Origin of the sequence: Enterobacter cloacae complex sp. P15RS, from assembly GCF_014895905.1 — a bacterium.
Taxonomy (GTDB): Bacteria; Pseudomonadota; Gammaproteobacteria; order Enterobacterales; family Enterobacteriaceae; genus Enterobacter; species Enterobacter quasihormaechei.
In genome coordinates this window covers 1-56219 of record NZ_JADBQL010000021.1, presented here as the reverse complement: position 1 = coordinate 56219, position 56219 = coordinate 1, and the positions used below count along the sequence as shown (strand labels likewise).

The window sequence follows — 56219 nt, the reverse complement described above, 5'->3', positions numbered from 1 at the left end:
GATCAGGTGATCCCATCAGATCTCTATGATAACGATCTGCAAAAAAGCTGCTTTGTTGTGCAGGCACCGCAGCTCGGTAAAGGAACGCACCGCGTTTATATTGCCCGTAAGGGCGATAGCCCGGTGGGTGCCGTCATGGAAGCCACCGCGCCGGACGGTTACTCCGGCGCGATTCAGCTGCTTGTGGGCAGCGATTTTTCCGGCACCGTGCTGGGCACGCGCGTGACGGAACATCACGAAACGCCGGGCCTTGGCGACAAAATTGAAACCCGCTTAAGCGACTGGATTTTACACTTCGCCGGGAAGATGATTCACGGCGAGGACGATCCCGCTTTCGCGGTGAAAAAAGATGGCGGCGAGTTTGACCAGTTCACCGGCGCCACGATTACGCCTCGCGCGGTGGTTAACGCCGTCAAACGCGCCGGGCTGTATGCCGAAACGCTGCCCGCGCAGATCAATCACCTTTCCGCCTGTGAGGAGTGACCATGAGCCAGGTTAAAGAGGTTATCGTCCAGGGACTCTGGAAAAACAACTCGGCACTCGTACAGCTGCTCGGGTTGTGCCCGCTGCTGGCGGTGACGTCTACCGCCACCAATGCGCTCGGACTGGGGCTGGCGACTACGCTGGTGCTGACCCTGACCAACTTCTCAATTTCTGTTTTGCGCCGCTGGACGCCGTCGGAAATCCGTATTCCGATTTATGTCATGATCATTGCGTCGGTAGTCAGCGTCGTGCAAATGCTGATTAACGCCTACGCATTTGGCCTGTACCAGTCCCTCGGGATCTTCATTCCCCTTATCGTGACCAACTGTATCGTCGTTGGCCGCGCTGAAGCCTTCGCGGTGAAAAACAACCCGGCCATCTCCGCGTTGGATGGGTTTTCGATCGGCATGGGCGCCACTGCCGCCATGTTTGTTCTCGGCTCCTTGCGTGAAATTTTGGGCAACGGCACGCTCTTTGACGGTGCTGACGCGCTGCTTGGCGGCTGGGCGAAGTCGCTGCGTATTGAGGTGTTCCATACGGATACCCCGTTCCTGCTGGCGATGTTGCCCCCGGGAGCCTTCATTGGCCTTGGGATGATGCTGGCGTTAAAATACCTGATTGATGAAAAACGTAAGCGCCGCGCCGCTGAACGCAGCGTACAGGAAGGGATCCCCGAGAAAGCAGCATGAATAAAGAGAAACGCATAGCGATCCTCACGCGCCTGCGCGATGAGAACCCTCATCCAACGACGGAGCTGAATTTTAACTCGCCGTTTGAATTGCTGATCGCGGTGCTGCTCTCCGCGCAGGCCACTGACGTGAGCGTCAACAAAGCAACGGCCCTGCTCTACCCTGTCGCCAATACGCCGCTGGCCATGCTGGAGCTGGGCGTTGAAGGGGTAAAATCCTATATCAAGACCATCGGCCTGTTTAACAGCAAGGCCGAAAACGTCATTAAGACCTGCCGGATCCTGCTTGAGCAGCACGGCGGTGAAGTACCGGAAGATCGCGCTGCGCTGGAAGCGTTGCCGGGCGTCGGGCGGAAAACGGCAAATGTGGTGCTGAATACGGCGTTTGGCTGGCCGACGATCGCCGTGGACACCCATATCTTCCGCGTCTCTAACCGCACCCGGTTCGCGCCGGGCAAGAACGTCGAAGAGGTTGAAGAGAAGCTGTTAAAGGTGGTTCCTGCGGAGTTTAAGGTGGACTGCCACCACTGGCTGATCCTTCACGGGCGTTATACCTGCATTGCACGTAAGCCACGCTGCGGCTCCTGCATCATCGAAGATCTGTGTGAGTACAAAGAAAAAGTCTATCCCTGAGCGGTCAGCCTTTTTACATGCCTAAGCCCTTAATTGTAATTAGGGCTCTGGTATCGTCTCCGGTGACCATAAATTGCCCTCTCTTTTTACGTTAAGCGTTGTCGATTCTTCGGTCATTTAACACTCAAACAGGTTAATAGTTTTTTCATCACCAAAAATTTCTATACATCTGTGATCGCGATCACTCTGATAACCTGATGTTGGATTTTTGTTGTTAAAACCCTTCCTACCCCTTAGCCAGACAAGATCTCATCGGCTCCACACCGCACATAAGACCAGTCATTTTTCAGAATATGGGCTATATCACTGCCATTCACCCAAAATAGCAGAACATATCGCCACACAGCCATTCAACAGGGTCATTTATAGTGAAAAAAACTAACAATTCTCAACGGATGAAATTTAACGCTGCATAACATTTGCGTGAACCGATGAATATACCGCCGCAGTTATATGTAACAGATTATTACAAACGTATTGCCAGATGGGGCTGGATAGTGAACATTACCCGCCGTTTCCCCTCCCAATATAACTATAAAGCGGATGGACTACGGTCATCACGCTATGAACACCCCCGTTAATATGGGATGTAAAAAAAGAGGTATATGTGTCGACTGCAAACAATAAACCAACAGAGGAAAGCGTAAGTCTGAACGCTTTCAAACAGCCTAAAGCGTTCTATCTCATTTTCTCTATCGAATTATGGGAGCGTTTTGGCTACTACGGCCTGCAAGGGATTATGGCCGTTTACCTGGTGAAGCAACTGGGTATGTCCGAAGCCGATTCCATCACGCTGTTCTCGTCCTTCAGTGCTCTGGTCTATGGCCTGGTCGCTATCGGCGGCTGGTTAGGCGATAAAGTCCTCGGTACGAAACGCGTGATTATGCTGGGCGCCGTGGTTCTGGCGATTGGCTATGGTCTGGTTGCATGGTCCGGGCACGATGCGGGCGTGGTATACATGGGCATGGCCACCATCGCGGTAGGTAACGGCCTCTTTAAGGCTAACCCGTCCTCCCTGCTTTCTACCTGCTACAACAAAGATGATCCGCGTCTGGACGGTGCATTCACCATGTACTACATGTCCATCAACATCGGTTCATTCTTCTCTATGCTGGCAACCCCATGGCTGGCCGCGAAATTCGGCTGGAGCGTAGCGTTCGCGCTGAGCTTCGTGGGTATGCTGATCACCGTTGTGAACTTCCTGTTCTGCCGTAGCTGGGTTAAAGATTATGGTTCTAAACCAGACTTCGAACCCGTGCATATGGGCAAACTGCTGGCAACCATCGTCGGCATTGTGATCCTGGCCGCTGTTGCCACCTGGCTGCTGCACAACCAGGGTATCGCACGTGCCGTACTGGCCGTGGTTGCGCTGGGTATCGTGATCATCTTCGCTAAAGAAGCCTTCGCGATGCAGGGTGCGGCACGTCGTAAGATGATTGTGGCGTTCATCCTGATGCTGGAAGCGATTATCTTCTTCGTTCTGTACAGCCAGATGCCAACGTCTCTGAACTTCTTCGCTATCCGCAACGTTGAACACTCCATCCTGGGTATCGCGTTCGAGCCGGAGCAGTATCAGGCACTGAACCCGTTCTGGATCATGATTGGTAGCCCGATTCTGGCCGCTATCTATAACAAGATGGGCGACCGTCTGCCGATGCCGCACAAGTTCGCTATCGGTATGGTGCTGTGCTCTGGCGCGTTTCTCGTGCTGCCGCTGGGGACGAAATTCGCGACCGATGCGGGTATCGTTTCTGTTAACTGGCTGATCCTGAGCTATGCGTTGCAGTCTATCGGTGAGCTGATGATCTCCGGTCTGGGCCTGGCAATGGTTGCACAGCTGGTTCCTCAGCGTCTGATGGGCTTCATCATGGGTAGCTGGTTCCTGACTACCGCGGGTGCAGCGATCATTGCAGGTAAGATTGCGAATCTGATGGCGGTACCGGACAACGTTACCGACCCGCTGGTCTCCCTGAACGTCTACGGCACCGTGTTCATGCAAATTGGTATCGCGACCGCCGTGATTGCCGTGCTGATGCTGCTGACCGCACCTAAACTCAATCGTATGACGCAGGACGACGACAAACCCGCTAAAGCGACCAACACCGCGAACGCGTAATGTCATCGGGAAACGACTGAACAGAAGCCGCTAATTGATTAGCGGCTTTTTTTTTATCCGAACGCGCACTAACATAGCGGGAACCTCAGCAAAAAGGAGTTACCGATGAAACTGTTCTATAAACCGGGCGCCTGCTCTCTTGCTTCGCATATCACCCTTCGCGAGAGCGGTAAGGATTTCACGCTGGACGGCGTTGACCTGATGAAAAAGCGCCTGGAAAACGGGGATGACTTTTTTGCGATTAACCCAAAAGGGCAGGTTCCGGCCCTGCTGCTGGATGATGGCACCCTGCTGACCGAAGGCGTGGCAATTATGCAATTCCTGGCGGACAACGTACCGGATCGTCAGCTCCTTGCCCCCACCGGCAGCATTGCGCGCTATAAGACGCTGGAATGGCTTAACTATATTGCCACCGAACTGCACAAGGGCTTTACGCCTCTGTTCCGCCCGGACACGCCGGAAGAGTACAAACCCACCGTACGCATGCTGCTGGAGAAAAAATTACAGTACATCAACGACGCGCTGAAAGATGACCAGTGGATCGGGGGCTCGCGTTTCACCATCGCCGATGCCTATCTGTTTACCGTTCTGCGCTGGGCGCGCGCGGTTAAGCTGAACATGGACGGGTTAGATCATATTGCGTCATATATGGCGCGCGTGGCGGAACGCCCTGCGGTTGCTGCGGCGCTGAAAGCGGAAGGACTGAATTAACCGAGTGGCCTGTGTTGCCGGGTGGCGCTGACGCTTACCCGGCCTACAACCTCTGGACGGTTATAACCGTGTGGCGCTGAAATAGTGCTCCGGCTTCGCGATACGATCCTGCGCCGCAACCACCTGTAGCTCATATTCCTGCATCGTCTTTGTCGCAATCATGATTTCATAAACGGCTGCCGTCACGTGCTCCAGCGCGTCGCGCAGGCTCGCGCCCTGCAAGAGCTTCACCAACAGTAAACCGCTGGTCACATCACCGACCCCGACGGGCTGACGTGTACCGAAATCCACCAGCGGTCGACTGATGTGCCAGGCTTCGTCCTTCGTCACCAGCAGCATCTCAAAACGGTCCTGGCTCAATCCTGCGCGTGCCAGGTGTTTAACCAGTACAATCTCTGGCCCTTGTGCGATCAGCTCGCGAGAAGCGCTTACAGCCTCTTCTACGCTGTTAACCGGATGCTCGCTCAGGATCTCCAGTTCAATCAGGTTGGGCGCAATAATATCGCTGGCGGGCAACGCATGACGGACATGAAACTCCGCAACGCCCGGCGCTACGATGCAGCCCTTTTCAGGATGGCCCATCACCGGATCGCAGAAATATTTCGCCGCAGGGTTAGCCGCTTTCACCTGGCGCACGATGCCGAGGATATGCTCCCCCTGCTCCGCCGAGCCCAGATAGCCGCTCAGTACAGCATCGCAGCGTTTAAGCTGGTCGATATCCGCAATGCCCTGAACGATTTCCGTCAGATGCGACGGCGGCATCACGCAGCCGGTCCATTTACCGTACTGGGTGTGATTAGAGAACTGGACGGTATTGAGGGGCCAGACGTTGGCCCCGAGGCGGCGCATCGGGAATTCCGCAGCGCTGTTGCCAGCATGTCCAAAAACAACGTGGGACTGAATGGCGAGGATGTTCTTCATCTTGTACTTACCAAACCCTGTCAAAACAAAAGGGGCGTGGTTTCCCACGCCCCTGCATACTTTTAATTACTTCCAGCAGACCAGGCAGTAGTTTTTCTTACCGCGACGCAGCAGCGTGTAGCGACCATACAGACGGTCGTTGTCGGTAAAGGTGTATTCCGGATCGGCCTGTTTCTCACCGTTGATGGTGATCGCGTTAGAGGCGATGGTTTTACGCGCCTGACCGCGAGACGGCTGGAGCTCGGAGTCGACCAGCGCCTGCATCAGATCGGCGCCTTTTTCCATCTCCACCATCGGCACGCCATCCTGCGCCAGCTGTTCGAAGTCCGCTTCGCTTAAATCGCTCAGGGTGCCGTTGAACAGGCTCGCCGTGATGCGTTTCGCCGCCGCCAGACCTTCTTCGCCGTGAACCAGTTTGGTCACTTCGTCCGCCAGCACGTACTGGGCGCGCGGTGCTTTACCGCTGTTCTTGTCTTCTTCTTCCAGCGCATTGATCTCTTCGATATCCATAAAGGTGAAGAACTTCAGGAAGCGATAGACATCGGCATCCGCCGTGTTGATCCAGAACTGGTAGAATTTGTACGGGCTGGTTTTCTTCGGATCGAGCCATACCGCACCGCCTTCGGTCTTACCGAACTTGGTACCGTCTGCTTTAGTGATTAGCGGCACGGTCAGACCAAACACCTGATTCTGATGAAGGCGACGGGTCAGATCGATACCGGAGGTGATGTTCCCCCACTGGTCGGAACCGCCAATTTGCAGAGAGACGCCGTGCAGCTTGTTCAGGCAGGCGAAGTCATAGCCCTGCAACAGGTTGTAGGAAAACTCGGTGAAAGAGATGCCCTGATCGTCACGGTTAAGACGCTGCTTGACCGCTTCTTTGTTAATCATCTGGTTAACAGAGAAGTGTTTACCGATGTCGCGCAGGAACGTCAGCACGTTCATGCCACCAAACCAGTCGTAGTTGTTCGCCGCAATCGCAGCGTTGTCACCACAGTCGAAATCGAGGAACGGTGCAACCTGTTTACGGATCTTGTCCACCCACTCCTGAACGGTGTCTTCGGTATTCAGCTTACGCTCAGCGGCTTTGAAACTGGGGTCGCCAATCAGACCGGTCGCGCCGCCAACCAGCGCGACAGGCTTGTGGCCGGCCATCTGGAAGCGTTTCAGGCATAACAACGGAACAAGATGCCCCAAATGCAAGCTGTCAGCGGTAGGATCGAAGCCGCAATAGAGCGCGATCGGGCCTTGCGCCAGTCGCTCTGCTAACGCTTCTTCGTCCGTCACCTGAGCCACGAGGCCCCGCTCTTGCAATTGTTTAATCAAGTTACTGCTTGCCATCAAATTCTCCATGTATAAACGACTGCACCTTTGCCGGTACACGACTTTTCGCCTGGTGCGAAAGGTACATAGAATAAAGCGCCAGCGCGGTGTGCGCTAGCGCTTAACACAACAAATTTCAGGGTTTACGGCGCCAGTCGGTCTATTTTCCAGCCACCGTTGTCGCGCTGGTATAAAAAGCGGTCGTGGAGACGGTGTTCACCGCCCTGCCAGAACTCCATTTGCTCAATAGGAATGCGGAACCCGCCCCAGAAACTCGGCAGCGGCACTTCACCCTGCTGAAACTTCTGTTTGAGTTCGAGGAATTTACTCTCCAGTACGCCGCGGGCCGAGATTCGGCTGGACTGTTTAGAGACCCAGGCGCCGATCTGACTGTCACGCGGGCGGCTGTGGAAATATTTCACCACTTCGAGCGTAGAGAGGCGCTCCGCCTTGCCGGTGACCATTACCTGACGCTCCAGCATATGCCACGGGAAAAGCAGGCTAATACGCGGATTATTTTCCAGATGGTGAGCTTTGCGGCTGCCAAGGTTGGTGTAGAACACCAGCCCTTTCTCGTCATAATGCTTGAGCAGTACGATGCGTTGATACGGCTGACCATTTTCATCAACCGTCGCAACCACCATCGCCGTCGGGTCGGCCAGTTTCGCTTCGCAGGCCTGCTTCAGCCAGCGTTCAAAAAGCACCAGCGGCTCAGCGGGAAGATCCTGGCGGCGCAGCCCGCCTTTGGTGTATTCACGGCGCAGATGCGCAATTTGCTGTAGTTCGTCGTTATCTGACATGGCGTTAGCTGAAAGTGAGATTAGGTGGCGCTATTGTGCGCGCCCCCTTTAAAAATCTCAACGCTTCGGATTTTCAAGCTGACAATTGTTCAGCACAATGCGGTCTCGCTTGTAGACGGTGGCGCTGTCACCCTTCGACCAGAAGACATAGATCCCGTCAGAGTAGCGCGCACCGGAGGCCGACATTCCCTGCTTCAGCGTCAACAGTTTATTGTCATAAATAAAGCTGGCTTCCTGACGCGTGTTGTTGAGCTTCACCGTCAGCGGTTTTTCATCACAACGGTATTCCAGCGTATCGGTCTGCATACGCTCGACGAACTGGTTATAGACGCTGCATCCGGTCATAAGAAAAGGCACAGCAATGAGAAGAAGTTTTTTCATGGGCAAATTCCGAAGACTATCCTGGTCCTGGAGGGCGTAGCCGCCCTCCTGTTTTTCCCTATTTTACGGGTTACGTCTGGCGCTGAATTTCAGTTAACTCTGATTATGGCGCGGGTTTGCGGGGAAAATGGCCCCGAGGACGCTCGCCTCCCGCGCACCGGTGACGGACGGTAAGTTCCCAGGCAGACCGGCAACCGTGCGCCAGGCAAGCCAGGCGAAGGCCAGGGCTTCCATATCGTCTCCACTGATCCCGGCGTCATCAGTGGTGGTGACTTCAGTGCCCGGCAGCAGGGCGGCGAGGCGCGCCATCAGGAGCGGGTTGCGGCTTCCGCCCCCGCATACCAGCAGACGCTCGCACCCGCCGCTGAGCAACACCTGTTCAGAAATCGACACGGCGGTAAGCTCGGTCAGCGTGGCCTGCACATCCTGAGGCGCCAGACCGGGGAAGCGCGCCAGCTGACGTTCAAGCCAGCCGTAGTTGAAATACTCTCGCCCCGTGCTTTTCGGCGCTGGCAGGGCAAAGAAAGGATCGCTTAACAGGGTTTGCAGCAAGGGAAGGATCACTTTACCCTGGCTTGCCCACTGCGCGTCTTTGTCGTAGGGTTTACCGCTCTGACGCCAGATCCATGCATCCATCAGCATATTGCCGGGTCCGGTATCGTATCCACGTACGGGCTGCCCGGGAATGAGCATCGACAGGTTGGCGATCCCGCCAATGTTCAGGACCATTCTGCGCTCCACCGGGTGCGCCAGCAGCGCCTGGTGAAAGGCCGGCACCAGCGGCGCGCCCTGCCCGCCAAGGGCCATATCCCTGCGACGGAAATCGCCCACGACCGTCACGCCGGTTTTTGCCACAATCTGGTTGTTATCGCCAATTTGCATCGTGTGCGGCGCCTCGCCGACCGGTTCATGCCAGACGGTCTGCCCATGGCAGCCTATCGCCACGATATCCTGCGGGTGGAGTCTTTCTTGCTGCATCAGGGCCAGGACCGCATCAGCAAACAGCGCCCCCAGACGCACATCCAGCTGGCCCAGCTGGGAAAGCGTCAGCTGTTGCCCCTGGCAGATATTCAGAATCTCTTCTTTTAACGAGACCGGAATAGGCCAGCTCAGGCTTGCCTGCTGCGCCACCATGTTTTCATCAATGGCAGCCAGAACGACATCCACACCGTCGAGACTGGTACCAGACATCACACCGATATAGCGACCCGATTTCATGCGCTTTCCTTACGTTACGTGGGCTAAGTGCAACCACTCCACCATAAATAACGCTGCTTTGCTATGCGGTGATAATAATTTTTAACAATCTCAGGCCTGTAACGCAGGCGGCTTTTGTTTATGTTCCGTTAAGCCACGTTCCAGTAAAATTTATTTATTCGGCATGCAAAGATAGGAAGTGTGGTCAGGAATGCCATATAATTTAGCCATAACGGATGCCCCGTCCGGGCGTTTTTTGGTGAACAGGAGAGTCAAATGATTTTACGTGTAATGGGCGTTTCGCTGATTGGTTTAACACTGGCGGGTTGTGTGAACGACAATTCACTCTCCGGCGACGTATATAGTGCTTCTGAAGCTAAACAGGTACAGAACGTGACATACGGTACTATCGTTAATGCCCGTCCTGTTCAGATTCAGGGTGGCGATGACACGAACGTTGTGGGCGCTATTGGTGGTGCTGTACTGGGTGGTTTCCTGGGTAACACCATTGGCGGCGGCACCGGTCGCTCTCTGGCTACCGCAGCGGGCGCAGTGGCCGGCGGTGTAGCGGGTCAGGGCGTTCAGGGTGCGATGAACAAAACCCAGGGCGTTGAGCTGGAAATCCGTAAAGACGATGGCAGCACCATTATGGTTGTGCAGAAACAGGGTAACACCCGCTTCTCTGCTGGCCAGCGCGTGGTTCTGGCAAGCAACGGCAGCCAGGTCACCGTCTCCCCGCGTTAATATCCCGCTGGATGCGGTCCCTTCGGGCCGCATCCCTTTACAAAAAATATCATTTTAAAAAATATATTTATAAAAACACATTCACACGGTGAATAATTAATTTCATCTGAAATTGTTCCTGCGCAAAGTATCTTTTATTTCTTTCCTTTAGACTCGTCTGATTCTCTTTTTTCCTCTTTTTACTTTTTTTAAAATTCTATGCTTGCGATCTGTCGATTTGTAAAGAACCGCTTTGTGGCCTTCGCACTTGGGTGCATTGTTATCATTGCCGTATTACAAGGTCTTTTTATAAAGCTTGTTGAATGGGTTCCTTCATTCTCTCCGCTATTTTTCCCTACGCTCACGATATTTCTCCTGGTATTCCATCTGTTTATCGCCTGTTTTATGGCAATGAAATACTGGTGCGATAAGAAACGGTTATATCTCGTTCCGATTGCGTTGGCCTTTGCCGGTTCTGCTCTGCTGATGGTGGGTACGCTGTCCAGCTTTCCGGCCTGGCTGGATCTCTATCAGTTCAACGGGGCAAACTATAATGACGCGATGATCTTTTATATGTTCCGCCACCTCTTAATGGCGGTGCTGATGATGGCCTCAGTATTGCTGTATACGCTTCGCGCTTCCTCCCTTTCACGAAGCGCCCACATCGGCATTGTCGCCGGGTCGACGCTCTTTACGGGCTGCATGCTCGGGCTGGCGTGGTTCTATTCCAGCTATTCCACGATGCTAACCCTGGATCTTGTGGATAATGAAACCCGGAAATTTATGGTTTTATGGAGCCAGACCATCAATATCATTTTGGTCATTCTTTGGGTTATCACCTTAATCACCCTGATGGCCGTAACCCGGATAAGAAATTTGTTCTGGATCGGCGGCAATTTTTTATGCGTCTGTTATGTCGTTACGCTGTTAATGCTGTTGTTAGGCGGACATGCGGAAGATGTTTCATGGTATCGCGCACGGTTATTCGAAACTGTCGCGACGTTAATGATTATTTTCATTTTACTTTCCGACGTCTTTAATTTGTATCGTGACTCGCACGTGAAATATCAGCAGTCTTATCAAAATTCAATCCGCGACCCGCTTACCCGTCTTTATAATCGCAGCTATTTTTACGACTCGTTAAATTACGCTCTCAGCTCGGCAACGGAGGCACATCCGGTATCGGTGGTGGTAAGCGACCTTGACCGTTTCAAGCGCATCAACGACTGTTACGGGCATTTGCAGGGGGATAAGGTTTTACAGTTTGTCTCTAATCTGCTGACGGATTCCGTGCGCCCCCAGGATATCGCGGCCCGAATCGGCGGTGAAGAGTTTGTGCTGATGCTGACCAATACCCCTTCAGACGCCGCGCGGCAGGTGGCCGAGCGCATTCGCCTCAAGCTGAGCGGGTTTGATAAAGCCAGCAGCGGTGGTCATCTGCCGGAGCCCATTACCATCAGCATGGGCGTATTCACCGCAACGTCGCCAGAAACCAGTGCGGAAACCTGCGTGGAGAGCGCGGATAAAGCCATGTACGAGGCAAAAGAGACGGGGCGAAACCGGGTGGTGGTATTCAGATAATAAGAAAGGCCCTGGATTCACAAGGCCTTTACTTTCGGTCAGTCGCGGGATTGCAGATCGTGGATATTCTGCTCAAGACGGGCGATGAGTCCGATCAGCATCTCCAGCTCTGCGGGGGAAATACCGGACAGGATCTCCCCTCGCGTCTTACTGATGACGGTCTCCATCTCAGTAATAATCGGGGCCGCTTTTTCCGTCAATTTGATCCGCTTGGCGCGACGGTCGCTGGCGCAGGTTTGTCGGGAGATGAGTCCCTTCTCTTCCAGCTGGTCAAGGGTACGCACCAGTGACGGCTGCTCAATGCCAATCGCTTTTGCCAGTTGGATCTGTGACTGGTCGGGCGGGAGCTGATGAATATTATGCAGCGTAACCCAGTGCGTCTGCGTGAGTTCCAGAGGTTTCAGGCGATGGTCAATCAGAGCACGCCAGATGCGTACCAACCTTGCCAGATCAGAACCTAATGGCGATTCCAATTTCATCTCCTTATAATTAGCTTGCTAAGTGATTATAGTGATTTTAGAATAGTTTGCAGTATTTGTATTGCCAAAACAAATGCAATCACGGTATTCATCATTCCTGAAACGATGATTTACACTGAACTGTAATGCGCCATCGCATTGAAACATGCCCTTGTGGCCCGTACCCCACTGCAAAGGATCGCTGCTTGTGACGTTCTTTTCCCCCTCCGCAGGGTTGCCCCTCCAGGATCTGATTGTTGGCGCATCGGTCTACTTTCCGCCACTGTTTAAAGCCGTGATGGTTGGTTTTGTGATCTGGCTCATTGCGCATCGCCTGCTGCGCGACTGGATGTATTCCGGTGAAATCTGGCACCCGATGTTGATGGATCTCTCCCTGTTTACCCTCTCCGTCTGTCTTGGCCTTGCCGTGTTAACCGTGTGGTGAGAATGTCATTGAAAACGTTAAAATACTTTTCCACTCTTTTCGTTTTAGCCCTCGCGCTGCTGGCCGGCTGGTGGCTCTGGAATTATTACATGCAGTCTCCCTGGACGCGCGATGGTAAGGTTCGTGCAGAACAGGTCAGCATCACGCCTCAGGTATCCGGCAGTATCAGCGCGCTACTGGTGAAGGATAATCAGTTCGTTCACGCAGGCGATGTGTTATTCCGTATCGATGAGACCCCTTTCCACATTGCGGTTCTTAATGCCCAGGCGCAGCTCGCTAAGGCTCAGTCCGATCTGGCAAAAGCCAATAACGAAGCCGACCGCCGCCGACACCTGTCGAGAAACTACATTTCTGCGGAAGATCTCGACACCGCCAATATCAATGTTAAAACCATGCAGGCCAGCCTGAAGGTTGCAGAGGCAACCCTGAAACAGGCCGAGTGGCAGCTGACCCAGACGGTGGTTAAAGCCCCGGTAGATGGATGGGTAACGAGCCTGTCTACCCGCGTAGGTGATTATGCCACCACAGGGCAGCCGGTCTTTGCCCTCGTCGATAGCCACTCTTTCTATGTTGTGGGTTATTTTGAAGAGACCAAGCTGCGCCATATCCGCGAGGGCGCACCTGCCCGAATCACGCTCTACAGCGGCTCAGAGACGTTACAGGGTCACGTTGGCAGCATAGGCCGGGCGATTTACGATCAGAGCGTCGAAACCGACTCTGGCCTGGTGCCCGATATCAAACCCAACGTGCCGTGGGTGCGTCTGGCTCAGCGAGTCCCTGTTCGCGTCGAGTTTGATCAACTGCCGAAAGACATTACCCTGGTCTCAGGCACAACCTGCACCGTCTCCATCGGGTCGCGGTGATGAACCTGGGGGCTTTCTCCTGGCGCAATACGCCCTGGATAAAAGCGACGCGCCCGCAGTGGCGTTACGCGCTGCGCAACGGCATCGCCATGTGCCTTGCGCTTACGGTTGCCTATTACCTGAATCTGGATGAGCCCTACTGGGCGATGACCTCTGCGGCGGTCGTCAGCTTCCCAACCGTCGGTGGCGTTATCAGTAAAAGCCTCGGGCGCGTGGCGGGTAGCCTGCTGGGAGCGACCGCCGCGTTGCTCCTTGCCGGCCATACCCTGAACGATCCCTGGCTGTTTCTGTTAAGCATGTCGGCATGGCTGGGGCTGTGCACCTGGGCCTGCGCCCATTTTACCAATAACGTTGCCTACGCCTTTCAGCTGGCAGGTTACACCGCGGCCATTATCGCCTTTCCCGTCGTTAACGTGCTGGATACCACCGAGCTGTGGGATATCGCCCAGGCACGCGTGTGTGAAGTGATGGTCGGCATTCTGTGCGGGGGCGTCATGATGATGATCCTGCCCAGCACCTCAGATGGCACCGCGCTCATCACCGCCCTTAAAACGATGCACGCGCGTTTGCTGGAACATGCCAGCCTGCTCTGGCAGCCTGATACTAACGATGATATCCGTATCGCGCATGAAAAAGTCATCGGCCAGATCCTGACCATGAACCTGCTGCGCATCCAGGCTTTCTGGAGCCACTACCGTTTTCGCCGTCAGAACACGCTGCTTAACTATTTGCTGCATCAGCAATTGCGGATGACGAGTGCGATCTCAAGCTTGCGCCGGATGTTGCTGAACTGGCCTGCACCGCCCGCGCATACCCGGGAGGTTATCGAGTCGCTGCTGACCACCCTTGCGCGTCCGGATGCTGATATCTATACCGTGGCCCGCATTATCGCCCCGCTCGCCCCAACGGATGAATATGACTATCGGCACCGCGCCTTCTGGCAGCGTCTGAACTATTTTTGCCGCCTGTATTTGCGCAGCAGCCGCTGGTTAAAAGCCGTCGAAAATGCTACCCCCGTCACCGAATTTTCCGTTCCCGGTAGCCCTGCTCTGGCGCGCCATACTGATGCGATGGAAGCGCTGTGGAGCGGATTTCGCACCTTTTGCGCGCTGATGCTGGTTGGCGCATGGGCCATTACCACCCAGTGGGAAGCGGGCAGCGCGGCGCTCACCCTCGCCGCCATCAGCTGCGTGCTCTATTCCGTTGCAGCCTCCCCGTTCAACTCCCTGACGCTCCTGATGCGCACCCTGGTGCTGCTCTCGCTGTTCAGCTTTGTCGTTAAGTTCGGTTTGATGGTGCAGATAAGCGACCTGTGGCAGTTCCTGCTGTTCCTGTTTCCGCTGTTAACCACCATGCAGCTGCTTAAGCTGCAAATGCCTAAACTGGCCGGCCTGTGGGGACAGCTGATTGTCTTTATGGGTTCCTTTATTTCGGTGACAAATCCGCCGGTGTACGATTACGCCGAGTTCCTCAATGACAACCTGGCGAAGATCCTCGGCGTGGGGCTGGCGTGGCTGGCCTTCGCCGTGTTGCGCCCGGGCTCAGACGCGCGTAAAAGCCGCAGGCATATCCGGGAGTTACGCAGAGGTTTCGTGGATCAGCTGAGCCGCAGGCCACACCTGCGCGAAAGCGAGTATGAATCGCTGGTTTATCATCACGTCAGCCAGCTGAACAACAGCAAGGATTCCCTCTCCCGACGCTGGCTACTGCGCTGGGGCGTGGTGCTGCTAAATTGTTCACACGTGGTATGGCAGTTACGCGCCTGGGAGACGCGATCCGACCCGCTGGCGCAGGTTCGTGATAATTGTATTTCCATGCTCCGCGATGTGATGAGCGAGCGCGGGGTTCAGCAACGCCCCCTTAGCGTCACGCTGGTCGAGCTTCAGCGTATTTGCGACGCGCTGGCGCGCCATCACCTGCCAGCGGCCCGCGACCTGGCGTCCATTATCTGGCGGCTGCACTGCTCCCTGTCACAGCTTGAACAGGCGCCGCCACCCGGAACGATTGGCGATCAGATCACGCCGCAGGCATAGCGCGCCCCGCCGCCGCCCAGCGGTTTAGGCTGATCGGACATGTTATCGCCGCCCACGTGGATCATCAGCGCTTTGCCTTTGACCTCGTCAAGCTTTTTCAGCCGTGGCGCAACAACGGGATCGGTAGCTTTACCGTCGTTATTCACCACCAGCACCGGCAGATCGCCGAGGTGTCCCATGCCTTCAGGACCTTCATGCTTGCCGGAGTTATGCGGATCCAGATGTCCCCCTGCGGCTTCCGCCGCTGTTGGTTTGCCCTCTTTCATTGCGGGTTGACAGCTGCCTTTGGCATGTACGTGATAACCGTGCTCGCCGGGTGGAAGAGCCTTGAGATCGGGTGCAAATTCCAGCCCTTTATCGGTTTCGGTGATTTTCACCGTCCCGATGGACTGGCCTACTCCCTGAGAAGTGACGAGATTCATTTCAACTTCTTCGCTGGCTGCCTGCGCTCCTGCGCAAACAACCAGCGTGACCACTGCCAGAGCAAAACGCTTCATATGACCTCCACGGGTTATTTTTTGCACCTTAAGTCTATACCAGAGGCGCAGATTTCACCGGAAAGTCAGACTCCGCGCACTCAGGGTACGTCGTAGCCCAGAGCCGCCTTGCGGATGCGGAACCATTGCTGACGCGACATCTCCAGCTCTTCAGCCACCAGCGCAGCGCGTACGCGCTCAATTTTGCCGGAGCCGATAATGGGCAGCGGTTTAGACGGCAGGCGCAGGATCCAGGCGTAAACCACCTGCTCGATGCTTTCCGCATTCAGTTCGCGGGCCACGGTTTCAAGCTCGTTACGCAGCGGCTGGAAGGCCTCATCGTTAAACAGGCGACCGCCGCCGAGACAAGACCAGGCCATCGGACGAATGCGTAACTGTTGCAGCTGATCGAGCGTTCCGTCCAGCAGCAGCGGCTGGTGAACAGGCGAGATCTCCACCTGGTTCGTCGCCAGCGTAAACGGCAGACGAGACTGCAACAGCGTAAACTGTGCCGGTGTGAAGTTAGACACGCCGAAATGACGCACTTTACCGCTCTGGTGCAGCGTCAGGAACGCTTCCGCAACCTCATCCGCATCCATCAACGGATCGGGACGGTGGATCAGCAGCAGGTCGATACGATCGGTGGCGAGGTTGACCAGCGACTGCTCGGCGCTTTTAACGATATGCGCGCTGTCGGTGATGTAATGTCCGAGGGCATGCTCCGGTTTTGCCGTGGTGGCAATACCGCATTTGGTCACAATCTCCATACGTTCACGCAGCGCCGGCACCCGCTTCAGCGCTTCGCCAAAGGCAGCCTCGCACTGATAGCCGCCATAAATATCAGCGTGATCGACGGTAGTGATCCCGAGATCGAGATGCTCTTCAATAAAGTTCGCCAGCTGGACGGGAGACATATTCCAGTCCATCAGGCGCCAGTAGCCCATTACAAATCGGGAGAATTCCGGGCCCTGCGGGGCAAGGGTAATACGCTGAACCATAACATTTTCCTCAAGGAAGTCATGTCACCAGTATACGTAATTACCTTGCTAAAACAGTGAGGGTTGCTGAGGTTCTTCGGTTTCTACCGCTTTGTTTGCGCGAATTTTACGCAGCAGTCGCTGTCGACAGAGTCGTAAGACCTCCTGCTTTTGCGCGTCGCTGAAGTTTTGCCAGTTAAAACGTTCATCGCGCGTGCGCATGCACCCGCGGCAGTACCCTTTTTCATCAACCTGACAAATACCCCGGCACGGGCTCTGGACAGGGAAAAATTCCAGTTGCTCTGCCACACCCACCTCCACAACGCCATCATTCCCTACAGTGAAGACCCTAATTGGCCTGCATGCAAGGGTGTTCCCCACAAACGGGGCATTAAGGTTTCGCTAATCTTCGCTTCTTATACTCGTCGCATTGATATAACGAATGGTTGAATCATCATGCGGTTTGCTAAAAATTTACGCTGTAACGATATAAAATTTACCCTGGCCTGTGCGCTTTTTTTCACCGTGTTAAATGCGCTGTTTATTCAGCGTAGCTGGTCGATTATCGCACCTTCCCGTCTGCACGACGTGCTTTTTGCCGCCAGCGTGCCGCTGGTACTGTTCTGCGGCTGGGTCATTGTTTTTAGCCTGCTGAATATTCCCTACATTCGCAAGCCGCTCATGATTGTCCTGACCATAGGATGCGCCGCCGCGACGTATTTTATGTATACCTATGGCGCGGTTATCGATCAGAACATGATGGTGAACGTATTCGAGACTAACTCTCAGGAAGCGACAGCCCTGGTGACGCCGCAGATGCTCCTGTGGCTGGTCGTGGCGGGTCTGGTTCCTTCGATCGTGTTAGCCCTGACGCGCATTCGAAGCGGAAAATGGTGGTATGCCCTGCTGACGCGTTTCGCCGCCATGCTCGGCGCGCTGCTGGTGATTATCCTGGTCGCGGCGGTATTCTATAAAGACTACGCTTCGCTGTTCCGCAATAATAAAAGCATCGTGAAAATGGTCACGCCAGCGAATTACGTCAGCGCCATAGTGAAGTACAGCGAAATGCGCTGGTTTGCCGGCGACCAGACGTTGGTCCGCATCGGCGAGGATGCCCATAAAGGCGCGCTGATTTCCGGCCAGCACAAGAAAACCGTGCTGGTTCTGGTGGTGGGCGAAGCCTCCCGCGCCGCAAATTACTCGTTAAATGGTTACCCGCGTGAAACCAACCCCGAGCTGAAAAAGCAGGATGTCATCAACTTCCCACAGGCAACCTCCTGCGGCACGGAAACCGCCGTTTCCGTCCCCTGCATGTTCTCCGGCATGACGCGAAAAAAATATGACGCTGACCTCGCCCACCATCAGGAAGGTCTGCTTGACGTGCTTAACCACGCCGGATTCAACCTGCTGTGGCGCGACAATGACGGCGGGTGCAAAGGCGCCTGTAACCGCGTACCGCATACGGACATGACGCAGTGGAAACTGGATCGGTTCTGTAAGGACAAATCCTGTCTGGACGATGTCAACCTGTACCGTCTGGATAACGTGCTGGATGGTCTGAAGCAGGACACGGTTCTTGTTATTCACCTGATGGGGAGCCACGGCCCGGCCTATTACAACCGTTACCCGGACAGCTTCCGGAAATTTACGCCGACGTGCGATACCAATGAAATCCAGGATTGCGATCATCAGTCGCTGATCAATACCTATGACAACTCGATTCTGTATACCGACAGCGTCCTCAGCCGAACTATCGACGCGCTGAAAGCCCGGCAGGCCAGTATGAATACGGCGCTGATTTACCTCTCCGATCACGGTGAGTCCCTCGGCGAAAGCGGTATTTACCTGCACGGCACGCCGTATATGCTGGCCCCGGAACAGCAAACGCATATTCCGTTCATGTTCTGGCTCTCCCCGGATTACGTGAAAAACTTTGGCGTAAACCCGGACTGCCTGCGCGCCCACGCTGCAAAAGATGCGGTTTCACAGGATAATTTGTTCGCCACCGTGCTGGGCATGATGGACGTAAAATCAACGGTTTACCAACCACAGCTGGATATTATGTCGCAGTGTCGACGCCAGGCTGACTTGCATTAGACCGAACGGTCTATTAGAGTGAAGGCATGAGCAGACACACAGAACACGATACGCGCGAACATTTACTGGCTACCGGCGAGCGCCTTTGCATGCATCGCGGGTTTACCGGGATGGGGCTGAGCGAGTTGTTAAAAACCGCTGAAGTGCCTAAGGGATCGTTTTATCACTATTTTCGATCCAAAGAGGCGTTTGGCGTGGCCATGCTGGAGCGGCACTACGCCAGCTATCATCAGCGCCTGGCAACCCACTTCGCCTGCGGTGAAGGGAATTACCGGGATCGTATTCTGAACTACTATCAGGAAACGCTGACGCAGTTCTGTCAGCAGGGCATCATCAGCGGTTGCCTGACGGTAAAACTGTCTGCCGAAGTGTGCGATCTTTCCGAAGATATGCGCACCGCCATGGATAAAGGGGCCAGCGGTGTTATCGCTCTGCTGGCTCAGGCGCTGGATAAAGGCCGCGATGAACAAACGCTCGGCTTTTCCGGCGATCCGCTCACGCAGGCACAGGTGCTCTATTCCCTCTGGCTAGGCGCCAACCTGCAAGCAAAAATTTCTCGCAGTGCCGTGCCGCTCGAAAGCGCGCTGGCGCATGTGAAACGTTGTATTACGGCGCCCGGCGCGTAGCCGGCGTTTTTATTTACCCTTTTACTAGTCGACTGGTCTACTCAGGAGCCGTTATGTCCGCTGAAAAGCTATTTACCCCACTGAAAGTCGGTGCCGTTACCGCCCCAAACCGCGTGTTTATGGCCCCACTCACCCGTCTGCGCAGCATCGAGCCGGGCGACATCCCAACGCCATTGATGGGTGAATATTACCGTCAGCGCGCCAGCTCTGGCCTGATCATCTCCGAAGCCACGCAGATTTCTGCCCAGGCCAAAGGCTACGCCGGTGCGCCGGGTCTGCACAGCCCGGAACAGATCGCCGCGTGGAAAAAAATCACCGCAGGCGTGCACGCTGAAGATGGCCGTATCGCGGTTCAGCTGTGGCACACCGGTCGTATCTCGCACAGCAGCATCCAGCCTGGCGGTCAGGCGCCGGTTTCTGCCTCTGCCCTGAACGCGAATACCCGTACTTCCCTGCGCGACGAAAACGGTAACGCGATCCGCGTCGACACTACCACGCCGCGCGCGCTGGAGCTGGACGAGATCCCGGGTATCGTGAACGATTTCCGCCAGGCCGTTGCCAACGCCCGTGAAGCAGGCTTTGACCTGGTCGAGCTGCACTCTGCGCACGGTTACCTGCTGCATCAGTTCCTGTCACCGTCCTCCAACCAGCGTACCGACCAGTACGGCGGCAGCGTCGAAAACCGTGCGCGTCTGGTGCTTGAAGTGGTAGACGCCGTTTGTAACGAGTGGAGCGCTGACCGTATTGGTATTCGTGTCTCCCCGATCGGTACCTTCCAGAACGTCGACAACGGTCCGAACGAAGAAGCGGACGCGCTGTATCTGATTGAAGAGCTGGCGAAACGCGGTATCGCATATCTGCACATGTCCGAGCCGGACTGGGCTGGCGGTAAGCCTTACACCGAAGCCTTCCGCCAGAAAGTGCGCGAGCGCTTCCACGGCGTGATTATCGGGGCGGGTGCCTATACGGCAGAAAAAGCCGAAGACCTGATCGGGAAAGGCCTGATCGACGCCGTGGCCTTTGGCCGCGATTACATTGCAAACCCGGATCTGGTGACCCGTTTGCAGAAGAAAGCCGAACTGAACCCACAGCGCCCTGAAAGCTTCTACGGTGGCGGCGCGGAAGGTTATACCGACTACCCTTCACTCTAATCCCGCTTTGTACGTTGATAGCGGCGACATTTCGCCGCTATACTAAAACATCGTTTCTGTTCAAAAAGATAATCCATTTCATTGGTTAATGAGGAAATTATGCGCCTACTTCACACCATGCTGCGCGTTGGCGACCTGCAACGTTCTGTCGATTTCTACACTAACGTTCTGGGCATGAAGCTGCTGCGCACCAGCGAAAACCCGGAATATAAATACTCTCTGGCTTTTGTGGGTTATGGCCCGGAGTCAGATGAAGCGGTCATTGAGCTGACCTATAACTGGGGCGTGGACAGCTACGAGCTGGGCACGGCTTACGGCCACATCGCGCTGGAAGTGGATAACGCGGCGGAAGCCTGCGAACGTATCCGCAGCAACGGCGGTAACGTCACCCGGGAAGCCGGTCCGGTTAAAGGCGGCACCACCGTGATTGCGTTTGTTGAAGATCCGGACGGTTATAAAATTGAGCTGATCGAAGCCAAAGACGCTGGTCGCGGTCTGGGCAACTGATCCCACAGGGCGCACTATGCGCCCGTTGTTTTGCTGCATCCCCTCTCAAAATTTGCCATAATGCGCACTGCTTTTTCCCCCTTGTAAGAGACCCTGATGTCCGATAACGCTCAATTTACCGGTCTGTGCGACCGTTTTCGTGGTTTTTATCCCGTTGTCATTGATGTAGAAACAGCCGGATTTAACGCTAAAACCGATGCGCTGCTTGAGATTGCCGCCATCACGCTGAAGATGGATGAACAGGGCTGGCTTGTACCGGACACCACGCTGCATTTCCACGTTGAACCCTTTGAAGGGGCAAACTTACAGCCAGAGGCGCTGGCCTTTAACGGAATCGACCCGACAAACCCGCTGCGCGGTGCGGTAAGTGAGTACGAAGCGCTGCACGCCATTTTCAAAATGGTGCGTAAAGGCATGAAAGAAAATGACTGTAGCCGCGCCATCATGGTGGCCCACAACGCGACGTTCGATCATAGCTTTACCATGGCTGCTGCCGAGCGCGCCTCGCTGAAACGCAATCCATTCCATCCGTTTGTGACCTTCGACACCGCTGCGCTGAGCGGCCTGGCGCTGGGGCAAACCGTGCTGTCCAAAGCCTGCATCACAGCGGGTATCGCGTTTGACGGCACCCAGGCCCATTCCGCGCTGTACGACACAGAGCGCACGGCGGAGCTGTTCTGCGAGATCGTCAACCGCTGGAAACGACTGGGCGGCTGGCCCCTGCCGATGGGCGACGAGGCCGATATTCCGTCGTAAGTCGGGTAAGCGACAGCGCCACGCGAAAAAAAAAGCGACCAGCATAATGTGGTCGCTTTTTTATATCCGCAGAAAACTTACTCTGCGTCCGGCTCTTCGGTTTTATACTTCGCCGCAGTCTCTTTGATCAGCTGCTGCAATTCGCCACGCTGATACATTTCAATCAGGATGTCGCATCCGCCAACCAGTTCACCGTCAACCCACAGCTGTGGGAAGGTCGGCCAGTTTGCGTATTTTGGCAGCTCGGCGCGAATGTCCGGGTTTTGCAGGATATCAACGTAAGCAAAACGCTCACCACAGGCAGACAGCGCCTGAACAGCTTGCGCGGAGAAGCCGCAGCTTGGCAGCTTCGGGGAACCTTTCATGTACAGGAGAATCGGGTTTTCAGCGATCTGGCGCTGAATTTTTTCAATAGTGGTGCTCATGTCTTGCTTCCTTTAACTTCTGTTACGGCATCAGTCTGACATTGTAGCGGTTCAGGCCGACATCGGAAAATAACATTTTTGTCACGTCTCATTATTTTATCGCTTATCGCATAAAGTTGCATTGCAAATGACGCTTAACGCCACGCACCGTGCGGTTTTGCTTAAGGAGCGAACACGCGTGCAACAGAATGGTGAATTTTTTTGCACTTGCTAACGAAACACAATTTTTGAATGAAAAATGCTATTAACTTATTCTGATTTTATGGATTAGAATCGACAGGTTTTGTAAATCTCACGCGGGTATGCTTTATTGGCCTGCACTTATCAGGGGACTGCCCAGTGGCGCGGATAACTAAAATCTCGATGACGCTCTGTGCTTTACTGTTTACCACACTCTCATTGACGCCAGCGGCGAACGCCTCCGAACAGGCGCGGCATTCTGCTGTACAAAAAACGCATCTGGCAAAAGCCACAGAACGTAAGAAAAAAACCACCAGCAAAACCGTTAAAAAGAAAACCACCGCTCAGACCAAAAAGACCGCCTCAAGCAAAACCAAAACCCTCCGTTCCGGCACGCACAAAACCACCCGTAAAACCGCCAGCCTTGTGAGTGAAAAATGCACCGTGCGCAAAGGACATAAAACAAAATGCGCTAAAGTGACGAAGCTGGCTGACGTGCATAAAGCGCGTATGCAGAAAGCGCAAAAAACGGCGATGAATAAGCTGATGGGGCAAATTGGTAAACCGTATCGCTGGGGTGGCACCTCTCCCCGCACCGGTTTTGACTGTAGCGGGCTGGTCTATTATGCCTATAAAGATTTGGTGAAGTTCCGCATTCCTCGCACCGCCAATGAAATGTACCACCTGCGCGACGCCGCGCCTGTAAACCGGGGCGAGCTGCAAAATGGCGACCTGGTGTTCTTTCGCACTCAGGGACGCGGTACGGCCGATCACGTTGGGGTGTACGTGGGTAACGGTAAGTTTATCCAGTCACCGCGCAGCGGACGGGACATTCAGATCACCTCCCTCAGCGAAGACTACTGGGTGCGCCACTATGTGGGTGCGCGCCGCGTGATGACGCCAAAAACCGTCCGCTAAACTCTGCCCTGTCGCCCGTGCGGCAGGGTAAGTTCCTCTTTTGCATACCCTTTCAATTTGCTATTCTGTCCTTGTTGTCTGTAGGGTTATTGGCAACGTATAAAACAATAAGGAGAGAAGCAATGTCGTTCGAATTACCTGCACTACCGTATGCAAAAGACGCCCTGGCCCCGCACATTTCCGCGGAAACCCTGGAGTACCATTACGGCAAACATCACCAGACCTATGTCACCAACCTGAACAACCTGATTAAAGGCACCGATTTTGAAGGCAAAACGCTGGAAGAGATCGTGCGCAATTCAGACGGTGGCGTATTCAACAATGCTGCTCAGGTGTGGAACCACACCTTCTACTGGCACTGCCTGGCACCGAATGCAGGCGGGGAACCTACCGGTGACCTGGCCGCAGCGATTAACGCCGCGTTCGGCAGCTTCGCGGATTTCAAAGCGAAGTTTACTGACGCCGCCGTTAAAAACTTTGGCTCCGGCTGGACCTGGCTGGTAAAGGAGGCCGATGGCAAACTGGCTATCGTTTCCACCTCTAATGCGGGTACCCCGCTGACCACCAGCGCAACGCCGCTGATGACCGTGGACGTATGGGAACACGCCTATTACATTGATTATCGTAATGCGCGCCCGAACTACCTGGAGCACTTCTGGGCACTGGTTAACTGGGAATTTGTTGCGAAGAACTTCGCCGCGTAAGGGACACGCAGAAGGGGCAACCCTTCTGCGTTTTTGTTTATTCCGCCGTACACACCGCTTCTGGCTGTTTACGCCCGGACATCATCACCAGCAGCAGGCCGAGTGCGGCAATGATCGCCCCCATCACCGGCACAAAGCTGTAACCTAAACCACCGGAAATCACCGCCCCGCCCGCAGCGGCTCCCAGCGCATTGCCCAGGTTAAACGCACCGATATTCACGGATGATGAGAGCCCCGGCGCCTCATGCGCAACACGCATCACGCGCATCTGCAACGGCGGCACCACGGCAAAGGTTGCGGCGCCCCACACCACCATGGCAACCGCGGCGCCCACTTCGTTACGCGCCAGCCACGGGATCGCCACCATGATGACGATCAGCAGCGTTAAGAAGCCTTTCAGCGTCCCACTCACGGAGCGGTCGGCAAATTTCCCGCCGAGATAGTTGCCAATCGAGAACCCGACACCAATCAGCACCAGCATCGCGGTAACAAAGAGTGGCGTTGCGTGGGTAATGTCGTGCAGCACCGGGGAGATATAGGTGTAGAGCGTAAACATCGCCCCCGCCCCCAGTACCGTGGTGAGCAGCGCGGAAAGCACCTGGGGACGCATCAGCACCGCCAACTCTTTACGTACTTCCGGACGTTCTCCCGCACTTCCTTTCGGCAGTGAGAAGAACAGCGCGACCATCGCGACCACGCCCAGTCCGGCGGTTGCGAGGAAAGACATACGCCAGCCGATAGCTTCTCCCAGCCAGGTGGCGGCGGGGACACCGCCGATATTGGCGATGGTCAGCCCCATAAACATGGTGGCTACCGCGCTGGCCTGCTTATGTTTTGGCACCACGCTGGCGGCAACAACCGAGCCCAGTCCGAAGAAGGCGCCATGGTTCAGGCTGGTCAGAATACGGGAAAGCATCAGGGTGGTGTAATCCGGCGAAATCGCGGAAAGCACGTTGCCCAGGGTGAAAATCGCCATCAGGAAAATCAGCGCATTGCGGCGCGCGCGGTGCGAAAGCAGCAGCGTCATCAGCGGCGCGCCCACCATCACGCCGATCGCGTAGGCGCTGATCAACATACCGGCCGCAGGGATAGAGACATCCACGCCCCGGGCAATAACAGGTAATAACCCCATCGGGGAGAATTCAGTGGTGCCAATCCCGAAAGCGCCAATCGCCAGGGCCAGCAGGGGAAAATTGATTTTCATGAATAAACTCCGGATACCGTGCCGTTACCCGGCACAGAACTAAGAAGTCAAAAGCATGACATCAATCACAAAAAATGAGAAGTTAACATTTTGGCAAAAGATTTTTGCCGGAAAGATAACAGTAGCGGCAAGCGAGGGAGAAAATTCTCCCTCCACCTAAATCAGTGCAGCGCAGCGGTTAAACCACCCGCAACAATCAGGGCAAGAACAACAATGGTGGTAAACAGCGAAAACTTCAGATCGGTACTCATCAATTTTTCTCCTTTTATTCACCCTACGAAAAGTGAGCCTGCTCATTTTTACACAGTTCAGGTCAAAAATCTTCCAGGATTTAAGCGGATATCCACTTTACCTCTTCCCCTTTTCATCAAGATAGGACAAAATTCCACGCTAAATTTATTAGCGTACCGGCCACTGACCCCCTCCTGACGTCCTGTGTCGTTTTCCCGGCGTGTCGCAACTCAAGATTGCGTAATAAGGGTGAGAGAAGGCAAACGTTTACCTTCAATGGTTTCAGGAGCTTAGGATATGGTCTGGAGTGACATTTAATGGCAACAATTAAAGACGTAGCAAAACGCGCAAACGTTTCCACTACAACCGTATCACATGTTATTAACAAAACGCGTTTTGTCGCTGAAGAGACGCGCAATGCCGTCTGGGCAGCGATCAAAGAACTGCACTACTCGCCTAGTGCGGTCGCGCGTAGCCTGAAGGTTAATCACACCAAATCGATTGGCCTGCTGGCCACCAGCAGTGAAGCGGCCTACTTTGCTGAAATTATCGAAGCCGTTGAAAAAAACTGCTTCCAGAAGGGCTATACCCTGATTCTGGGTAACGCGTGGAACAACATTGAGAAACAGCGCGCTTATCTGTCGATGATGGCGCAAAAGCGCGTCGACGGCCTGCTGGTGATGTGTTCTGAATACCCAGAGTCGGTCCTTTCCATGCTCGAAGAGTATCGCCACATTCCGATGGTGGTGATGGACTGGGGCGAAGCGCGCGCCGACTTCACCGACTCCGTTATCGATAACGCCTTTGAAGGCGGCTACATGGCGGGGCGTTACCTGGTGGAACGCGGTCACCGTGAAATTGGCGTGATCCCGGGCCCGCTGGAGCGAAATACCGGTGCTGGCCGCCTGGCCGGATTCATGAAGGCGATGGAAGAGGCGCTGATTACCGTGCCGGAAAACTGGATTGTTCAGGGCGATTTCGAGCCGGAGTCGGGCTATCGCGCCATGCAGCAGATCGTCTCCCAGCCGCATCGCCCTACCGCTGTGTTCTGCGGCGGCGATATCATGGCCATGGGCGCCCTCTGTGCGGCGGATGAACTCGGCCTGCGCGTTCCGCAGGATATCTCGGTGATCGGCTATGATAACGTGCGCAACGCCCGCTTCTTTACGCCGGCGCTGACCACCATTCACCAGCCGAAAGATTCGCTGGGTGAAACCGCCTTCAATATGCTGATGGACAGGATCGTCAACAAGCGTGAACAGTCCCAGTCCATTGAAGTGCACCCGCGCCTGATTGAACGCCGTTCCGTTGCGGATGGTCCGTTCCGCGACTACCGTCGTTAATCCTTTTACGGGGCCAGCTATGCTGGTCCTCGTAACCACTCCCGGTTCAGCGTTTCGCTGTCTCCCAGATAATCCAGCAGCCAGGCCATGGCGGGCGATACGTCGTTTTGCTGCCACGTCAGACAGCACGCGGCGTCCGGGAAGGGATTTTCCAGCGTCAGAGCCACCCACTCCCCCGCGTCGATGCGCGGACGCGCAAAATGCACCGGCACCATGCCAACGCACAGCCCCGCGCTCAGGCAGGTGGCTGACGACTCCCAGTCCGGCGCGACCACGCGGCGCTGATTATCCAGCAGCCAGGTAATGCGCTTCGGCAGCGAACGGGACGTATCTTCCAGCACCAGCGAGGGCCAGTTGCGTAAGGTGTCATCGCTCAGCGGCCCTTCCAGCGCCGCCAGCGGATGATCGCGCGCGACCACGCAGGTCCAGCTCAGCATGCCCATGTCGCGAAACGCGTAGCGCCCCCCAACCGGGATCGCCTGGGTGGCGCCAATTGCCATCTCTGCCCTGCCGTCCGCCAGCGCATCCCAGACGCCGTTAAACACCTCCTGTGAAACGCGCAATTCGACGTCGGAGAAATGACGATAGAAATCGACGATCATCTGCCGGGTGCGTTCCGGCTTAACGATGTTATCCACCGCGATGGAAAGATGCCCGCGCCAGCCGTTGGCGATCTGCTGGCACTGCTCGCGGGTGATCTGCATTTTTTTGATAACAGACCGCCCCTCTTTCAAAAACCACGCGCCGGCCGGCGTGAGCTCCACGTCGCGATGGCGCCGCTCAAACAGCGGGACCGCCAGCCACGCTTCCAGCTGACGCACCGTATAGCTGATGGCCGAGGGAACGCGATGCAGCTCCTGGGCGGCACCGGTAAAGCTGCCGTTACGCGCCACGGCATCGACCACTTCAAGAGAATAATCTGACCACATCTTTTGCCTGCAAAATTTTTGAATTCACCCGCCAAATATTAGCGTTTCACAAGCTGCTTTGCACCTCCTACACTCTGCGCCAACGTACACCTGCCTCCTCAGGAGAATAAACAGTGCAACCCAGGAAAGGATTTTTAGTCTGGCTCGGCGGCTTAAGCGTGCTGGGCTTTTTGGCGACCGATATGTATCTGCCCGCGTTCGCCGCGATGCAGGAAGATTTGCAAACCCCTGCCGCCGCCATCAGCGCCAGCCTGAGTTTGTTCCTCGCAGGCTTTGCCTTGGCGCAACTGCTCTGGGGGCCGCTCTCGGATCGTTTTGGCCGTAAACCCGTCCTGTTGCTGGGACTGGCAATTTTTGCCGTAGGCTGTCTGGGCATGCTGTGGGTCCGCGATGCCGCCTGGCTCCTCGTGCTGCGCTTCATCCAGGCCGTCGGCGTCTGTGCCGCAGCGGTCACCTGGCAGGCGCTGGTAACCGATTATTATCCGGCTTCGCGCACTAACCGAATTTTCGCCACCATTATGCCGCTGGTCGGCCTGTCGCCGGCGCTCGCCCCGCTGCTGGGCAGCTGGATCCTGGCGCATTTCGACTGGCAGGCCATTTTCGCCACGCTGTTTGCCATCACGCTGGTGCTGATGCTGCCCGCGTTCGGGCTCAAGCCTGCGCGTAAAAAAGAGACGCATCCGGACGCGCAGCCAGTGACCTTTACCTCCTTACTGCGGGCAAAAGCCTATCGCGGTAACGTGCTGATTTATGCCGCCTGCTCTGCCAGCTTCTTTGCCTGGCTGACCGGTTCGCCGTTCATTCTGCATGACATGGGCTACAGCCCGGCGGCTATCGGCCTGAGCTACGTTCCACAGACCATCGCCTTCCTGGTGGGTGGCTATGGCTGTCGCGCCGCACTGCAAAAATGGGAAGGCCAACAGATGCTGCCCTGGCTGCTGGTGTTGTATGCGTTAAGCGTGATTGCGACCTGGGCCGTCGGCTTTATTCCCGGCGCCGGGCTTGCAGAAATTTTGATTCCGTTCTGCGTTATGGCGATCGCTAACGGGGCCATTTACCCTATCGTTGTGGCGCAGGCGTTACGTCCGTTCCCGCAGGCGACGGGCCGCGCTGCCGCGCTGCAAAATACCCTGCAACTTGGCCTGTGCTTCCTGGCAAGCCTCGTGGTCTCTGCGCTGATTGTCACCCCACTGCTCACCACCACCAGCGTAATGCTGGTCACCGTTGCGCTGGCGGGTCTGGGGTATCGCATGCAGTCCTCCGCGCGTCGCGAGCAGAATGACAACGCGCAAACCGAAACGTCTCATGCCTGATTGCGCGGGAAATTATGTTAAAAACCAGTGATTAGGTTGCTAACAATTTTCTGTTGAATCACCCATTTTTGAGGCCTATACTAAATTTGGTTCGATAAATACGATAAATATTAAGCGTTAACGGGAGCCGGAGCGCTCCCGTTTTACCATGGAAGGCATTTCGGCAAGGGTTATCTCCCTTCCTCTGTTCTACGTCGGATATTAGCCTCGCGGGCATTTACCGTGAGATTTCTCACAAACCAAAAAAGCGTCTACGCTGTTTTAAGGTTCTGATCACAGCAAGGTGATGGAGAAGCTATGAGTTCATCGTGTATAGAAGAAGTCAGCGTTCCGGACGATAACTGGTCCCGGATCGTCAGTGAACTGTTGGGACGTGCGGGCATTACGATTAATGGCTCATCGCCCTCCGATCCCCAGATTAAACATCCCGATTTTTTCAAACGCGTTTTGCAGGAGGGATCGTTAGGGCTGGGTGAAAGCTATATGGACGGCTGGTGGGAGTGTGAACGGCTGGATATGTTCTTCTCCAGCGTATTACGCGCCGGTCTGGAAAATCAGCTCCCCCGTCACTTTAAAGATACGCTACGTATCGCCTCCGCCCGCCTGTTCAATCTGCAAAGTAAAAAGCGCGCGTGGATCGTCGGCAAAGAGCATTACGATCTGGGCAACGACCTTTTCAGCCGCATGCTCGACCCGTTAATGCAGTACTCCTGCGGATACTGGAAAAAAGCGACGACCCTGGAAGAGGCGCAGCAGGATAAGCTACAGCTGATCTGCGATAAATTGCAGTTGCAGCCCGGCATGCGCGTGCTGGACATCGGCTGTGGCTGGGGCGGCCTTGCCTGGTTTATGGCGAAGCATTACGGCGTGAGCGTCGTCGGGGTCACGATTTCGGCTGAACAGCAGAAGATGGCGCAGGCGCGTTGCCTGGGGCTGGATGTCGATATTCGGCTTCAGGATTACCGCGACCTGAACGAGCAGTTCGACCGCATTGTTTCCGTTGGCATGTTCGAGCACGTCGGGCCTAAGAACTACAGGACCTATTTCGAGGTCGCTGACCGGAACCTGAAGCCTGAGGGTATTTTCCTGCTACACACCATCGGCTCTAAGCGCACCGACAACAACGTGGATCCCTGGATCAACAAATATATCTTCCCGAATGGCTGTTTACCCTCTGTTCGCCAGATTGCCAACGCCAGCGAACCGCATTTCATTGTGGAAGACTGGCATAATTTTGGCGCAGATTACGACACCACGCTGATGGCGTGGCACGAACGTTTCCAGGCCGCATGGCCTGAAATCGCCGACAACTATTCGGAACGATTCAAACGGATGTTCAGCTATTATCTCAATGCCTGTGCCGGGGCTTTTCGCGCGCGGGATATACAGCTATGGCAGGTGGTGTTTAGTCGCGGGATTGAGCACGGCCTGCGCGTGGCCCGCTAAAAAAATAACCCCGGTTGCCCGGGGTTATTTTTTATTCTTCTTCCACGGCCTTTATTATCGCCGCCTCTTTCGCCGCCAGCACGCGCTCAACGGTATCCACGACCGCCTGGGTCTGCGGATCTATTTCGATATTCACCCGCTGCCCCAGTTTTTTTGAACCAAGCGTCGTACGTTGCAACGTTTCTGGAATTAAATGCACGCAAAAACGGGTTGGCGTCACTTCACCTACGGTCAGGCTAATCCCATCAATGCCAATAAATCCTTTATAAAGGATGTATTTCATTAAGGTGGGATCCTGCACCTTAAACCAGATTTGACGGTTATTTTCCGAGGTCACGATTTTCGCCACTTCGGCGGTGGTCATAATATGGCCCGACATCAGGTGCCCGCCAATCTCATCGCTGAATTTCGCCGCCCGCTCAACGTTGACGGTATCCCCCACTTCCAGCTCGCCCAGGTTAGTGATGCGCAGCGTCTCTTTCATTAAATCAAAAGCGATCTGGTTACCGTTAATTTCGGTCACCGTCAGGCAGCAGCCGTTATGCGCTATCGACGCCCCGGTTTCAATGCCGTCGAGCATATATTCAGGCAGCTCGACCACGTGAGTGCGGAAATTCGGTTTTTCATCAATGGACACCACTTTGGCAGTGCCCTGCACAATACCAGTAAACATGCTTACAGCTCCTGTTCATTCCGAACGGCGATGACACCGTATAATCCCACCACAATAACAGTTGAAAAAACAGGTTGCCAGTGATGCGCAATTTCTGGGGATTTTTTCACTAGATAATTAGTTAAACCCCGCTACAATAGCTGGCATCCCTCTGTTTTTTCTTCTTGCTGCCAGTTACGGCGGCCTTTTTAGTCTCTCAAATAACTACAATACAAAGGTGTTCACGTGCAGAAGTATATGATCGAAGCGCGTCAGTTATTGGCACTGGCAATACCGGTGATCGTCGCGCAGGTAGCCCAAACCGCAATGGGATTTGTGGATACGGTAATGGCCGGTGGTTACAGCGCCACCGATATGGCCGCCGTGGCGATCGGAACCTCAATCTGGCTCCCGGCCATTCTGTTTGGTCACGGCCTGCTGCTGGCGCTGACGCCCGTTATCGCACAGCTTAACGGCTCCGGTCGACGTGACCGCGTGGCCCATCAGGTTCGCCAGGGCTTCTGGCTGGCCGGGGGCGTCTCCGTCCTGATTATGATCGTCCTGTGGAACGCCGGGTATATTATCCGCGCCATGCATAATATCGATCCGGCGCTGGCAGATAAGGCGGTCGGTTATTTGCGCGCCCTGCTCTGGGGCGCCCCCGGCTATCTGTTCTTTCAGGTAGCACGTAACCAGTGTGAAGGGCTGGCAAAAACCAAGCCGGGCATGGTGATGGGCTTTATCGGCTTGCTGGTGAATATTCCCGTGAACTATATCTTCATTTACGGTCATTTTGGCATGCCGGAGCTCGGTGGCGTGGGCTGCGGCGTTGCGACGGCAGCGGTGTACTGGGTGATGTTCGGAAGCATGCTCACCTACATTAAGCATGCGCGATCCATGCGCGACATTCGCAACGACACCGCCTTTAGCACGCCTGACTGGTCGATGTTGACCCGCCTGACCCAGCTGGGTCTGCCCATTGCGCTGGCGCTGTTCTTTGAAGTGACGCTGTTTGCCGTTGTCGCCCTGCTGGTTTCGCCGTTAGGGATTATTGATGTGGCAGGCCACCAGATCGCGCTGAACTTCAGCTCTTTGATGTTTGTTCTGCCGATGTCGCTGGCGGCTGCGGTGACGATTCGCGTGGGCTTCCGTCTGGGGCAAGGTTCTACGCTGGATGCGCAAACGGCTGCCCGCACCGGGCTGGGCGTCGGTGTCTGCATGGCGGTCTGTACCGCCCTCTTTACCGTGCTGTTGCGTGAGCAAATTGCCCTGCTCTATAACGACAATCCGGAGGTAGTGACGCTGGCCTCGCACCTGATGCTGCTGGCGGCCATTTATCAGATCTCTGACTCCATCCAGGTGATTGGCAGCGGCGTGCTGCGTGGGTATAAAGATACGCGTTCCATCTTCTTTATCACCTTCATTGCCTACTGGGTGCTGGGCCTGCCGAGTGGCTACATTCTGGCGCTCACGGATTTGGTGGTGGATCGCATGGGGCCAGCCGGGTTCTGGATGGGCTTTATCATCGGCTTAACGTCTGCGGCCATTATGATGATGCTGCGCATGCGCTTCCTGCAACGTCAGCCCTCTACGGTTATTTTGCAGCGCGCTGCACGTTAATGACCCTGTAGCCGCCGGCTGGCGGCTACTTTCTCTTCACTTTGCGCGGTAATGAAGCAATCGCGTGAAATCAGAGAGAAAAATGCATTTTCCCTCTTGCCACCTTGGTGCTGTGCCGCTAATATTCGTCCCCGTTGTCACCGACAACACAATGCGTTCATAGCTCAGTTGGTTAGAGCACCACCTTGACATGGTGGGGGTCGTTGGTTCGAGTCCAATTGAACGCACCATTCTGCGTCCGTAGCTCAGTTGGTTAGAGCACCACCTTGACATGGTGGGGGTCGGTGGTTCGAGTCCACTCGGACGCACCATTTCAGTCCTGAAATGGTGCAAAAATCCTCTTCTGAACGTCTTAATTTTTCCCTTCATTGAATGACTTAACCTTTCTCCTGCTACGCTTATTCTATGGTTCAGAAACGCAGGAACGCTTTCGATGAAAAAAATTGCCATTATCGGCTCAGGCCCAACAGGGATTTACACCTTCTACTCACTTCTTACCAACGCAGCGCCCCTTTCGATCACCGTGTTTGAGAAAGCAGATCAGCCCGGCGTCGGTATGCCTTACAGCGATGAAGATAACTCCCGACTGATGCTGGCGAACATCGCCAGTATTGAAATCCCACCCATTTTTATCACCTATCTCGACTGGCTTAAGCAGCAAAATGCAGCCCATCTTGCCCGCTATAGCGTCGACAAAGACAAACTGCACGACCGGCAGTTTCTGCCCCGTATTCTGCTGGGTGAATATTTCCACGACCGTTTTCTCGCCGTCGTTGCCGAGGCAAAAAAGGCAGGATTTCAGGTCGAGGTTCATCCCAACGCAGAAGTAACGGATATCAAAGCAGATGCAGACGGCGTGGCCCTGTCAGTGAACGATGCGCCTTTCTCCAGAAGATTCGATCTTGCCGTGGTCGCCACCGGTCACGTCTGGCCTGATGAAGATGAAGCCACCCGCGCCTGGTACCCGAGCCCATGGTCGGGGCTGATGGACGCAGAGATCCGAGCCTGCGAGGTGGGGATCATGGGGACGTCCCTCAGCGGGCTGGACGCCGCGATGGCGGTTGTGATGCAGCACGGTCGGTTTACCGGCGAGCAGTTCGTTGTCAATAAAGGCAGCGAGGGGTTAAAAATCACGCTGATGTCCCGCACGGGCGTTCTGCCGGAAGCCGACTTTTACTGCCCTATTCCTTATGAACCGCTGTCGGTGTTAACGGCATCTGTGGCGGAAAGCGAGATCGCTAAAGGCCCGGACGGGCTGCTTGACCGCATCTTTGCGCTGATGGTGAAAGAGCTTGAGCTGGCCGATCCGCAGTGGTGCCAGACGATATCGCTCAGCACGCTGAATGCCGACACCCTTCGTGAGGTCTGGTTTGAGGATCGTAAAAATCATGGTCCTTTCACCTGGGCCGAAGCGAATCTGAAAGAGGTGGAGCACAACAAGCGCGACAAACGCACCGTTGCCTGGCGCTATACCGTGCTTCGTCTGCATGAGGTGGTTCAGGCGATTGTCCCTTCACTTAACGAACAGGACAGAGAGCGGTTTAAGTCGGGGCTGGAGCGCGTATTTATCGATAACTATGCCGCTATTCCACCGCAGTCTATCCGCCGGTTACTGGCGCTCCGAGAGGCAGGGATCATCAGCGTAGTCGCCCTCGGTGATGATTACGACCTGGATATCGGCAGCGATCAAACCGTCATCACCACGCAAGAAAAGAGTTATCGCTTCGATGTCTTTATTGATGCGCGCGGGCAAAAACCGCTCAAAAATAAGGATATTCCCTTCCCGACGCTGCGCAAACAGCTTGAGGAAACGGGCGATGAGATACCGGACGTGGGGGAAGACTACACGTTGCTGTCACCTGCATCTCTGCGCGGACGTATCGCGTTTGGGGCGATCCCCTGGCTGATGCACGACCATCCGTTTGTTCAGGGTTTGTCAGAGTGCGCTGAAATTGGTAAGGCGATGGCGAAAGCGGCGGGAAACCCTGCGTCGGGCGTGCGGCGGAAATTACCGTTCATGGAGTTTTAACCGGGCTTCCCTGCCCTACGGTGTCGGATTACTCGAAGAAGACTTCCGGGTTTTCCGACAGCGATACAAAGCTTTTGGTGTTCTTATCCAGGGCAAGGATTTTGCCGCTTTCAATATCATACACCCAGCCGTGCAGGCGGATGGCGTTGTTGCGCAGGCCTACCGCCACCGACGGATGGGTCTTGATGTTGCTCAGCTGCGCAAAGACGTTCTCCTGCACCATCGCATTCACTTTATCGACTGGCGTATCCCAGGTTTTCTTCTCCACCACCGCTTTCGCCGCATCAGAATAGCGCAGCCAGTGGGAAACGGCCGGCATGGGCTCCAGATCCGCGTTATCGGCAATCGCCTTCATCGCGCCGCAGTTTGAGTGGCCGCAGATTACGATATCGGTAACGCCGAGGGCCACCACCGCGTATTCGATGGTCGCTGAGACGCCGCCAGGCTCCGGCCCGAACGGTGGCACAATGTTGCCAGCGTTTCGAATGACAAAGAGCTGTCCTGGCTCCTGTTGCGTAACCAGTTCCGGAACCAGACGGCTGTCGGAGCAGGAGATGAACAGCGCTTTGGGATTCTGACTGGACGCTAAACTACGAAAAAGCTCTTTACGTTGCGGGAAAATCTCTTTTTGAAAGCTGAGAAAACCTTCAATGATATGTTGCATAGCCATTTCTCTTTTATCTGTTTTAGTTTAGGTATGATCGCGATCACACTCGTAAAATTTAACCACCGTGCCCTACCGGAGACAAGCAATATATTTCTGGCCCGACCGCTGCACGATCTCATCCGCGTTCGTCAGGATGTTTTGTCCTTCAAAGGCCCCGTACAGGCGCTGGTACTTTTTCCCCGTCAGTCGACCGGTCACTGACTCGACGGTGCGGGCAGGCAGCGGGAGCATATTCGGATAACTCCACATAAACGACACGGCGTCTTTACCCGGCGTGACCTGCAAAATATCACCGGCCAGCAGTACGCCGTCGCCTGACTGCCAGTGCAGCACCGTGCCGCCTGCGAAATGCCCGCCCAGTCGCAACAGCGTTACCGACGGCATAATTTCCAGAGTGTCCTCCTCCCAGAAGCGTATCGCCGGACTGTCACGCATTACCCACTGCCGATCGCTGGCGTGCAGGTAGATCGGCGCGTTAAACGCCGCGGCCCACTCCTGCATGGTGGTGTAGTAATGAGGGTGCGAAATCGCAATCGCGCCGATCCCGCCGAGCGCGTCAATTAACGCTCTGGTGGCCGGGTCAAGGTTCGCGATGCAGTCCCACAGGATATTGCCCTGCGGCATGCGCAGCAGGATGGCGCGCTGGTTAATGGCAAAAGAGGGGACGGTTTTGATGCTGAACAGCTGCGGCTCCAGCTGTTGCCATTTGTTGGTATGCGTGGCCGTAAGACTATCGAAATCCGTCCACGCCTGGCCCGTCACCGGAACATACTGGCGTTCATCGTCGCAAATCGGGCAGCGTTTGGGGTGTTCATCATAAGCGGTACCGCAGGTTTTACACAGCGTAATCATCAGCGTTCCTCAGCAATAAAGCACTGAGTATGGCAGGGATTATCCATATGTGCTGCGGGGTGCATCGCCCGCTTTTTTTGACTTATACTGTGCCAGTATCAAAAACTGAATAACGCAGGTGGCACATGGAAATTGATCTCGATAACTTAGTCTTTAACGGGCTGGATGAAGCAGAAGAGCGCAACGCGGAACGTCTCGACGACGCGGATAAAAAAGCCCAGGCGATTGTCGCCGATGACGACTGCGGCGATGCCTGCAAGATCTGACGAGAAAGCACCGGAAGCCCCGGTGCTTTTTTTATGCATGAGGTTTTCACCCGCTATCAGTTCTCCGGCGTTTTGCTAAACCCGGTAAGCATCAGGATCAGACTTTGCGGAGATGATGCCGTCTCAAACTGATAGTGGTTTCCCTGACGATCGCCGCCGATATACCACGAAATTTCGGTTTTCCCTTCTGCCAGCGCCTTGCGTACCGCTTTATCGACATCCACCATCCGGTATTCGCGGGCGTGGTTCAGGTACAGCACCGCATCCGATCGGTAGTTGCAGGACGGTCGCGCGTGCCAGTTCACGCTGGCCGGATCCCAGTCGTTGCTCGCCGGATAGAAGAAGATTTGATCCGCGCCGTTGGTTTCCACTTTCCCGCCATAGATACGCACGCGGTACTTAAACTGGGCAGGATCCTGGCCGGCAGGCAGCGGAGGAATGTTGAACTTCACCAGCGACAAGGTTTCGCTGTTTTTCGTCCTTCCGCCGTTCTGCCAGTTATCCTGCACCAGTAAGGCCTGAGGATCGGGCTGCGACAGTGTGGGTTCCAGGCTGCTTAGCCAGACGTTGGCCTTCGCTTTTGAATATCCGTACGGGACAGTGGTGCCGCAATCCAGTCCGCGGTTCATACACAGGTCGGTCATAAAGCGCGCGGCATCTTCCGTCCAGCCGTTCATGAAGTCAGCATGCGCCGTATAGAGGCTTCCCCACAACTCCTCGCGCTCATCGCCGTGCATGATGGGGTCGAGTGAAAGCTGCGCTTTGCTGGTGTCCAGAGCGCTAATCGTCGGGAGCACGTACGCGATATTCATGTTCACCGTCGGGATCTTAATCGGGAAGGCGGACGGACACTGCCCTTTCGTGTCGTAGGTGGCGTTAACCAGACCGTGGGCAGGCTTCAGGTGTACTCCATCCCAGCAGTTGGGGAACTGAATGCCGATATTAAACTGCACGGCATCCTTCGCCTTACGTAAGCCGCAGACTTCACCCGTTTTGTTGGTGTAGCCCTTGCCGTTGGCGCATAAAAAGGTGATATGGGGATTGGGCGCGGTGCCGTGATGATCGCCGGCCAGCAGCGACAGCCCCGCCGGGAACGGGTGCAGCGGCCAGGCGTCAACGTTCGATGCCTGATAATAGGTTTTTTGGTAGGCGGGTTTCACCACCGTTCCGTCCGGCAACCTCAGCGACGGCGCCCAGTAGGCCGAGCTGTCTGCTTTATTATCGCAGGTCGTCTTTTCTTGCGTACGCAGCGATTCGCGGCTGGAGTAAGCGTCCGTTTGCACGTTACCAAAAAAATCGTGCAGCATGGCCTCGTTGGGCATGCCGTACATCATAATGGCATCATCGCCAAGGGTGTGGGAATAACCGCAAACCACGTGCGCCTGTGGCGCAGCGTGCGCCGCCTGCATGGCAAGCAGTAGCGCGGTGGCAGAGAGTGTGGGGGTGAGTACTGTCCGTTTCATTATTATCTCCATCTGAGAAAGGAGATAGTGGTAACAAAACGGCTATCAATTACCGAGGATTTACCTGCGTACTTTTCCGCTCATCCCCGCTTTACAGCAGGCAGGCACAGCTCATTCCAGTACATTTCGCGCGTCCGGCGTAGTTCAGCGTGTCGTTTTAACATAGAACCACTCCGGATCAATGTTGGCTACGTCCACGCCGTACAGGCTGGCGACAGGCAGTATTGACTCAAGAACACGTTGCGCGCTGTTCTCCGCATTCGCTGGTTGGGTGGCAAAAAACCGCCGTAACGTGCCGATCCATTTTTTCATCGTCATTACCCCTCTCGCTTAACCTGAACTCAGTTAAACACGCCTTCATCATGAAGAGGAAATAACAATACTGACTGTTGATATGCAGGATTTGAGAAACGCCCAAGCCGCCGGCGCGCTAGCCGGCCAGCGCTTTAACGACCGTTTCCATCGCTTTGGTGGTCAACTCGCTGCGCTTAACGCGCTGGTTCGCCAGCGCGGTACGCAGTACGCCCGCAATGACAATATGTTTCGGCTCTTGCCCTAAATCACGCATTTCGAGAACGACCTTGCCTACCACCCGACACATCTCCTGGTACAGCGCTTCGTCTTTGGTCACATTGCCCATTGCCATCACTCCGATGCCTTAAACCGTCAGCTTAAAGCATTCGTCGGCTGGATACAAAAAAGAAGCCAGGCGTATTGCTCGCCGGGCTTCGTCTGGAAAATCAGGCGATTAGTTGTTTACCGGGATGACCGCACCTTTGTATTTGGTACGGATCCAGTCCTGAATCTCTTTAGAATGCAGCACGTTCACCAGCGCGACGATATCTTTCTTCTTCTCGTCACCGCGATGGACGGTAATGATGTTGGCGTACGGGTTATTCTCACCGCTTTCAACCGCAATCGGATCGTGCACCGGATCCAGGCCCGCGTCGATGGCGTAGTTAGCGTTAATCACCACCGCGGCACCTTCGTCGTTGTTGTACATCTGCGGCAGCAGGGACGCTTCCACATTCGGGGTAAATTCCAGCTTTTTCGGGTTTTCCACGATATCGCTGATGCGCGCGGTCACTTTATCGATGCCAGGCTTCAGCTTGATCACCCCCTCCTTTTCGAAGATGGAGAGAATACGTCCTTCCTCGGAAACCGCATCACGCATGATGATTTTGCCGCCTTCCGGCAGATCCTTCAGTGATTTGTATTTTTTCGAATAGATACCGATCGGCTCAATGTGGATAGCGCCCGCACTGACAAAATCATAATCCTTATCGCCAGCGTGATCTTTCAGCACGCTGTTCAGATAAGGGATGTGCTGGAAGTAGTTGGCGTCGATGTCACGCCCCGCCAGCGCGGTGTTGGGCAGAATGTAGTCCTGGAACGGCTTAATCTCCAGATCGATACCCTGCTTTGCCAGAATCGGCTTAGCCTGCTCCAGAATTTCCGCGTGCGGCGTGTTGGACGCCCCCACGGTCAGCGTATCCGCCCAGGCGGCAAAGCTCAGGGCGCTCAGGGTGGCTGCGGCGATCAGTGTCAGTGTCTTTTTCATGATGTGGTTCCTGTGTGTATTTATTAGCGTTTATCTAACAGTGAAGTAATGACATCGCCGCAGAACTGGATAATGAACACGATGATCAGAATGGTCACCGTTGCCACCAGCGTGACGTCACCATGGTTGCGCTGGAATCCTTCCAGATAAGCCAGATTTCCCAAACCGCCGGCGCCTATCACCCCCGCCATTGCGCTGTAGCTCACCAGCGCAATCAGCGTCACCGTCATGCCTGAAACCAGCGCGGGTGAGGATTCCGGCAGTAAAACCCGAAACACTAACGTGCTCAGCCGTGCGCCCATCGAACGCGTGGCTTCGATAACCCCTTTGTCCACTTCACGCAGGGCGATTTCGACCAGACGGGCGTAAAACGGTGCGGCGCCTACAATCAGGGCGGGCAGTGCGGCGTTAGCGCCAAGAATGGTCCCGACGACGGTCTTGGTGAACGGGATCAGCAGCACGATGAGAATGATGAACGGAATGGAGCGGAACACGTTCACCACAATCGACATCACGCTGTAGACCGTGCGGTTTTGAAATAACCCGCCGCGGGCGGTTAAAAACAGCGCCAGACCAAGCCCGATCCCCAGAACAAACGTCGCCACGCCCGAAAGCGCGGTCATGTAGAGCGTCTCCTGAGTTGCAGCCCACAGCTGATCCCACTTCAGGTGCGGAAAGAGTTCTTCAGCCATGCTTAATAACCTCGCCTTCAATATCGCTTTGCTTCAGATCGACGAGGATATTGTTCAGTTGTTCATCCGATGCCACCACGTGTACCCAGAGCTGCCCGAAAACACCGTGGGCGGTTTGCGTCATTTTGCCGTGCAGGATATTAAACGGCAGGCCGTAGCGCAGGGTCAGTTCCCCGACGATCGGCCTGTGCGTGCTGTGCCCGGTAAAGGTGAGTTTGATGACCGTGCCCTCCAGCCCGGTTGCCAGTTCCGTATTGAAGGTTTCATCTTCGGCGTACTGGCTCACCTGTCGGACAAACTGCTGGGTGATCGGCTGCTGCGGATGCGTAAAGACGCTCAGCACGTCCCCCTCCTCCACCACTTTCCCGTTCTCCATTACCGCCACGCGGTCGCAGATTTTGCGCACCACGTGCATTTCGTGCGTGATCAGCACGATGGTCAGGTTAAAGCGACGGTTAATGTCCAGGAGCAGATCGAGGATCTGATCGGTCGTCTGCGGATCCAGCGCGGAGGTGGCTTCGTCACACAGCAGCACGTCGGGATGATTGGCCAGCGCGCGGGCGATGCCCACACGCTGTTTTTGTCCGCCGCTCAGCTGCGACGGAAAGGCATTCTCGCGCCCCTTCAGGCCAACCAGATCCACCAGCTCGGCGACGCGTGACTGAATTTTCGCTTTCGGTACACCGGCAATTTGCATTGAAAAGGCGATATTTTCCTTCACCGTGCGCGACCAGAGCAGATTGAAGTGCTGGAACACCATGCTGATTTTCAGGCGTGCCTGACGCAGCGCTTCTCCTTTTGCGGCGGAGATATCCTGTCCGTTAATGGTGACGCGTCCGGCGCTGGGCTTTTCCAGGCCGTTCAGCAGACGGATCAGGGTGCTTTTCCCGGCTCCGCTGTAGCCGATAATCCCGTAAATCTGTCCCTGCTCGATCGTCAAATTAACGTTATCAACGGCTGTCAGCGCCACCTTTTCGTTGTCAAAAACTTTCGAAATATTGCTGAGTACAATCATTCTTATTCGTTATCCGTGCCGCGTATAGCGGTTTAGCAGTATGGATGTCCAAAAGATAGTAAACAGCCGTTATCAGCTTTTAAATGACCAAAAAGGAATGTCTTATAACGCGATGAAATAAGTCGCGACCTGGCGGCTGAAAATCGCTTAGATGAATATCAGCAATACATATCCGACAGCTGCATATCACCGCCTTCTCACCCGCCTGAATGGGTTATTTTTTCAGCATTTTGCGCGCATATAGACATCCTCACATCCGGACAACTTTACATCTCGCTGTCTTTCCATCTGAAAACACGACGAATATTCCTTTCCGTTCTAATACCCAGTGAAACGTTCTTTATTGAGAAAATTTCAGGATCCTATTATCCGGTCATCCCCCTTTTACAGGACATGACCATGATGCTTTACCACTCCGTCACCGAACTGATTGGCCGCACGCCGCTGATCCAGCTGCACAAACTGGATACCGGTCCCTGCTCGCTGTTTCTGAAGCTGGAAAATCAAAATCCCGGCGGTTCGATCAAAGACCGCGTCGCGCTGTCGATGATTAACGAAGCCGAACGCTCGGGGCAACTGCGGCCCGGCGGGACCATTATCGAAGCCACGGCGGGGAACACTGGGCTGGGGCTGGCGCTGATCGCCGCGCAGAAAGGCTATTCGCTGATTCTGGTGGTGCCGGACAAAATGAGCCGCGAAAAGATTTTCCACCTCCGGGCGCTGGGTGCGCAGGTGGTGTTGACCCGTTCCGATGTCAATAAGGGGCATCCGGCCTATTACCAGGATTACGCCCGGCGGCTGGCGAACAAACTGCCCGGCGCGTTTTACATCGACCAGTTCAACAATGAGGCTAACCCGCTGGCGCACCGCACGACCACCGCGCCGGAACTGTTTGAGCAGCTTGACGGCCAGATCGACGCCATCGTCGTCGGCGTCGGGTCCGGCGGTACGCTGGGCGGCTTACAGGCGTGGTTCGCCGAACACTCACCGCAGACGGAATTTGTGCTTGCCGATCCGGCCGGGTCGGTGCTGGCAGATCAGGTTGAGACCGGACGCTATCACGATGCCGGATCGTGGCTGGTTGAGGGAATTGGCGAAGACTTTGTTCCTCCGCTGGCGCACATCGAAGGGGTTAAACGCGCCTGGCGCATTACCGATCGCGAAGCCTTCACCACCGCCCGCGAGCTGCTCAAAACGGAAGGGATCCTGGCGGGCTCCTCCAGCGGCACGCTGCTGGCGGCGGCGCTGAAATATTGTCAGGCGCAGACCACGCCAAAACGCGTGGTCACCTTCGCCTGCGACAGCGGCAATAAATACCTCTCGAAAATGTTCAACGACGACTGGATGCGCCAGCAGGGGCTGATCGCGCGTCCGCAGGCAGGGGATCTCTCCGACTACATTGCCCTGCGCCACGATGAAGGCGCTACGGTGACTGCCGCCCCGGACGACACCCTTTCCACCGTGCTGGCCCGCATGCGGCTGTACGACATCTCCCAGCTGCCGGTGCTCGATAACGATAAGGTCGTCGGCATCATCGACGAATGGGACCTGCTGCGACACATCGGGGGGGATGCCGATCGCTTCTCTCTCCCCGTGACGGCGGCCATGACGCGTCAGGTGGAATATCTGGACAGGCAGGCCCCGGAGAGCGCCCTGCACGCCATCTTTGACCGTGGCCTGGTAGCCATTATCTATGACAAAGACCATTTTCTGGGTCTGATCACCCGCAGCGACGTTCTCACCGCCTGGCGTAACCGCCTGGAGAAATAAAAGGAGCAAAAGATGAAAAACCTGGCAACCCTCAGCGTTCACAGCGGCGAGTTTAACGACCCGCACGGCGCCGTCATGCCGCCGATTTACGCCACCTCGACGTTTGCGCAACCGTCTCCCGGTGAGCATACCGGCTATGAATATTCCCGAAGCGGCAACCCCACCCGCCACGCGCTGGAGACCGCGATAGCCGAGCTGGAGGGCGGCTCGCGCGGGTACGCCTTCGCATCAGGGCTGGCGGCCATTTCCACCGTGCTCGAACTGCTGGATAAAGACAGCCATATCGTCGCCATTGACGACGTGTACGGCGGTACGTATCGCCTGATCGAAAACGTGCGTAAGCGCAGCACCGGGCTACAGGTGAGCTGGGTTAAGCCGGACGATGTGGCCGGTCTTGAGGCCGCCATTCGCCCGGACACCCGCATGATCTGGGTGGAGACGCCGACAAATCCGCTGCTGAAGCTGGCCGATCTGGCGGCCATCGCGGAAATTGCCCGGCGTCATAATGCGATCAGCGTGGCGGACAATACCTTCGCCTCTCCGGTCATTCACCGGCCGCTGGAGGCAGGGTTTGACATCGTGGTGCACTCCGCCACCAAATATCTCAACGGTCACTCAGACGTGGTTGCCGGGCTGGCTGTTGTCGGGGCAAACAAGGACCTGGCGGATCGCCTGGGCTACCTGCAAAACGCAGTCGGAGGCGTTCTGGATCCGTTCAGCAGCTTTCTGACCCTGCGGGGTATTCGCACCCTCTCACTGCGCGTAGAGAAGCACAGCGCCAACGCGCTGGCGATTGCGCAATGGCTGGAGGCGCATCCGCAGGTTGAAAGCGTGTACTATCCCGGGCTGGCGTCGCATCCGCAGCATGCGCTTGCCCGTCGCCAGATGGCGCTGCCGGGCGGCATGATCTCCGTCGTCTTAAAAGGCGATGCGCAACGCGCGACTGACGTTATCCGTCACCTTACGCTTTTTACCCTGGCCGAAAGCCTGGGCGGCGTGGAGAGTCTGGTGAGCCAGCCCTACAGCATGACCCACGCCTCGATCCCGCTGGCGCAGCGCCTTGCCAACGGCATTGTGCCGCAGCTGATCCGCCTGTCGGTGGGCATTGAAGATGCAAGCGATCTGATCGCCGACCTTCAGCAGGCGCTGGAAAAATGAGCAAAAAACGGCGGGCGTTGCGCCTGCCGTCATAAGATGACATTAGGCCTTAACGCATTGATAACAAACTTATGTGAATCTGCACAGATTGTTTTTGAAACACCGTTTCCATTTTCCTTTTTGCTGCAAATCAGCGTATAATGCGCGCCAAATCCCTGGTGAATGGTTTCAGCGCTTGGAATACAAAAAACAACGTACAACTTCTCCTCTCCTCCGTTGGGCTGGCACTCAGGCACACTTTCTTCTGCACGCTCATTTGATGTCACCTATTCTTAGTGCGTGTCATATACTCTTTCGCAACACAGGTTTGACTCCGCGGCGGTGCGCCCCCGGAGCGAGATTTCCATATCCTTCCCAACTTAAAGATTAAGACTGTCATGAAAAAGACGAAAATTGTTTGTACTATCGGCCCGAAAACCGAATCCGAAGAGATGCTGAGCAAAATGCTGGACGCCGGCATGAACGTGATGCGTCTGAACTTCTCCCACGGTGACTATGCTGAACACGGTCAGCGTATCCAGAACTTGCGCAACGTGATGAGCAAAACCGGTAAAAAAGCCGCGATCCTGCTCGACACCAAAGGTCCTGAAATCCGTACCATCAAACTCGAAGGCGGTAACGACGTTTCTCTGAAAGCGGGCCAGACCTTCACCTTCACCACCGACAAATCTGTTGTGGGTAACAACGAAATCGTTGCCGTGACCTACGAAGGTTTCACCAGCGATCTGTCCGTTGGCAACACCGTGCTGGTGGATGACGGCCTGATCGGCATGGAAGTGACCGCGATCGAAGGTAACAAGGTTATCTGTAAGGTGCTGAACAACGGCGACCTGGGCGAAAACAAAGGCGTTAACCTGCCGGGTGTGTCCATTGCTCTGCCAGCGCTGGCTGAAAAAGACAAACAAGACCTGATCTTCGGTTGCGAACAAGGCGTTGACTTCGTTGCTGCGTCCTTTATCCGTAAACGTTCTGACGTGGTTGAGATCCGTGAGCACCTGAAAGCGCACGGCGGCGAGAACATTCAGATCATCTCCAAAATCGAAAACCAGGAAGGCCTGAACAACTTCGACGAAATCCTCGAAGCGTCTGACGGCATCATGGTTGCGCGTGGCGACCTGGGCGTTGAAATCCCGGTAGAAGAAGTGATCTTCGCGCAGAAGATGATGATCGAGAAATGCGTTCGCGCGCGTAAAGTGGTTATCACCGCAACGCAGATGCTGGACTCCATGATCAAAAACCCACGCCCTACCCGCGCGGAAGCGGGCGACGTGGCGAACGCCATCCTCGACGGTACCGATGCCGTTATGCTGTCTGGCGAATCTGCGAAAGGGAAATACCCTCTGGAAGCGGTCAGCATCATGGCGACCATCTGCGAACGTACCGACCGCGTGATGAAAAGCCGTCTGGATTACAACAACGACAGCCGTAAACTGCGCATCACCGAAGCCGTGTGCCGTGGCGCGGTAGAAACCGCTGAAAAACTGGAAGCCCCGCTGATTGTTGTGGCAACCCAGGGCGGTAAATCTGCGCGTGCCGTGCGTAAATACTTCCCGGATGCAACAATCCTGGCGCTGACCACGAACGAAACCACCGCGCGTCAGCTGGTGCTGAGCAAAGGCGTGATCCCACACCTGGTGAAAGAGATTGCGTCTACCGATGATTTCTATCGTCTGGGTAAAGAAGTGGCGCTGGAACTGGTTGATTGTGGTCTGGCACAGAAAGGCGACGTTGTGGTTATGGTTTCTGGCGCGCTGGTACCAAGCGGCACAACCAACACCGCATCTGTTCACGTGCTGTAATAATTCCCGAACAAATTATATTTTTGTTAAAAAGCGTCCTTCGGGGCGCTTTTTTTATTCCCGCCTTTAACCAGAACTATTCAAAAAGCAAATCGGGTTTTTCTATTTAATCGCGATTTATCTAAGATGAATCCGATGAAAAATGCCTTTTTTAACATAGCTTTTTCGTCAAAATTGCCGATTTCGTTGCTTCTTTGAGCGAACGATCAAAAATAGGCGTAATCCCATCAAAAAAATATTCTCAACCCAAAAAACTTTGTGTAATACTTGTAACGCTACATGGAGATTAACTCAATCTAGAGGGTATTAATAATGAATCGTACTAAACTGGTACTGGGCGCGGTAATCCTGGGTTCTACTCTGCTGGCAGGTTGCTCCAGCAACGCTAAAATCGATCAGCTGTCTTCTGACGTTCAGACTCTGAACGCTAAAGTTGACCAGCTGAGCAACGACGTGAACGCAATGCGTTCCGACGTTCAGGCTGCTAAAGACGACGCAGCTCGCGCTAACCAGCGTCTGGACAACCAGGCTACTAAATACCGTAAGTAATAGTACCTGTTAATAAAATGGCGCACATTGTGCGCCATTTTTTTTGCCTACGTCAAACCCCTACTGAATCACCTTCTCTCCCTCGCCTTCCGCCACCGCCGCTGAGACACGACTGTTTTGAACAGACAGGACAGAACTGCTGGCTGCCGAACCGTTGTCTGCTGAAACGGCAACCGGGATCCCCGCCCTGCGCGCCAGCGCTTTATCAATGAGCGTTTTATCGCTGCCTGATTCCGCTGCAAAGGCGGTAAACGCCGCAGAGTGCGCAAATGGCACCGTCTGTGGGTTTTCGCCCTCAGCCTGCGCCAGCGGCCTGTGTACCTCGATATAGCGTTTGCCGTCCGGCTCCACAGAGAACTTCACCGGCTCATTGATAATCTGAACCCGCGTGCCCACGCGCGCTTGTTCAAACAACGCTTTGATATCCGGCGCGTTCATCCGCATACAGCCCGAGCTGACCCGCAGCCCCACGCTGTCCGGTGCGCTGGTGCCGTGGATAAGATATTCCCCATTGCCGATGCCCAGACGCAGCGCATAGCGCCCCAGCGGGTTATTAGGCCCGGCGGGTACCACAGCCGGCAGTTTTATGCCCTGGGCCAGTGAGCGCGCTCTGATGCCCGCAGGCGGGGTCCAGGTGGGATTGGGGATCTTCTGGCTCACACGGGTGGTGCTGACCGGCGTTTCCAGCCCAAGCTGACCGATACCCAGCGGATAGACCTGAACGATATTTTCACCCGGCGGATAGAAGTAAAGACGCAGCTCCGCCAGATTCACCACAATGCCTTCACGATCGGTGTCCGGCAGCAGCATCTGGGAAGGAATGGTAATGACCGTTCCTGGCGCAGGGTTCACCGGTGCAATGGTATTATTGGTTTCAAGAATAAGCTGTGCTGCGGTATTAAACCGACGAGCGATAGCCTGGAGCTTATTGTCGCCTTCCTGAATGGTGTATGTCTGGTTTTGCCCAATCAGGCGGCTGCCTGCGGGCGGTAACGGATAATCAACCGCCCTGGCTGAATTAACAGCACTGAGCGAACCAAGGAGTAATAGAGTTATTAGAGACGCGCGCTTCATGCTGAGATTCCTTATTCACTGACTGAACGTCAGAAAGCTGAAAAACCAGCGAGGTGGAAACCACCCCGCGAAACAGAATGAATGCTGTTCTGTAAGTTTAGCTAAGGATTGCGGCTTTGGCGCGAATGGCGCGGATCATCGCTTCCAGCCCCTGGGATCGGGACGGGGTGAGGTGTTGGGTTAAGGCCATTTTTTCAAACCACGGACGGACGTCAAAGGCGACAATATCCTGCGCCGACATCCGGTGATAGAGAATAAATACGACGGCAATAAGCCCCTTCACAATGGCGGCATCGCTGTCGCCCTGTAATTCGATTACGCCATCATCCGTCTGCTGCATCAGGATCCAGACCTGGCTCTGGCAGCCCTGAATGATGTTGTTCGGGTTATGCGCCTCTTCGCTGAGCGGCGGCAGGCGCTGCCCCAGCTCGATAATATAAAGGTATTTCTCTTCCCAGTTTGCGCAACGTCCAAAGTTGCGCAGCAGTTTATCTCTGTCCGGCAAATCTGCCATCTCTCGCCTCTCCGTTAGCCAAGCAGCTGGTGAATACGTTTTAGTCCCGCCACCAGTCTGTCGACCTCTTCCGTTGTGTTGTACATCACCAGCGATGCGCGGCACATGGCCGGTACCTGATAATACGCCATCAGCGGCATCGCGCAGTGATGCCCGGTACGTACGGCGACGCCGTAATTATCCAGGAAACTGCCCACATCATAGGCGTGATGCTTGCCGAGGTTAAAGGCTATCACACCCAGACGGTCAGCAGGGCCGTATAAGGTCAGTTCCGGGACGCTGGCAAGCTCCTGCAAGGCGTACTGCATCAGCAGCTGTTCGTACTGCTGAATTGCCGCCAGCCCCGTTTCAGAGACGTAGCTCATGGCGGCACCCAGCCCGATGATCCCGCCGGTGTTTGGCGTACCCGCCTCGAAGCGCCACGGGGCCCGGGCGTAAGTGGTTCCTTCCGTCAGGCTGACGGTGGCGATCATCGAGCCGCCCCCTTCCCACGGCGGCATGGCCTGAAGAATATCCTCCTTCACATACAGCACACCGATGCCCGTCGGGCCATAAAGCTTGTGCCCGGAGAAAACGTAGAAGTCGCAGTCCAGGGCCTGAACGTCAACCGCATGGTGCATGACCGCCTGGGCACCATCAATCAGCACTTTTGCACCGGCCTGATGGGCTTTGTCGATAATCAGCGCCACCGGATTTTCCGTCCCCAGCACGTTTGAAACGTGAGTAACGGCCACCAGCCGCGTCCTGTCGTCCAGCAGGGCGTCCAGCTGTTCAAGCTGGAGCGTGCCGTCTTCATTCAGGGGAACCACCCGCAGCTGGGCCCCTGCGCGCTCACAGAGCATCTGCCAGGGCACGATGTTGGCATGGTGCTCCATCTGGGTGATGATGATGTTATCCCCCGCGTGCACCTGCGCATTGCCCCAGCTGTTGGCCACCAGGTTGATCCCTTCGGTGGTTCCACGCACGAACACCAGCTCTTCCGGCAAACGCGCGTTGAGGAAGCCCGCGACCTGGGTACGCACGTTTTCCATGCGCTGAGTCGCCTCGGCGCTCAGGGTGTGGATCCCGCGATGTACCGCCGCATAGCCGTGGCGGTAAAATTCAGCTTCCGCTTCCACCACCTGATTCGGTTTTTGCGCGCTGGCCGCGCTGTCGAGATAGGCCAGCGGCAGACCGTTCACTTCACGGGTCAGTACCGGAAAATCGGCCCGGACTTTCTCTACGGGAAATGTCATGCTTCGCCTCCAGGCAGCCGCTGACCGATACGGGCCAGCACCTGCTGTTTAAGTCCGCCGTCGGGCAGCGCTTCCGTCAGCTCAGCCGCAAAGGCGTAAATAATCATCTTCTGCGCGGCCTGCTGGTCTATCCCGCGCGAGCGCAGGTAGAACATCTGCTCGTCGTCAATACGCCCGACCGTCGCGCCGTGGCTGCACTTCACGTCGTCCGCGTAGATTTCCAGCTGCGGCTTGGTGTCCACCTCTGCCAGGCGTCCCAGCAGAAGGTTGTTGTTGGTCATCTGCCCGTCAGTTTTGATGGCGTGCTGCGCCACGTTGATCAGGCCGTTAAACACCGCACGACCTTTGTCGCTGACGATAGTTTTATGCAGCTGACGGCTGTTGCAATAGCCTTTGTTGTGCTCAAGCCAGGTGCGCGTGTCGCACACTTCTGCCTTCACCGGCATCGCCAGGCTGTTCATGCGCAGCGTGGTGTTCTCACCGTTCAGCTGGGTACTGGTGTTGTGGCGTAACACCGCGCCGCCAAGCAGGAAGCTGTGGCTATACGCCGCGGCATCCTGGCCCAGCAGAATATCGTTGTGGGCGAAGTGGTGACTGAGCGGATTCTCAAACGCCAGCTTGATATGGTGCAGCTGGGCGTTGGCCGCCACGTCCATCGTCAGACGCGAGCCGGTAAAATGACGGGTGTCGTTCAGACTAACGTAATGCTCAATCACCGTCGCTTCCGCCCCTTCTGCCAGCTCGAGATGGTGGCGATAGTGGGCGGTGTTGATCTCGTCGCCCTCAACGCCCTGCGTGATATGCATCAGCAGCAGCGGTTTCGCCGGGCGCTGGTTACGCTTAACACGAATATGGGTGACAGACTGCGACAGGCTCTCCGTGAGGTGCAGAAAGACTTCAGGCTGGACCGGAGCGCTCAACGACTGGCGCTCGTCGTTAATGGCGATATCGAACCCGCTCTCCTCCACGCGGTCGCTGAGTTCCTCCCGGAACTGCCCGTCAACAAACACCAGACGCACGGCATCCACGCTCAGCGCCAGCGCATCGCGCTGGCCAGGGCTAACCTGAGCCAGGCGCGTGACAAACTCGCCGTTCAGCAGACCGTCCAGCGGGGTATATTTCCAGTTCTCATGTTTACGCGTCGGTAAACCGAGACGCAGCAGCTGCTGGAGATGGTGCTGAGCCTGTTCTGAACGCGAATCACCCTGCGCTTCAAACAGCCGGTGCCACTGCTGGAGTGCATTACTGCTGTTCGGTAAGCCAGCCATAACCCTGCTCCTCCAGTTGTTTAACCAGGGTAAAATCACCGGATTTCACAATGCGTCCCTGGTAAAGCACGTGGACATAGTCCGGTTTGATGTAGTCCAGAATTCGCTGGTAGTGCGTCACGATAATAAATGAGCGGTTCCCGTCACGCAGGGAGTTTACCCCGTCGGCAACGATCTTCAGGGCGTCGATATCCAGACCGGAGTCGGTCTCGTCGAGAATGCACAGTTCAGGCTCAAGCACCGCCATTTGCAGAATATCGTTACGTTTTTTCTCACCGCCGGAGAAACCCACGTTTACCGAGCGGGTGAGCAGATCTTCCGGCATTTTCAGCAGCTTGATTTTCTCTTCCATCAGATCCTGGAAGTCAAAGCGATCCAGCGCCTCAAGTCCGCGATACTTGCGCACCGCGTTCAGCGCGGTTTGCAGGAAGAACTGGTTGCTGACGCCCGGAATTTCCACCGGATACTGGAAGGCCATAAAGATGCCCTCACCGGCACGCTCTTCCGGCGACATTTCCAGCAGATCTTTGCCGTTAAACTCAACGGAACCGCTTATGACTTCATAGTCCTCGCGTCCTGCCAGCGTCGCTGAAAGCGTACTTTTCCCGGAGCCGTTTGGCCCCATGATGGCGTGAACTTCACCCGGCTTGACGTCAAAATTGAGGCCACGCAGGATCGCTTTCTCTTCCACGCTGACCTGTAAATCTTTAATGCTTAACATGTACTTTCCTTAACCGACGCTGTGTTCAAGACTAATGGCGAGGAGTTTCTGGGCTTCAACGGCAAATTCCAGCGGCAGTTCGGAGAACACGTCCTTACAGAAGCCGTTAACAATCATTGAAATCGCATCCTCTTCACTGATCCCGCGTTGCAGGCAGTAGAAAAGCTGATCTTCACCGATGCGTGACGTGGTCGCCTCGTGCTCCAGCTGGGCGCTGTTATTGCGGCACTCGACGTACGGGAAGGTATGTGCCCCGCAGTCGGCGCCAATCAGCATGGAATCGCACTGGGTGAAGTTACGCGCGTTGATGGCCGTCGGCATGATTTTCACCAGCCCGCGATAGCTGTTCTGGCTGTGTCCGGCGGAGATCCCTTTCGAGATGATGGTCGATTTGGTGTTTTTACCGATGTGGATCATCTTGGTGCCGGTATCGGCCTGCTGATGACCGCTGGTCAGCGCCACGGAGTAAAATTCCCCGATGGAGTTATCCCCGCGCAGGATGCAGCTCGGGTATTTCCAGGTAATGGCGGAGCCGGTTTCTGACTGCGTCCAGGACATTTTGCTGTTTTCGCCTTCGCACAGCGCGCGCTTGGTGACGAAGTTCAAAATACCACCGGTATTGCCGTCGCCCGGGAACCAGTTCTGCACCGTGGAGTATTTCACTTCCGCGTCTTTGTGGATGATCACCTCAACCACCGCCGCGTGCAGCTGGTAGCTGTCGCGCACCGGCGCGGAACAGCCTTCGATATAGCTGACGTAGCTGCCCTCATCCGCCACCAGAATGGTGCGTTCAAACTGGCCGGTTTTTTCTGCGTTGATGCGGAAATAGGTCGAAAGCTCCATCGGGCAGCGTACGCCTTTCGGCACGTAGATAAAGGTGCCGTCTGACGCCACCGCCGCATTCAGTGCGGCAAAGAAGTTATCGTTACTGGGCACCACGGTGCCGATGTATTTTTTCACCAGCTCAGGGTGATCGTGAATGGCTTCACCAAAGGAGCAGAAAATAATCCCCTGCTCCGCCAGCTTTTCACGGTAGGTGGTCGCCACCGAGACGGAGTCAAAAATGGCGTCTACCGCCACCTCTTTACCCTCGCGCACGGGCACGCCGAGCTGATTGAACGCCTCTTCCACCTCTTTGCTCAGGAAGCTGTTCTCTGCACCAGTTTGCTGTACCGCGCCGGGCTGCGAGGCACAGGTGTCATCACAGCTGCCGCAGGACGGCGCGGAGTAGTAGCTGTAATCCTGATAGTTCAGCTTATCGTAGTGCGCTTTCAGCCAGTGGGGTTCTTCCATCTCCTGCCACGCACGAAACGCGCTCAGGCGAAACGCCAGCATCCATTCAGGCTCGTTACGTTTGGCCGAAATGGCGCGCACGACATCTTCACTGATGCCTTTCGCCAGCTCATCGGTTTGCAGCTGCGTGAAGAACCCCTCTTTGTAGTTGAGGTTTCCGCCGCTCCAGGTGTTTACATCACTCGTTGCTTCAGTATTACGAGACATAGTACCGCCTATACCCCAAAGCTTTCGCCGCAGCCACATTCGTTCTGGGCTTTCGGGTTATGAAATTTGAATAACTGGTTTAAACCTTCACGAACGTAGTCGACTTCGGTTCCATCGATAAACGGCATAGCCTGTAGCGCGACGTAGAGCTTAGCGCCGTCAGTTTCAAAGACCAGGTCATCCTTTTCAGGTTCGGTGACGGTGTCCAGCACGTAGCCAAACCCCGCGCAGCCCGTCTGCTTAACGCCTAAACGTACGCCGAGGATGTCGGGATTTTTTGCCACCAGCTCATGAATGTGCGCCGCCGCCGCGGGCGTAAGCGTTAAGCCACGCCAGGCAAAATCGGCCGGATTGAAGGTTTCTGAATGCAATTCCATAGGTCCACCTCATCTGATAAGCCACCAGGGCATAACACCATGTTAGTGATAACGATTATCACTTCAACCCCCTGACAGCAGGGGCTTTGGGCTAAACCGCCCTTTTTGGCTACTTTCTTTAAGCATAGACCCTGTGGCGGGATGCGGATGGGATGGTGATATTTGTTCAATGCATTGATAAATAATGCATTTCAGAGAAAAGGCGGTAAGGTGAAGGGCAAAAAGAAAAATTGTATTGGAAATACCTATTTTTGAGATAGCTATCGTTCGATAAGAAAGTGTACTGGAGCAAACAAAAAGGCCCTGACGGACCCCTTAACTTCAGAGATGGAACGCGACGGCAAAGCCCTGTTCACGCCAGTGGTCGAGCTGTTGCTGCTGGCGAGGCGTTGGATCTTTACCGGTCCAGACGAAAATTTTTTGCCCCGGGAAGAGTTCCGGGCGCGGAGAATCAATCGGCTCGGCCAGCACGTCGATATGCCAGCCCTTGTAGGCCAGACGGGCCGCTTCCAGCCACAAATGCGTACGGTCGTCGCACTCCCACCCTATCAGCAGCGCGTCTTTACCGGCTTTTTTGCGCGATTCCACCAGGCTTGTTACGGCAAACTCAATCAGGACACCATCAAGCAGGCTCGCCATATGGCGCACCGTATTCTGGTCCTGGTTCATTCGCTGTCGTACAGGGGTGATGATGTTATCAATCAGAACATCCATCGCATGATCGCGACGGAACTCACCGATTTTGGCCCGCAGCTTTGCCGGATTGGCGTAGCGCAGAACGGTTAACATCTCTTCCTGAAACGATGCCCAGTTCCCCTGAGTCATCACTTCTGTATTTTCAAGAAGCGCTTTTACTTTGCCGACCGAAACACCCGTTTTCATCAGGCGTTTGATCTCTTCGATACGCAGGATATCTTCATCGTCAAACTGACGATGACCCCCTTCGCTGCGCTGCGGCTTCAACAATCCATAACGGCGCTGCCAGGCACGCAGCGTAACGGGGTTGATACCGCATCGTTCGGCCACTTCGCCGATACTGTAATAGGCCATTAACTCCCTCACGCACAATACTTCCATACCTAACCAAACCAACCTTATCAGATTGTACAATATATTTGTATAACTAACTCCGGGTTCGGAGGCAAGTGAATGGCCCAGAGAACCACTCACTCATTAATGTATTGTTGTATAAATTTAGCCAAACGTACAGGTAACTCTTAAGAGTGACGTACAGGATTTCTATAAATCGTACTTTTTCTCTGGCCAGGCAATCGCCGGAATGCCCCCCAGACGCGGGCTGGCGAACAGGTTTCCCTGGAACTGAGAAATACCGGCAGATTCCAGCCACATCCACTCTTCGGCCAGCTCTACGCCGACTGCGCAGAACAGAATTTCCAGGGACGCGCAGCATTTGATGATCGCCTGAATGATAGCCTGACGCGGGCCGCTTTTGTGCACGTTGGCAATCAAATCACGATTAATCTTAATTCTGTCCGGCTGGAACTGGGCCAGCAGTTGCAGGCCGGCGAACCCCGCACCAAAGTGATCGATAGCCACGCTAATGCCGGCGCTTTTGAGCTGTCTGACCGCGCTGGTGAACTCCTCAAAGCGCGAGATCGCCTCGCTCTCGGTGAACTCGACCACAATTTGCTCCGGCACAAAACCGTTCGCCTCTATTGCCGTAAGTAAAAAATCGACGGCACCGGGAACATTGACCAGCGTCATCGGCAGCAGATTGATGGACAACGTTTGATTCCCCAGACCCAGCGCGCTGGCCATCGACAGAGCCACCTGCTTGCTCTGTAAATCCGATTCGTACAGCGCCTCACGCGGCTGGTTAGCAAAATATTCTGCCGGCGACTCCCCGGACGGCGTGCGGAGCAGGGCTTCCCATGAGACCACCTGCTGCATAAACGGATCGACGATAGGTTGAAATGCGAAACTACAGTCAGCCCCCTTTGCCACAACCGTCGGCTGCGAAGATAACGGCGTGTTTTCGGTGACAAATTCCCAGGAATCCGCCGAAGGCAGCTCAAAATAGTTCGCTTTTTCAGTGGCTTCAACGAACGTGCGGAAAAATTGCAGGGCGCGATCGTTATACGTCAGCTGATAGCGGGTGGTGCCTTTATCGAGAACCTGTTGCAGCACTTCGTCCGTGTCGTACTGACGAAGGTCAAATAGCTCCATACCAGCGTTGCCAAAGCGCCGTGAAGGACCGTGATCGCTCAATAATTCAACCACGTTGTGATGCCGTGGGTCGCGGCAGATGAGCTGATAGATCTCATTTACGTTCTCAGCGGGCCCTTCAAGTAATTGAAAAAAGTGTGTGCCGTTAAACAGCAAAATCCCCGTTACATCTAACTGGCGATTTCTACAATTTGCAGCATCGACCATGTCTTCCAGCGCTTTAACTGGAACGTCCTCGCAGATATGACTGCGGTAAATAATGGTTGTGAGCATGCTAATCCTGGAGATTGAAGGGGTGACCACGAAAACGCGTGGGGAGAACTCTGTTATAGCACATTTATTGCCCAACAAATAATTTACATCTCAACGATTTACGCGGCGTCTTTACGCTATTTGCTGGCTTGTACAACTCTGCGACGCCACTTCGGATTGTACAATATATTCTGTAAATTCCGCATAAAATTTAACATGCGTAACGATATGATAAATAAGATTTTTATAAAATATATTATAAAATTCTTAAAAAATTGTACATTTTATATGTAAAGATTTGAAAATTATGTATAAATTAATTGTAACGTTAATGATTAAAGAATTTTAAAGGATCTAAA

Annotated in this window: 58 protein-coding genes and 2 tRNA genes (1 of these 60 running past the window's edge); 29 read left to right on the top strand and 31 right to left on the bottom strand. The window is 55.1% G+C overall.

All coding sequences use genetic code 11. The features are described 5' to 3' along the window. From rsxG to gstA, 5 genes are all read left to right on the top strand, one after another. A protein-coding gene (gene rsxG / locus IM267_RS13330) for an electron transport complex subunit RsxG (protein ID WP_112792985.1) crosses the window boundary here: on the top strand, positions 1-483 show its 3' portion. It extends 138 nt beyond the left edge of the window; the window shows 483 of its 621 coding nt (coding positions 139-621); the start codon falls outside the window, past its left edge; it ends in the stop codon at positions 481-483. A 2-nt stretch (positions 484-485) separates the two neighbouring features. Further along, complete coding sequence (locus IM267_RS13325) at positions 486-1172, top strand: electron transport complex subunit E (RefSeq protein WP_006808988.1); 687 nt, start codon at positions 486-488, stop codon at positions 1170-1172. Continuing rightward, positions 1169-1804 (top strand): endonuclease III, encoded by a 636-nt coding sequence (gene nth / locus IM267_RS13320; protein ID WP_112792984.1) that lies wholly within the window; start codon positions 1169-1171, stop codon positions 1802-1804. The genes IM267_RS13325 and nth overlap by 4 nt, the downstream gene beginning before the upstream one ends. Before the next feature lie 607 nt (positions 1805-2411). Next, positions 2412-3920, top strand: a complete 1509-nt coding sequence (dtpA, locus tag IM267_RS13315; RefSeq protein WP_193033566.1) for a dipeptide/tripeptide permease DtpA — start codon at positions 2412-2414, stop codon at positions 3918-3920. Positions 3921-4025: 105 nt separating this feature from the next. Beyond that, a complete protein-coding gene (gene gstA / locus IM267_RS13310) occupies positions 4026-4631 on the top strand; it encodes a glutathione transferase GstA (RefSeq protein ID WP_063448912.1) in 606 nt (201 codons plus the stop codon). Between the two features lie 60 nt (positions 4632-4691). Here the strand turns inward: gstA and pdxY are convergent, their stop codons facing one another. From pdxY to anmK, 5 genes are all read right to left on the bottom strand, one after another. Continuing rightward, positions 4692-5552 carry a pyridoxal kinase PdxY gene (gene pdxY, locus IM267_RS13305; RefSeq protein WP_063866973.1) on the bottom strand — a complete coding sequence of 287 codons (861 nt, stop codon included), beginning with the start codon at positions 5550-5552 and terminating at the stop codon, positions 4692-4694. A gap of 66 nt (positions 5553-5618) precedes the next feature. Beyond that, on the bottom strand, positions 5619-6893 hold the full coding sequence (tyrS, locus tag IM267_RS13300; RefSeq protein ID WP_063866975.1) for a tyrosine--tRNA ligase: 1275 nt from the start codon (positions 6891-6893) through the stop codon (positions 5619-5621). A gap of 125 nt (positions 6894-7018) precedes the next feature. Next, a complete protein-coding gene (gene pdxH / locus IM267_RS13295) occupies positions 7019-7675 on the bottom strand; it encodes a pyridoxamine 5'-phosphate oxidase (protein WP_003857601.1) in 657 nt (218 codons plus the stop codon). A gap of 57 nt (positions 7676-7732) precedes the next feature. After that, complete coding sequence (mliC, locus tag IM267_RS13290; protein ID WP_107535221.1) at positions 7733-8062, bottom strand: C-type lysozyme inhibitor; 330 nt, start codon at positions 8060-8062, stop codon at positions 7733-7735. An 87-nt stretch (positions 8063-8149) separates the two neighbouring features. Then, positions 8150-9274 carry an anhydro-N-acetylmuramic acid kinase gene (gene anmK, locus IM267_RS13285; RefSeq protein WP_193033565.1) on the bottom strand — a complete coding sequence of 375 codons (1125 nt, stop codon included), beginning with the start codon at positions 9272-9274 and terminating at the stop codon, positions 8150-8152. 255 nt (positions 9275-9529) lie between these two features. On the opposite strand from anmK, the gene slyB reads away from it, so the two are divergent. Beyond that, a complete protein-coding gene (slyB, locus tag IM267_RS13280) occupies positions 9530-9997 on the top strand; it encodes an outer membrane lipoprotein SlyB (protein WP_063448917.1) in 468 nt (155 codons plus the stop codon). Between the two features lie 198 nt (positions 9998-10195). Next, positions 10196-11557, top strand: a complete 1362-nt coding sequence (locus IM267_RS13275) for a GGDEF domain-containing protein (protein WP_193033564.1) — start codon at positions 10196-10198, stop codon at positions 11555-11557. Positions 11558-11595: 38 nt separating this feature from the next. Here the strand turns inward: IM267_RS13275 and slyA are convergent, their stop codons facing one another. Then, complete coding sequence (gene slyA, locus IM267_RS13270; RefSeq protein WP_063448919.1) at positions 11596-12036, bottom strand: transcriptional regulator SlyA; 441 nt, start codon at positions 12034-12036, stop codon at positions 11596-11598. A 187-nt stretch (positions 12037-12223) separates the two neighbouring features. Here slyA and IM267_RS13265 point away from each other — a divergent pair, with 187 nt between their 5' ends. The 3 genes from IM267_RS13265 to IM267_RS13255 are packed head-to-tail and all read left to right on the top strand — an operon-like array spanning position 12224 to position 15356. After that, positions 12224-12460 carry a DUF1656 domain-containing protein gene (locus IM267_RS13265; protein WP_063866984.1) on the top strand — a complete coding sequence of 79 codons (237 nt, stop codon included), beginning with the start codon at positions 12224-12226 and terminating at the stop codon, positions 12458-12460. Between the two features lie 2 nt (positions 12461-12462). Next, on the top strand, positions 12463-13323 hold the full coding sequence (locus tag IM267_RS13260) for an HlyD family secretion protein (protein WP_193033563.1): 861 nt from the start codon (positions 12463-12465) through the stop codon (positions 13321-13323). Beyond that, positions 13323-15356 carry an FUSC family protein gene (locus IM267_RS13255; RefSeq protein WP_193033562.1) on the top strand — a complete coding sequence of 678 codons (2034 nt, stop codon included), beginning with the start codon at positions 13323-13325 and terminating at the stop codon, positions 15354-15356. The genes IM267_RS13260 and IM267_RS13255 overlap by 1 nt, the downstream gene beginning before the upstream one ends. On the opposite strand, the gene sodC is transcribed toward IM267_RS13255, so the two are convergent. The 3 genes from sodC to IM267_RS13240 all read right to left on the bottom strand — a co-directional run bounded on the left by sodC (position 15335) and on the right by IM267_RS13240 (position 17118). Continuing rightward, positions 15335-15853 carry a superoxide dismutase [Cu-Zn] SodC gene (sodC, locus tag IM267_RS13250; RefSeq protein WP_063866991.1) on the bottom strand — a complete coding sequence of 173 codons (519 nt, stop codon included), beginning with the start codon at positions 15851-15853 and terminating at the stop codon, positions 15335-15337. The two genes, IM267_RS13255 and sodC, sit on opposite strands and share 22 nt — an antisense overlap. An 80-nt stretch (positions 15854-15933) precedes the next feature. Continuing rightward, the gene (locus IM267_RS13245; RefSeq protein ID WP_063866992.1) at positions 15934-16830 is read right to left on the bottom strand and encodes an aldo/keto reductase family oxidoreductase; all 897 of its coding nucleotides are present in this window, start codon (positions 16828-16830) and stop codon (positions 15934-15936) included. 48 nt (positions 16831-16878) lie between these two features. After that, a complete protein-coding gene (locus IM267_RS13240) occupies positions 16879-17118 on the bottom strand; it encodes a DUF1289 domain-containing protein (protein WP_063866994.1) in 240 nt (79 codons plus the stop codon). Between the two features lie 147 nt (positions 17119-17265). Here IM267_RS13240 and eptA point away from each other — a divergent pair, with 147 nt between their 5' ends. The 5 genes from eptA (at position 17266) to rnt (ending at position 21946) form a co-directional block, all read left to right on the top strand. Continuing rightward, entirely contained in the window at positions 17266-18906 is a 1641-nt protein-coding gene (eptA, locus tag IM267_RS13235) for a phosphoethanolamine transferase EptA (protein ID WP_193033561.1), read from the top strand. Between the two features lie 26 nt (positions 18907-18932). Then, entirely contained in the window at positions 18933-19532 is a 600-nt protein-coding gene (locus IM267_RS13230) for a TetR/AcrR family transcriptional regulator (protein ID WP_063866998.1), read from the top strand. 53 nt (positions 19533-19585) lie between these two features. Next, a complete protein-coding gene (locus IM267_RS13225; RefSeq protein WP_063867000.1) occupies positions 19586-20683 on the top strand; it encodes an alkene reductase in 1098 nt (365 codons plus the stop codon). Between the two features lie 99 nt (positions 20684-20782). Then, positions 20783-21190, top strand: a complete 408-nt coding sequence (gloA, locus tag IM267_RS13220) for a lactoylglutathione lyase (protein ID WP_063448928.1) — start codon at positions 20783-20785, stop codon at positions 21188-21190. A gap of 96 nt (positions 21191-21286) precedes the next feature. Next, positions 21287-21946, top strand: coding sequence for a ribonuclease T (rnt, locus tag IM267_RS13215; protein ID WP_193033560.1), 660 nt, complete (start codon positions 21287-21289; stop codon positions 21944-21946). 77 nt (positions 21947-22023) lie between these two features. Here rnt and grxD read toward each other — a convergent pair whose 3' ends face one another. Next, positions 22024-22371 carry a monothiol glutaredoxin 4 gene (grxD, locus tag IM267_RS13210; protein WP_003832760.1) on the bottom strand — a complete coding sequence of 116 codons (348 nt, stop codon included), beginning with the start codon at positions 22369-22371 and terminating at the stop codon, positions 22024-22026. A gap of 339 nt (positions 22372-22710) precedes the next feature. Between grxD and IM267_RS13205 the strand changes: the two genes are divergently transcribed. After that, positions 22711-23469, top strand: a complete 759-nt coding sequence (locus IM267_RS13205; protein WP_063867003.1) for a C40 family peptidase — start codon at positions 22711-22713, stop codon at positions 23467-23469. Between the two features lie 122 nt (positions 23470-23591). Continuing rightward, a complete protein-coding gene (gene sodB, locus IM267_RS13200) occupies positions 23592-24173 on the top strand; it encodes a superoxide dismutase [Fe] (RefSeq protein ID WP_063867005.1) in 582 nt (193 codons plus the stop codon). Between the two features lie 37 nt (positions 24174-24210). Here sodB and IM267_RS13195 read toward each other — a convergent pair whose 3' ends face one another. Continuing rightward, positions 24211-25377: an MFS transporter gene (locus tag IM267_RS13195; protein WP_112792974.1), complete on the bottom strand. Its 1167-nt coding sequence runs from the start codon at positions 25375-25377 to the stop codon at positions 24211-24213. 161 nt (positions 25378-25538) lie between these two features. Beyond that, positions 25539-25628: a YnhF family membrane protein gene (locus tag IM267_RS13190; protein WP_003857632.1), complete on the bottom strand. Its 90-nt coding sequence runs from the start codon at positions 25626-25628 to the stop codon at positions 25539-25541. A gap of 297 nt (positions 25629-25925) precedes the next feature. On the opposite strand from IM267_RS13190, the gene purR reads away from it, so the two are divergent. Next, positions 25926-26951: an HTH-type transcriptional repressor PurR gene (gene purR / locus IM267_RS13185; RefSeq protein WP_006809011.1), complete on the top strand. Its 1026-nt coding sequence runs from the start codon at positions 25926-25928 to the stop codon at positions 26949-26951. Between the two features lie 17 nt (positions 26952-26968). Here purR and punR read toward each other — a convergent pair whose 3' ends face one another. Continuing rightward, a complete protein-coding gene (punR, locus tag IM267_RS13180) occupies positions 26969-27880 on the bottom strand; it encodes a DNA-binding transcriptional activator PunR (protein ID WP_047353996.1) in 912 nt (303 codons plus the stop codon). A gap of 113 nt (positions 27881-27993) precedes the next feature. Between punR and punC the strand changes: the two genes are divergently transcribed. Together punC and cfa are read left to right on the top strand one after the other, a co-directional pair. Then, complete coding sequence (gene punC, locus IM267_RS13175; protein ID WP_107535209.1) at positions 27994-29193, top strand: purine nucleoside transporter PunC; 1200 nt, start codon at positions 27994-27996, stop codon at positions 29191-29193. Positions 29194-29490: 297 nt separating this feature from the next. Next, positions 29491-30639, top strand: coding sequence for a cyclopropane fatty acyl phospholipid synthase (cfa, locus tag IM267_RS13170; protein WP_107535208.1), 1149 nt, complete (start codon positions 29491-29493; stop codon positions 30637-30639). Between the two features lie 31 nt (positions 30640-30670). On the opposite strand, the gene IM267_RS13165 is transcribed toward cfa, so the two are convergent. Continuing rightward, entirely contained in the window at positions 30671-31312 is a 642-nt protein-coding gene (locus IM267_RS13165) for a riboflavin synthase (protein WP_063448935.1), read from the bottom strand. A 225-nt stretch (positions 31313-31537) separates the two neighbouring features. Between IM267_RS13165 and mdtK the strand changes: the two genes are divergently transcribed. The 4 genes from mdtK to IM267_RS13145 all read left to right on the top strand — a co-directional run bounded on the left by mdtK (position 31538) and on the right by IM267_RS13145 (position 34940). Then, positions 31538-32911 carry an MdtK family multidrug efflux MATE transporter gene (gene mdtK / locus IM267_RS13160; RefSeq protein WP_107535207.1) on the top strand — a complete coding sequence of 458 codons (1374 nt, stop codon included), beginning with the start codon at positions 31538-31540 and terminating at the stop codon, positions 32909-32911. Between the two features lie 153 nt (positions 32912-33064). Further along, positions 33065-33141, top strand: a tRNA-Val gene (locus IM267_RS13155). 4 nt (positions 33142-33145) lie between these two features. Further along, positions 33146-33222 (top strand) — tRNA-Val (locus tag IM267_RS13150). A 122-nt stretch (positions 33223-33344) separates the two neighbouring features. After that, positions 33345-34940: an FAD-NAD(P)-binding protein gene (locus tag IM267_RS13145; RefSeq protein WP_193033559.1), complete on the top strand. Its 1596-nt coding sequence runs from the start codon at positions 33345-33347 to the stop codon at positions 34938-34940. 28 nt (positions 34941-34968) lie between these two features. Here IM267_RS13145 and IM267_RS13140 read toward each other — a convergent pair whose 3' ends face one another. Further along, on the bottom strand, positions 34969-35604 hold the full coding sequence (locus tag IM267_RS13140; protein ID WP_193033558.1) for a carbonic anhydrase: 636 nt from the start codon (positions 35602-35604) through the stop codon (positions 34969-34971). Between the two features lie 72 nt (positions 35605-35676). Then, on the bottom strand, positions 35677-36459 hold the full coding sequence (locus tag IM267_RS13135) for an MBL fold metallo-hydrolase (RefSeq protein WP_193033557.1): 783 nt from the start codon (positions 36457-36459) through the stop codon (positions 35677-35679). Positions 36460-36584: 125 nt separating this feature from the next. Here IM267_RS13135 and IM267_RS13130 point away from each other — a divergent pair, with 125 nt between their 5' ends. After that, complete coding sequence (locus tag IM267_RS13130; protein WP_003857665.1) at positions 36585-36725, top strand: hypothetical protein; 141 nt, start codon at positions 36585-36587, stop codon at positions 36723-36725. 56 nt (positions 36726-36781) lie between these two features. On the opposite strand, the gene IM267_RS13125 is transcribed toward IM267_RS13130, so the two are convergent. From IM267_RS13125 to IM267_RS13100, 6 genes are all read right to left on the bottom strand, one after another. Continuing rightward, entirely contained in the window at positions 36782-38188 is a 1407-nt protein-coding gene (locus tag IM267_RS13125; protein ID WP_193033556.1) for a DUF1996 domain-containing protein, read from the bottom strand. Between the two features lie 144 nt (positions 38189-38332). After that, positions 38333-38500 carry a hypothetical protein gene (locus IM267_RS13120; RefSeq protein WP_063867029.1) on the bottom strand — a complete coding sequence of 56 codons (168 nt, stop codon included), beginning with the start codon at positions 38498-38500 and terminating at the stop codon, positions 38333-38335. A 118-nt stretch (positions 38501-38618) separates the two neighbouring features. Then, entirely contained in the window at positions 38619-38828 is a 210-nt protein-coding gene (gene fumD / locus IM267_RS13115) for a fumarate hydratase FumD (protein ID WP_003857676.1), read from the bottom strand. 108 nt (positions 38829-38936) lie between these two features. Beyond that, on the bottom strand, positions 38937-39749 hold the full coding sequence (locus IM267_RS13110) for a MetQ/NlpA family ABC transporter substrate-binding protein (RefSeq protein WP_063448942.1): 813 nt from the start codon (positions 39747-39749) through the stop codon (positions 38937-38939). A 23-nt stretch (positions 39750-39772) separates the two neighbouring features. After that, a complete protein-coding gene (locus tag IM267_RS13105; protein WP_063448943.1) occupies positions 39773-40441 on the bottom strand; it encodes a methionine ABC transporter permease in 669 nt (222 codons plus the stop codon). Next, positions 40434-41456 carry a methionine ABC transporter ATP-binding protein gene (locus IM267_RS13100; protein WP_193033555.1) on the bottom strand — a complete coding sequence of 341 codons (1023 nt, stop codon included), beginning with the start codon at positions 41454-41456 and terminating at the stop codon, positions 40434-40436. The genes IM267_RS13105 and IM267_RS13100 overlap by 8 nt, the downstream gene beginning before the upstream one ends. Positions 41457-41855: 399 nt before the next feature. On the opposite strand from IM267_RS13100, the gene IM267_RS13095 reads away from it, so the two are divergent. From IM267_RS13095 to lpp, 4 genes are all read left to right on the top strand, one after another. After that, entirely contained in the window at positions 41856-43226 is a 1371-nt protein-coding gene (locus IM267_RS13095) for a cystathionine beta-synthase (RefSeq protein ID WP_193033583.1), read from the top strand. A 12-nt stretch (positions 43227-43238) separates the two neighbouring features. Further along, positions 43239-44384, top strand: coding sequence for a PLP-dependent aspartate aminotransferase family protein (locus IM267_RS13090; RefSeq protein ID WP_193033554.1), 1146 nt, complete (start codon positions 43239-43241; stop codon positions 44382-44384). A gap of 377 nt (positions 44385-44761) precedes the next feature. Continuing rightward, complete coding sequence (pykF, locus tag IM267_RS13085; RefSeq protein WP_003857687.1) at positions 44762-46183, top strand: pyruvate kinase PykF; 1422 nt, start codon at positions 44762-44764, stop codon at positions 46181-46183. A gap of 312 nt (positions 46184-46495) precedes the next feature. Next, positions 46496-46732 (top strand): murein lipoprotein Lpp, encoded by a 237-nt coding sequence (lpp, locus tag IM267_RS13080; protein ID WP_001082307.1) that lies wholly within the window; start codon positions 46496-46498, stop codon positions 46730-46732. Positions 46733-46792: 60 nt separating this feature from the next. Here lpp and IM267_RS13075 read toward each other — a convergent pair whose 3' ends face one another. From IM267_RS13075 to IM267_RS13035, 9 genes are all read right to left on the bottom strand, one after another. Continuing rightward, positions 46793-47806: a L,D-transpeptidase family protein gene (locus tag IM267_RS13075; protein WP_193033553.1), complete on the bottom strand. Its 1014-nt coding sequence runs from the start codon at positions 47804-47806 to the stop codon at positions 46793-46795. Between the two features lie 97 nt (positions 47807-47903). After that, positions 47904-48320 (bottom strand): cysteine desulfuration protein SufE, encoded by a 417-nt coding sequence (gene sufE, locus IM267_RS13070; protein ID WP_063448947.1) that lies wholly within the window; start codon positions 48318-48320, stop codon positions 47904-47906. Positions 48321-48334: 14 nt separating this feature from the next. After that, positions 48335-49555: a cysteine desulfurase SufS gene (gene sufS, locus IM267_RS13065; protein WP_193033552.1), complete on the bottom strand. Its 1221-nt coding sequence runs from the start codon at positions 49553-49555 to the stop codon at positions 48335-48337. After that, on the bottom strand, positions 49552-50823 hold the full coding sequence (gene sufD / locus IM267_RS13060) for a Fe-S cluster assembly protein SufD (RefSeq protein ID WP_193033551.1): 1272 nt from the start codon (positions 50821-50823) through the stop codon (positions 49552-49554). The genes sufS and sufD overlap by 4 nt, the downstream gene beginning before the upstream one ends. Continuing rightward, complete coding sequence (gene sufC, locus IM267_RS13055) at positions 50798-51544, bottom strand: Fe-S cluster assembly ATPase SufC (RefSeq protein WP_063448950.1); 747 nt, start codon at positions 51542-51544, stop codon at positions 50798-50800. Before sufC ends, sufD begins: the two co-directional genes overlap by 26 nt. A gap of 9 nt (positions 51545-51553) precedes the next feature. Continuing rightward, positions 51554-53044: a Fe-S cluster assembly protein SufB gene (sufB, locus tag IM267_RS13050; RefSeq protein ID WP_193033550.1), complete on the bottom strand. Its 1491-nt coding sequence runs from the start codon at positions 53042-53044 to the stop codon at positions 51554-51556. Positions 53045-53052: 8 nt separating this feature from the next. Beyond that, entirely contained in the window at positions 53053-53421 is a 369-nt protein-coding gene (gene sufA, locus IM267_RS13045) for a Fe-S cluster assembly scaffold SufA (RefSeq protein ID WP_003857741.1), read from the bottom strand. A gap of 321 nt (positions 53422-53742) precedes the next feature. Continuing rightward, positions 53743-54471, bottom strand: coding sequence for a MerR family transcriptional regulator (locus IM267_RS13040; RefSeq protein ID WP_193033549.1), 729 nt, complete (start codon positions 54469-54471; stop codon positions 53743-53745). 189 nt (positions 54472-54660) lie between these two features. Continuing rightward, entirely contained in the window at positions 54661-55881 is a 1221-nt protein-coding gene (locus IM267_RS13035) for a diguanylate phosphodiesterase (RefSeq protein WP_063867055.1), read from the bottom strand. Positions 55882-56219: the final 338 nt, after the last annotated feature.

Excerpts from the sequence above, each read along its gene's own strand:
- pdxY (WP_063866973.1), bottom strand. The coding sequence starts at position 5,552 with ATGAAGAACATCCTCGCCATTCAGTCCCACGTTGTTTTTGGACATGCT.
- IM267_RS13325 (WP_006808988.1), top strand. The coding sequence starts at position 486 with ATGAGCCAGGTTAAAGAGGTTATCGTCCAGGGACTCTGGAAAAACAAC.
- fumD (WP_003857676.1), bottom strand. The coding sequence starts at position 38,828 with ATGGGCAATGTGACCAAAGACGAAGCGCTGTACCAGGAGATGTGTCGG.
- IM267_RS13195 (WP_112792974.1), bottom strand. The coding sequence starts at position 25,377 with ATGAAAATCAATTTTCCCCTGCTGGCCCTGGCGATTGGCGCTTTCGGG.
- IM267_RS13135 (WP_193033557.1), bottom strand. The coding sequence starts at position 36,459 with ATGATTACGCTGTGTAAAACCTGCGGTACCGCTTATGATGAACACCCC.
- nth (WP_112792984.1), top strand. The coding sequence starts at position 1,169 with ATGAATAAAGAGAAACGCATAGCGATCCTCACGCGCCTGCGCGATGAG.
- sufA (WP_003857741.1), bottom strand. The coding sequence starts at position 53,421 with ATGGAATTGCATTCAGAAACCTTCAATCCGGCCGATTTTGCCTGGCGT.
- lpp (WP_001082307.1), top strand. The coding sequence starts at position 46,496 with ATGAATCGTACTAAACTGGTACTGGGCGCGGTAATCCTGGGTTCTACT.
- IM267_RS13090 (WP_193033554.1), top strand. The coding sequence starts at position 43,239 with ATGAAAAACCTGGCAACCCTCAGCGTTCACAGCGGCGAGTTTAACGAC.
- IM267_RS13125 (WP_193033556.1), bottom strand. The coding sequence starts at position 38,188 with ATGAAACGGACAGTACTCACCCCCACACTCTCTGCCACCGCGCTACTG.
- slyA (WP_063448919.1), bottom strand. The coding sequence starts at position 12,036 with ATGAAATTGGAATCGCCATTAGGTTCTGATCTGGCAAGGTTGGTACGC.
- tyrS (WP_063866975.1), bottom strand. The coding sequence starts at position 6,893 with ATGGCAAGCAGTAACTTGATTAAACAATTGCAAGAGCGGGGCCTCGTG.
- IM267_RS13040 (WP_193033549.1), bottom strand. The coding sequence starts at position 54,471 with ATGGCCTATTACAGTATCGGCGAAGTGGCCGAACGATGCGGTATCAAC.
- sufE (WP_063448947.1), bottom strand. The coding sequence starts at position 48,320 with ATGGCAGATTTGCCGGACAGAGATAAACTGCTGCGCAACTTTGGACGT.
- pykF (WP_003857687.1), top strand. The coding sequence starts at position 44,762 with ATGAAAAAGACGAAAATTGTTTGTACTATCGGCCCGAAAACCGAATCC.
- sufS (WP_193033552.1), bottom strand. The coding sequence starts at position 49,555 with ATGACATTTCCCGTAGAGAAAGTCCGGGCCGATTTTCCGGTACTGACC.
- IM267_RS13110 (WP_063448942.1), bottom strand. The coding sequence starts at position 39,749 with ATGAAAAAGACACTGACACTGATCGCCGCAGCCACCCTGAGCGCCCTG.
- gstA (WP_063448912.1), top strand. The coding sequence starts at position 4,026 with ATGAAACTGTTCTATAAACCGGGCGCCTGCTCTCTTGCTTCGCATATC.
- rnt (WP_193033560.1), top strand. The coding sequence starts at position 21,287 with ATGTCCGATAACGCTCAATTTACCGGTCTGTGCGACCGTTTTCGTGGT.
- eptA (WP_193033561.1), top strand. The coding sequence starts at position 17,266 with ATGCGGTTTGCTAAAAATTTACGCTGTAACGATATAAAATTTACCCTG.
- IM267_RS13095 (WP_193033583.1), top strand. The coding sequence starts at position 41,856 with ATGATGCTTTACCACTCCGTCACCGAACTGATTGGCCGCACGCCGCTG.
- IM267_RS13100 (WP_193033555.1), bottom strand. The coding sequence starts at position 41,456 with ATGATTGTACTCAGCAATATTTCGAAAGTTTTTGACAACGAAAAGGTG.
- IM267_RS13225 (WP_063867000.1), top strand. The coding sequence starts at position 19,586 with ATGTCCGCTGAAAAGCTATTTACCCCACTGAAAGTCGGTGCCGTTACC.
- IM267_RS13145 (WP_193033559.1), top strand. The coding sequence starts at position 33,345 with ATGAAAAAAATTGCCATTATCGGCTCAGGCCCAACAGGGATTTACACC.
- anmK (WP_193033565.1), bottom strand. The coding sequence starts at position 9,274 with ATGAAATCGGGTCGCTATATCGGTGTGATGTCTGGTACCAGTCTCGAC.
- gloA (WP_063448928.1), top strand. The coding sequence starts at position 20,783 with ATGCGCCTACTTCACACCATGCTGCGCGTTGGCGACCTGCAACGTTCT.
- sufC (WP_063448950.1), bottom strand. The coding sequence starts at position 51,544 with ATGTTAAGCATTAAAGATTTACAGGTCAGCGTGGAAGAGAAAGCGATC.
- IM267_RS13260 (WP_193033563.1), top strand. The coding sequence starts at position 12,463 with ATGTCATTGAAAACGTTAAAATACTTTTCCACTCTTTTCGTTTTAGCC.
- sodC (WP_063866991.1), bottom strand. The coding sequence starts at position 15,853 with ATGAAGCGTTTTGCTCTGGCAGTGGTCACGCTGGTTGTTTGCGCAGGA.
- sodB (WP_063867005.1), top strand. The coding sequence starts at position 23,592 with ATGTCGTTCGAATTACCTGCACTACCGTATGCAAAAGACGCCCTGGCC.
- IM267_RS13120 (WP_063867029.1), bottom strand. The coding sequence starts at position 38,500 with ATGAAAAAATGGATCGGCACGTTACGGCGGTTTTTTGCCACCCAACCA.
- punR (WP_047353996.1), bottom strand. The coding sequence starts at position 27,880 with ATGTGGTCAGATTATTCTCTTGAAGTGGTCGATGCCGTGGCGCGTAAC.
- IM267_RS13165 (WP_063448935.1), bottom strand. The coding sequence starts at position 31,312 with ATGTTTACTGGTATTGTGCAGGGCACTGCCAAAGTGGTGTCCATTGAT.
- IM267_RS13230 (WP_063866998.1), top strand. The coding sequence starts at position 18,933 with ATGAGCAGACACACAGAACACGATACGCGCGAACATTTACTGGCTACC.
- IM267_RS13190 (WP_003857632.1), bottom strand. The coding sequence starts at position 25,628 with ATGAGTACCGATCTGAAGTTTTCGCTGTTTACCACCATTGTTGTTCTT.
- sufD (WP_193033551.1), bottom strand. The coding sequence starts at position 50,823 with ATGGCTGGCTTACCGAACAGCAGTAATGCACTCCAGCAGTGGCACCGG.
- purR (WP_006809011.1), top strand. The coding sequence starts at position 25,926 with ATGGCAACAATTAAAGACGTAGCAAAACGCGCAAACGTTTCCACTACA.
- slyB (WP_063448917.1), top strand. The coding sequence starts at position 9,530 with ATGATTTTACGTGTAATGGGCGTTTCGCTGATTGGTTTAACACTGGCG.
- IM267_RS13035 (WP_063867055.1), bottom strand. The coding sequence starts at position 55,881 with ATGCTCACAACCATTATTTACCGCAGTCATATCTGCGAGGACGTTCCA.
- sufB (WP_193033550.1), bottom strand. The coding sequence starts at position 53,044 with ATGTCTCGTAATACTGAAGCAACGAGTGATGTAAACACCTGGAGCGGC.
- IM267_RS13255 (WP_193033562.1), top strand. The coding sequence starts at position 13,323 with ATGAACCTGGGGGCTTTCTCCTGGCGCAATACGCCCTGGATAAAAGCG.
- grxD (WP_003832760.1), bottom strand. The coding sequence starts at position 22,371 with ATGAGCACCACTATTGAAAAAATTCAGCGCCAGATCGCTGAAAACCCG.
- IM267_RS13130 (WP_003857665.1), top strand. The coding sequence starts at position 36,585 with ATGGAAATTGATCTCGATAACTTAGTCTTTAACGGGCTGGATGAAGCA.
- pdxH (WP_003857601.1), bottom strand. The coding sequence starts at position 7,675 with ATGTCAGATAACGACGAACTACAGCAAATTGCGCATCTGCGCCGTGAA.
- IM267_RS13245 (WP_063866992.1), bottom strand. The coding sequence starts at position 16,830 with ATGGTTCAGCGTATTACCCTTGCCCCGCAGGGCCCGGAATTCTCCCGA.
- cfa (WP_107535208.1), top strand. The coding sequence starts at position 29,491 with ATGAGTTCATCGTGTATAGAAGAAGTCAGCGTTCCGGACGATAACTGG.
- IM267_RS13140 (WP_193033558.1), bottom strand. The coding sequence starts at position 35,604 with ATGCAACATATCATTGAAGGTTTTCTCAGCTTTCAAAAAGAGATTTTC.
- IM267_RS13075 (WP_193033553.1), bottom strand. The coding sequence starts at position 47,806 with ATGAAGCGCGCGTCTCTAATAACTCTATTACTCCTTGGTTCGCTCAGT.
- IM267_RS13105 (WP_063448943.1), bottom strand. The coding sequence starts at position 40,441 with ATGGCTGAAGAACTCTTTCCGCACCTGAAGTGGGATCAGCTGTGGGCT.
- IM267_RS13275 (WP_193033564.1), top strand. The coding sequence starts at position 10,196 with ATGCTTGCGATCTGTCGATTTGTAAAGAACCGCTTTGTGGCCTTCGCA.